The organism is Flavobacterium sp. F52, assembly GCF_000278705.1.
GTDB classification, from domain to species: Bacteria; Bacteroidota; Bacteroidia; order Flavobacteriales; family Flavobacteriaceae; genus Flavobacterium; species Flavobacterium anhuiense.
On the sequence record NZ_AKZQ01000025.1, the window covers coordinates 1 to 57,671 of the forward strand.

General features: G+C 33.4%; 55 protein-coding genes (1 of these 55 running past the window's edge). 14 read left to right on the forward strand and 41 right to left on the reverse strand.

Annotated elements, in window-relative coordinates:
- Positions 1-400: 400 nt before the first annotated feature.
- The gene (locus FF52_RS09540; protein WP_008464965.1) at positions 401-1,636 is read right to left on the reverse strand and encodes an ABC transporter permease; all 1,236 of its coding nucleotides are present in this window, start codon (positions 1,634-1,636) and stop codon (positions 401-403) included.
- Between the two features lie 89 nt (positions 1,637-1,725).
- Entirely contained in the window at positions 1,726-2,220 is a 495-nt protein-coding gene (locus FF52_RS09545; protein ID WP_008464966.1) for a YkgJ family cysteine cluster protein, read from the reverse strand.
- Between the two features lie 71 nt (positions 2,221-2,291).
- On the opposite strand from FF52_RS09545, the gene FF52_RS09550 reads away from it, so the two are divergent.
- A complete protein-coding gene (locus FF52_RS09550) occupies positions 2,292-2,999 on the forward strand; it encodes a class I SAM-dependent methyltransferase (protein ID WP_008464967.1) in 708 nt (235 codons plus the stop codon).
- 16 nt (positions 3,000-3,015) lie between these two features.
- Positions 3,016-3,561: a YfiT family bacillithiol transferase gene (locus FF52_RS09555; RefSeq protein ID WP_008464968.1), complete on the forward strand. Its 546-nt coding sequence runs from the start codon at positions 3,016-3,018 to the stop codon at positions 3,559-3,561.
- Positions 3,562-3,640: 79 nt separating this feature from the next.
- Here FF52_RS09555 and FF52_RS09560 read toward each other — a convergent pair whose 3' ends face one another.
- The 8 genes from FF52_RS09560 to FF52_RS09595 all read right to left on the reverse strand — a co-directional run bounded on the left by FF52_RS09560 (position 3,641) and on the right by FF52_RS09595 (position 10,110).
- Positions 3,641-4,273 (reverse strand): 7-carboxy-7-deazaguanine synthase QueE, encoded by a 633-nt coding sequence (locus tag FF52_RS09560; RefSeq protein WP_008464970.1) that lies wholly within the window; start codon positions 4,271-4,273, stop codon positions 3,641-3,643.
- A gap of 100 nt (positions 4,274-4,373) precedes the next feature.
- Positions 4,374-6,041, reverse strand: coding sequence for a tetratricopeptide repeat protein (locus FF52_RS09565; RefSeq protein WP_008464971.1), 1,668 nt, complete (start codon positions 6,039-6,041; stop codon positions 4,374-4,376).
- 16 nt (positions 6,042-6,057) lie between these two features.
- Entirely contained in the window at positions 6,058-6,981 is a 924-nt protein-coding gene (locus tag FF52_RS09570; protein ID WP_008464972.1) for a PstS family phosphate ABC transporter substrate-binding protein, read from the reverse strand.
- Positions 6,982-6,983: 2 nt separating this feature from the next.
- A complete protein-coding gene (locus FF52_RS24030; protein WP_008464973.1) occupies positions 6,984-7,211 on the reverse strand; it encodes a hypothetical protein in 228 nt (75 codons plus the stop codon).
- Positions 7,211-8,014: an energy transducer TonB gene (locus tag FF52_RS09580; RefSeq protein WP_008464974.1), complete on the reverse strand. Its 804-nt coding sequence runs from the start codon at positions 8,012-8,014 to the stop codon at positions 7,211-7,213. The genes FF52_RS24030 and FF52_RS09580 overlap by 1 nt, the downstream gene beginning before the upstream one ends.
- Positions 8,015-8,052: 38 nt before the next feature.
- Positions 8,053-8,610 (reverse strand): ExbD/TolR family protein, encoded by a 558-nt coding sequence (locus FF52_RS09585; protein ID WP_008464975.1) that lies wholly within the window; start codon positions 8,608-8,610, stop codon positions 8,053-8,055.
- Between the two features lie 19 nt (positions 8,611-8,629).
- Positions 8,630-9,241, reverse strand: coding sequence for an ExbD/TolR family protein (locus tag FF52_RS09590; protein WP_008464977.1), 612 nt, complete (start codon positions 9,239-9,241; stop codon positions 8,630-8,632).
- A 44-nt stretch (positions 9,242-9,285) separates the two neighbouring features.
- Positions 9,286-10,110: a MotA/TolQ/ExbB proton channel family protein gene (locus FF52_RS09595; protein WP_008464979.1), complete on the reverse strand. Its 825-nt coding sequence runs from the start codon at positions 10,108-10,110 to the stop codon at positions 9,286-9,288.
- Between the two features lie 379 nt (positions 10,111-10,489).
- On the opposite strand from FF52_RS09595, the gene FF52_RS09600 reads away from it, so the two are divergent.
- Entirely contained in the window at positions 10,490-12,007 is a 1,518-nt protein-coding gene (locus FF52_RS09600) for a helicase HerA-like domain-containing protein (protein ID WP_008464981.1), read from the forward strand.
- A 91-nt stretch (positions 12,008-12,098) separates the two neighbouring features.
- Here FF52_RS09600 and FF52_RS09605 read toward each other — a convergent pair whose 3' ends face one another.
- Positions 12,099-13,442 (reverse strand): FAD-dependent oxidoreductase, encoded by a 1,344-nt coding sequence (locus tag FF52_RS09605; RefSeq protein WP_008464983.1) that lies wholly within the window; start codon positions 13,440-13,442, stop codon positions 12,099-12,101.
- A gap of 214 nt (positions 13,443-13,656) precedes the next feature.
- Between FF52_RS09605 and FF52_RS09610 the strand changes: the two genes are divergently transcribed.
- From FF52_RS09610 to FF52_RS09630, 5 genes are all read left to right on the forward strand, one after another.
- On the forward strand, positions 13,657-14,250 hold the full coding sequence (locus FF52_RS09610) for a GNAT family N-acetyltransferase (RefSeq protein WP_008464984.1): 594 nt from the start codon (positions 13,657-13,659) through the stop codon (positions 14,248-14,250).
- A gap of 63 nt (positions 14,251-14,313) precedes the next feature.
- The gene (locus tag FF52_RS09615) at positions 14,314-15,108 is read left to right on the forward strand and encodes a helix-turn-helix domain-containing protein (protein WP_035691306.1); all 795 of its coding nucleotides are present in this window, start codon (positions 14,314-14,316) and stop codon (positions 15,106-15,108) included.
- A gap of 74 nt (positions 15,109-15,182) precedes the next feature.
- Positions 15,183-15,731 carry a nuclear transport factor 2 family protein gene (locus FF52_RS09620; protein WP_008464988.1) on the forward strand — a complete coding sequence of 183 codons (549 nt, stop codon included), beginning with the start codon at positions 15,183-15,185 and terminating at the stop codon, positions 15,729-15,731.
- A 350-nt stretch (positions 15,732-16,081) separates the two neighbouring features.
- Positions 16,082-17,530, forward strand: coding sequence for a serine hydrolase domain-containing protein (locus FF52_RS09625; RefSeq protein ID WP_008464990.1), 1,449 nt, complete (start codon positions 16,082-16,084; stop codon positions 17,528-17,530).
- Between the two features lie 160 nt (positions 17,531-17,690).
- Entirely contained in the window at positions 17,691-18,134 is a 444-nt protein-coding gene (locus FF52_RS09630; RefSeq protein WP_008464992.1) for a hypothetical protein, read from the forward strand.
- Between the two features lie 99 nt (positions 18,135-18,233).
- Here the strand turns inward: FF52_RS09630 and FF52_RS09635 are convergent, their stop codons facing one another.
- The gene (locus FF52_RS09635) at positions 18,234-20,624 is read right to left on the reverse strand and encodes a penicillin acylase family protein (protein WP_008464994.1); all 2,391 of its coding nucleotides are present in this window, start codon (positions 20,622-20,624) and stop codon (positions 18,234-18,236) included.
- Between the two features lie 108 nt (positions 20,625-20,732).
- Between FF52_RS09635 and FF52_RS09640 the strand changes: the two genes are divergently transcribed.
- Positions 20,733-22,289 carry a hypothetical protein gene (locus FF52_RS09640; protein WP_008464996.1) on the forward strand — a complete coding sequence of 519 codons (1,557 nt, stop codon included), beginning with the start codon at positions 20,733-20,735 and terminating at the stop codon, positions 22,287-22,289.
- A 189-nt stretch (positions 22,290-22,478) separates the two neighbouring features.
- A complete protein-coding gene (locus tag FF52_RS09645; protein WP_035691309.1) occupies positions 22,479-24,278 on the forward strand; it encodes a hypothetical protein in 1,800 nt (599 codons plus the stop codon).
- Between the two features lie 54 nt (positions 24,279-24,332).
- On the opposite strand, the gene FF52_RS09650 is transcribed toward FF52_RS09645, so the two are convergent.
- The 23 genes from FF52_RS09650 to FF52_RS09765 form a co-directional block, all read right to left on the reverse strand.
- Positions 24,333-24,770 (reverse strand): YMGG-like glycine zipper-containing protein, encoded by a 438-nt coding sequence (locus tag FF52_RS09650; RefSeq protein WP_008465000.1) that lies wholly within the window; start codon positions 24,768-24,770, stop codon positions 24,333-24,335.
- A 211-nt stretch (positions 24,771-24,981) separates the two neighbouring features.
- Positions 24,982-26,256: a kynureninase gene (kynU, locus tag FF52_RS09655; RefSeq protein ID WP_008465002.1), complete on the reverse strand. Its 1,275-nt coding sequence runs from the start codon at positions 26,254-26,256 to the stop codon at positions 24,982-24,984.
- A 326-nt stretch (positions 26,257-26,582) separates the two neighbouring features.
- Positions 26,583-27,632: a tRNA preQ1(34) S-adenosylmethionine ribosyltransferase-isomerase QueA gene (queA, locus tag FF52_RS09665; protein WP_008465005.1), complete on the reverse strand. Its 1,050-nt coding sequence runs from the start codon at positions 27,630-27,632 to the stop codon at positions 26,583-26,585.
- 420 nt (positions 27,633-28,052) lie between these two features.
- On the reverse strand, positions 28,053-29,282 hold the full coding sequence (gene aroA / locus FF52_RS09670) for a 3-phosphoshikimate 1-carboxyvinyltransferase (protein ID WP_008465006.1): 1,230 nt from the start codon (positions 29,280-29,282) through the stop codon (positions 28,053-28,055).
- 134 nt (positions 29,283-29,416) lie between these two features.
- Complete coding sequence (locus tag FF52_RS09675) at positions 29,417-29,743, reverse strand: nucleotide pyrophosphohydrolase (RefSeq protein WP_008465007.1); 327 nt, start codon at positions 29,741-29,743, stop codon at positions 29,417-29,419.
- Between the two features lie 3 nt (positions 29,744-29,746).
- On the reverse strand, positions 29,747-31,735 hold the full coding sequence (locus FF52_RS09680; RefSeq protein ID WP_008465009.1) for a DUF3857 domain-containing protein: 1,989 nt from the start codon (positions 31,733-31,735) through the stop codon (positions 29,747-29,749).
- Positions 31,736-31,738: 3 nt separating this feature from the next.
- Positions 31,739-33,763 (reverse strand): transglutaminase domain-containing protein, encoded by a 2,025-nt coding sequence (locus FF52_RS09685; RefSeq protein WP_008465011.1) that lies wholly within the window; start codon positions 33,761-33,763, stop codon positions 31,739-31,741.
- Between the two features lie 33 nt (positions 33,764-33,796).
- Positions 33,797-35,704, reverse strand: coding sequence for a DUF3857 domain-containing protein (locus FF52_RS09690; RefSeq protein ID WP_008465013.1), 1,908 nt, complete (start codon positions 35,702-35,704; stop codon positions 33,797-33,799).
- A 64-nt stretch (positions 35,705-35,768) separates the two neighbouring features.
- Positions 35,769-36,221: a D-aminoacyl-tRNA deacylase gene (gene dtd, locus FF52_RS09695; protein ID WP_008465015.1), complete on the reverse strand. Its 453-nt coding sequence runs from the start codon at positions 36,219-36,221 to the stop codon at positions 35,769-35,771.
- Between the two features lie 155 nt (positions 36,222-36,376).
- Complete coding sequence (gene rsgA, locus FF52_RS09700) at positions 36,377-37,354, reverse strand: ribosome small subunit-dependent GTPase A (protein WP_008465018.1); 978 nt, start codon at positions 37,352-37,354, stop codon at positions 36,377-36,379.
- 266 nt (positions 37,355-37,620) lie between these two features.
- A complete protein-coding gene (locus FF52_RS09705; protein WP_008465020.1) occupies positions 37,621-38,703 on the reverse strand; it encodes a bifunctional 3-deoxy-7-phosphoheptulonate synthase/chorismate mutase type II in 1,083 nt (360 codons plus the stop codon).
- A 12-nt stretch (positions 38,704-38,715) separates the two neighbouring features.
- Positions 38,716-39,573, reverse strand: a complete 858-nt coding sequence (locus tag FF52_RS09710; protein ID WP_008465022.1) for a prephenate dehydrogenase — start codon at positions 39,571-39,573, stop codon at positions 38,716-38,718.
- A 109-nt stretch (positions 39,574-39,682) separates the two neighbouring features.
- Positions 39,683-40,828 carry a pyridoxal phosphate-dependent aminotransferase gene (locus tag FF52_RS09715; RefSeq protein WP_008465025.1) on the reverse strand — a complete coding sequence of 382 codons (1,146 nt, stop codon included), beginning with the start codon at positions 40,826-40,828 and terminating at the stop codon, positions 39,683-39,685.
- 88 nt (positions 40,829-40,916) lie between these two features.
- Positions 40,917-41,744 carry a prephenate dehydratase gene (locus FF52_RS09720; RefSeq protein WP_008465027.1) on the reverse strand — a complete coding sequence of 276 codons (828 nt, stop codon included), beginning with the start codon at positions 41,742-41,744 and terminating at the stop codon, positions 40,917-40,919.
- Between the two features lie 475 nt (positions 41,745-42,219).
- Positions 42,220-43,383: a DUF1501 domain-containing protein gene (locus tag FF52_RS09725; protein ID WP_008465029.1), complete on the reverse strand. Its 1,164-nt coding sequence runs from the start codon at positions 43,381-43,383 to the stop codon at positions 42,220-42,222.
- 12 nt (positions 43,384-43,395) lie between these two features.
- Positions 43,396-44,793: a DUF1800 domain-containing protein gene (locus FF52_RS09730; RefSeq protein WP_008465031.1), complete on the reverse strand. Its 1,398-nt coding sequence runs from the start codon at positions 44,791-44,793 to the stop codon at positions 43,396-43,398.
- 281 nt (positions 44,794-45,074) lie between these two features.
- On the reverse strand, positions 45,075-45,344 hold the full coding sequence (locus FF52_RS09735; protein ID WP_008465034.1) for a hypothetical protein: 270 nt from the start codon (positions 45,342-45,344) through the stop codon (positions 45,075-45,077).
- Positions 45,345-45,355: 11 nt separating this feature from the next.
- Positions 45,356-45,661, reverse strand: a complete 306-nt coding sequence (locus FF52_RS09740; protein WP_008465037.1) for a helix-turn-helix domain-containing protein — start codon at positions 45,659-45,661, stop codon at positions 45,356-45,358.
- A complete protein-coding gene (locus tag FF52_RS09745) occupies positions 45,645-45,989 on the reverse strand; it encodes a type II toxin-antitoxin system RelE/ParE family toxin (protein ID WP_008465039.1) in 345 nt (114 codons plus the stop codon). Before FF52_RS09745 ends, FF52_RS09740 begins: the two co-directional genes overlap by 17 nt.
- 65 nt (positions 45,990-46,054) lie before the next feature.
- Positions 46,055-46,315 carry a hypothetical protein gene (locus FF52_RS09750; RefSeq protein ID WP_008465042.1) on the reverse strand — a complete coding sequence of 87 codons (261 nt, stop codon included), beginning with the start codon at positions 46,313-46,315 and terminating at the stop codon, positions 46,055-46,057.
- A gap of 129 nt (positions 46,316-46,444) precedes the next feature.
- Positions 46,445-48,838, reverse strand: a complete 2,394-nt coding sequence (locus FF52_RS09755) for a ribonucleoside-diphosphate reductase subunit alpha (protein ID WP_008465044.1) — start codon at positions 48,836-48,838, stop codon at positions 46,445-46,447.
- A gap of 263 nt (positions 48,839-49,101) precedes the next feature.
- Complete coding sequence (locus FF52_RS09760; RefSeq protein ID WP_008465046.1) at positions 49,102-50,079, reverse strand: ribonucleotide-diphosphate reductase subunit beta; 978 nt, start codon at positions 50,077-50,079, stop codon at positions 49,102-49,104.
- Between the two features lie 338 nt (positions 50,080-50,417).
- Complete coding sequence (locus tag FF52_RS09765; protein WP_008465048.1) at positions 50,418-50,987, reverse strand: DUF3109 family protein; 570 nt, start codon at positions 50,985-50,987, stop codon at positions 50,418-50,420.
- Positions 50,988-51,343: 356 nt separating this feature from the next.
- Between FF52_RS09765 and FF52_RS09770 the strand changes: the two genes are divergently transcribed.
- The 3 genes from FF52_RS09770 (at position 51,344) to FF52_RS09780 (ending at position 52,840) form a co-directional block, all read left to right on the forward strand.
- Positions 51,344-51,922: a MarC family protein gene (locus FF52_RS09770; RefSeq protein ID WP_008465051.1), complete on the forward strand. Its 579-nt coding sequence runs from the start codon at positions 51,344-51,346 to the stop codon at positions 51,920-51,922.
- 107 nt (positions 51,923-52,029) lie between these two features.
- Positions 52,030-52,233, forward strand: a complete 204-nt coding sequence (locus tag FF52_RS09775) for a hypothetical protein (RefSeq protein WP_008465053.1) — start codon at positions 52,030-52,032, stop codon at positions 52,231-52,233.
- A gap of 1 nt (position 52,234) precedes the next feature.
- Positions 52,235-52,840, forward strand: a complete 606-nt coding sequence (locus tag FF52_RS09780) for an FAD-dependent oxidoreductase (RefSeq protein ID WP_035691388.1) — start codon at positions 52,235-52,237, stop codon at positions 52,838-52,840.
- A gap of 177 nt (positions 52,841-53,017) precedes the next feature.
- Here the strand turns inward: FF52_RS09780 and FF52_RS09785 are convergent, their stop codons facing one another.
- The 5 genes from FF52_RS09785 to FF52_RS09805 form a co-directional block, all read right to left on the reverse strand.
- Positions 53,018-53,335, reverse strand: a complete 318-nt coding sequence (locus tag FF52_RS09785; protein ID WP_008465057.1) for a hypothetical protein — start codon at positions 53,333-53,335, stop codon at positions 53,018-53,020.
- Positions 53,336-53,426: 91 nt separating this feature from the next.
- Positions 53,427-53,792, reverse strand: a complete 366-nt coding sequence (locus FF52_RS09790) for a nuclear transport factor 2 family protein (protein ID WP_008465059.1) — start codon at positions 53,790-53,792, stop codon at positions 53,427-53,429.
- Positions 53,793-53,808: 16 nt separating this feature from the next.
- Positions 53,809-55,386: a S41 family peptidase gene (locus FF52_RS09795; RefSeq protein WP_008465061.1), complete on the reverse strand. Its 1,578-nt coding sequence runs from the start codon at positions 55,384-55,386 to the stop codon at positions 53,809-53,811.
- Positions 55,386-55,817: a deoxycytidylate deaminase gene (locus FF52_RS09800; protein ID WP_008465062.1), complete on the reverse strand. Its 432-nt coding sequence runs from the start codon at positions 55,815-55,817 to the stop codon at positions 55,386-55,388. The genes FF52_RS09795 and FF52_RS09800 overlap by 1 nt, the downstream gene beginning before the upstream one ends.
- Before the next feature lie 5 nt (positions 55,818-55,822).
- Positions 55,823-56,416, reverse strand: coding sequence for a HupE/UreJ family protein (locus FF52_RS09805; RefSeq protein ID WP_008465063.1), 594 nt, complete (start codon positions 56,414-56,416; stop codon positions 55,823-55,825).
- A 168-nt stretch (positions 56,417-56,584) separates the two neighbouring features.
- On the opposite strand from FF52_RS09805, the gene FF52_RS09810 reads away from it, so the two are divergent.
- Positions 56,585-57,016 carry a TerB family tellurite resistance protein gene (locus FF52_RS09810; protein WP_008465064.1) on the forward strand — a complete coding sequence of 144 codons (432 nt, stop codon included), beginning with the start codon at positions 56,585-56,587 and terminating at the stop codon, positions 57,014-57,016.
- Between the two features lie 162 nt (positions 57,017-57,178).
- Here the strand turns inward: FF52_RS09810 and fbp are convergent, their stop codons facing one another.
- A protein-coding gene (gene fbp / locus FF52_RS09815) for a class 1 fructose-bisphosphatase (protein WP_008465065.1) crosses the window boundary here: on the reverse strand, positions 57,179-57,671 show its end. It continues 512 nt past the right edge of the window; 493 of the gene's 1,005 nt are visible here — the last part of the coding sequence; its start codon lies off the right edge, out of view — the gene reads right to left on this strand; its stop codon occupies positions 57,179-57,181.

The window sequence follows — 57,671 nt, forward strand, 5'->3', positions numbered from 1 at the left end:
TTATCGGGTTTTCCGATATCCGATTTTAATGGATTTTCAGCTTTCCCACCTCTTTTCTGAGAAGATTTCAGGCTCCAAAGCTTCTTCTTCCATCTTTTTTATTCCCCTAAAGGCACTAAGACGCCAACTCTGATCCTCCTTTTTCCTCTGGAAACCGATTCCCTAGCCCCGATAGGAGCGGAAATCCTTTTTATGGCGGGGTCCGCCATAAAAAGATTGTAGCGGATAGCGGGAAACTGCTCCTAAAAAAAACAAAATCCCAAACTTTCAAATTCCAAATTCCAAAACTGGATACTCTTCACTCCGCTCAGTCTGATAAAAAACACTTATATAATATTATAGATAAAAAGACAAATCCGACAGGTTTGCCTGTCGGATTACATATGCTTAGCTTTATTATCTAATCGAAGCGAATGGCTTTTACTGGAGATATTTTCGTAATTATATATGAAGGAATTAATAATACCAAAAAACAAACAGTAATAGTAAGTAAGTTTAATAGGAGTATATAAATCCAATTTAGATAGACTGGAGCTTGATTGACATAATAATTTTCAGGATTGAGCTGGATTACTCCAAATTGCTGTTGGATTAAAAGAATTGAAATACCTATTAGGTTTCCCCAGAACAACCCTCGTAGAATTAAGTAAAAGGCATTATACAAAAATATTTTACGGACTGACCAGTTATTTGCCCCCATCGACTTTAGAATTCCTATCATCTGCGTTCTTTCTAAAATAAGCACCAAAAGCGCCACTACCATATTAATTGTCGCCACCAAAATCATAACCCCTAAAATGATGACGATATTAAAATCAAACAATTGAAGCCAATCAAAAATATAACTGTATTTTTCTACAATGGTTTTTGTATCGAGATTAGAGGAAGTTGATTCGTAAACTTTATTTCCTACAGCTTTAATTTCATTAAAATCTTTAACAAAAATCTCAAATGCCCCAATTTGATCTTCATTCCATTTATTGATTCTCTGAATATGTCGAATGTCACCAATTATATAAGTAGCATCAAAATCTTGAAAACCTGAATTAAATATAGCCGCAATTTTAAATCGGCGACTATTTGGAAGCTTTCCTTGTTCTTCTTTTATAAAAAAGGTATTGAATTGGTCTCCGATTTTCAAATTTAAGCGATCTGCCAGAAATTTTGAAATAATAACATCTTCATTCAATGCTTTAGTAAAATCTGGCAATTTACCTTCTACAATATATTCCTTAATGTTGTTCCAATCGTAATCAGCACCAACTCCTTTGAAAATGATTCCTTCGAATGCATTTTCTGTTCTAATAATTCCTGCTTTACTTGCGACTGCCTGAATATGGCTAACTTCTGGAACTGATTTAAAATTGGGATAGAAATCTTGTTTCTTCGAAATTGGAACTGTTGTAACTTCTGAATTATTATTATCATAATTAGAAATTATAATCTGACCATTGAATGCCGAAACTTTCTCACGAATCTTTTTCTGCAAACCTATTCCTGTCGCTACCGAAACTATCATCATAATAATCCCGATCGCTATGGCAGAAATAGCAATTTTTATAATGGGCGCCGAAATACTGCTTTTGTAATCTTTTGCAGTAATAAGTCTTTTGGCTATAAAATACTCTAAATTCAAGTTATAAGTTATTTAAATTATTCCTTTCTCAAAAGTACGCCTTAAAAAAGGAAATTTGAGATGTTCTTGTAACAATTGCCAGTTTTGATTTATAAAGGCAATTTCTTTTTCATTTCTTCTACTATATTATATGCCGCTGGACAAATTTCAACGTTTTTCAAAGTTAAGTTTGAAATCTGATAAAATTTGTTTCGATCTGTATGAGGAAACTCACGACAGGCTTTTGGACGAACATCGTAGATCATACAATAGTTTTCATTATCCAAAAAAGTACAGGGAACACTTTTCAAAACATAATCCTTGTCTTCATCAATTCGCAAATACTGATCAATAAATTGTTGTGGCTTTTGTCTAAAATGTTTTGAAATCCTCTCGATATCTGCCAAAGTAAATAATGGCCCCGTTGTTTTACAGCAATTAGCACATTTTAAGCAATCCGTTTTCTTAAATTCAGCATCGTGCAAATCCTGCATAATGTAATCTAAATTTTTTGGCGGTTTCTTTTTAAGCTTATCGAAATACTTTTTATCCTCGTTATGCTTATCTTTGGCTAACTTACTTAAGTTATTTAAAATCTGTTTCAAGTTTAATATTTAAAGTTGATTTGCAAAATTAAACAACTTTGACTTGAAACCTTAAACTTTGAACTAAAACAATGAAAGATCTTTTTGGGAAAGCAATATTTGATTTTTACACCAAAAATTCACCTGAAGACATTATCACCGAAACTTCGATTTCTGAAGAAGACGAAATGAGTGTTGAATATCTTTTCCGCACTTATAATGAGATGCCTAAAATTGAGCAAAAGGCTTTGCAATTGGCTAAAGGAAAAATATTAGATGTAGGATGTGGCGCGGGAAGTCACGCTTTATCATTGCAAAATGAACGCAGTTTAGATGTAACTGCCATTGACATTTCAGAAAAAGCGGTTGAAACCTGTCGTCTTAGAGGTATAAAAAATGCTAAGGTTGAAAATATTCTAGATTTTGAAGGAGAAAAATTTGACACAATCCTGCTTTTAATGAACGGAACAGGGATTTTTGGCCAGCTAAAAAACTGCAACAAATATTTATCTAAATTAAAATCCCTTTTAAATCCTGGTGGACAAATTTTAATTGACAGTTCTGACATCATTTATATGTTTGATGAAGATGAAGACGGTGGGAAATGGATTCCGTCTGAAAATGATTATTATGGCGAACTCGTTTTTAACATTAGCTATAAAGGAGAAAAAGAAGAACCTTTTGACTGGTTATATTTGGATTATAATACGCTTCAAAATGCAGCAATCGCAAATGGTTTAAACTGTGAGCTTATTCTTGAAGGCGAACATTACGACTATTTAGCCAAACTTTCCATTTAAAACAAACCATAAAACCATGAATGAACTAGATTTAGAAAAATTAAAATATCCGATTGGAAAATTTACAGCTCCAGAGCAATATTCTGCAGAATATATTTCTGAAAAAATCAAAGAAATTAAAAATCTCCCTGAAAAACTCACAAAAGAAACAATTCATTTAACTGACGAACAACTGGATACTCCTTATAGACCTGGTGGATGGACAGTAAGACAAGTTATTCATCATTGTGCCGAAAGCCATATGAATTGTTACGTTCGCCTAAAATGGGCTTTGACAGAAAACAATCCCGTAATTAAGCCTTATGACGAAGTGCTTTGGTCTGAATTAAGCGACAATCTGACAATGCCAATCCAACCAACCCTAGATTTACTGAAAGGACTTCATTTCAGATTGGGCTATATAATGCGTAGTTTATCAACATCTGATTTAGAAAAAACTTTTATACATCCTTCTGATAATTCAGAAATTAAAATCAAAAGAATGATCGGAATGTATGCTTGGCACGGAAACCATCATTTAGCACACATTACCGCTTTGAAAAATTATAAAAATTGGAAATAATAAAATGTGTTTACTTTTTACACAGCTTGTATACTTCCATAAAACAGAAAATCTCTTCACTTGAAGAGATTTTCTGTTTTTATGGAATATTAAGATATTTATGCGTTTGCAATGAAACTCTCCATTTTGGATTATTCATAACATAATCAACAATAAGTGGAGTCATCTCTTCCTTTTTGCTCCATTCTGGCTGAAGGAATAAAATTGCATTATCGTTTACTAATTCTGCTTGTTCTTCGGCAAAAATAAAATCGTGCTTATTGTAAATAATCACTTTTAACTCGTGAGCATTGTCATACACTGTTTTTGTTGGAAGCTTATTCTTTTTTGGTGAAAGACAAATCCAATCCCAAGTTCCAGATAACGGAAAAGCACCGGAAGTTTCAATATGCACTTTTAAATTTTTCTCTTTTAAACGTTCTGTCAAAAGCGTCATATCCCAAGACAAAGGTTCTCCGCCAGTTACAACAACTGTATCAGCGTATTTTGCTGCATTTTCAACAATTAAATCTACTTTCGTTGGAGGATGAATCTCGGCATTCCAGCTTTCTTTCACATCGCACCAATGACATCCCACATCACATCCACCAATTCTAATAAAGTAAGCCGCTCTTCCTGTATGCGAACCCTCTCCCTGAATGGTATAAAATTCTTCCATCAAAGGAAGCATTGCTCCTTTATTTACTTCTAATTGTATTTCTTTCGGTAACATTATATTATTTTAAGAGTGCAAAGATAGTCAATAATATACGGAACAAAAAAACCGATAGTTTATTGAACTACCGGTTTTCTATTATTTATAAAAATCTATATTATTTTAAAGATTTTATAGACTGTGTCGCATATGAATTTGCTGGATCTAAAACTAAAGTTTTATTGAAATATTCAACAGCTTTAGCTTTATCTGTATTAGCATAAGCAGCACCAATACTGTTGTAAGCTTCAATAATTTTCTTTGCTACAGCTGGTTTCGCCACTTCTTCAGGACCTTTTGCTGTAATTTTAGTAACGTACTCTTCGTAGTTTTTAATGATCAAATCATCTTTGTCTAACAAAGAGTTGATTCTTGCTTTATACAAGTAAGCTTCATCGTAATTAGGAGCTGTAGTTAAAATTTTGTCAAAAGCTGCATCTGCTTTTCCTAAAGCTACAGCATCACGGCTTTCTTTTGGTTTACTAGCGTTACCGTAGTATAAAGAAATTCCATAATAAACACTGTCATCTAAGTAATTTTTAGACTCTGGGTTACTTGCTCCAAGCTCAAAGATAGCAGCTGCTTGTGCATATTGTTTTTTACCGAATAATTCTTTTCCAAAGTCTGCAAATTCTTCAACTACTAAAGGCTCCAATTCAACAGCTTTTTTGATATCAGCTAAACCTGCATCAAAAGCAGCTTGATTTATTGTACCATCAGCAGCTGTTCCTTTTTTAATTTTAGCCAATCCTAAGTAATAGTAATCTCTACCAATAACTTTGTTTCCTGGCGCTTTGATATAATCTTCTATAGATTTAATTGCTACATCAACATTACCATTTTCGTAAGCCGCATAACCTAAATATCTGTAAATTCTAGGATTTACTTTATCTTGAGCAATCATTTTGTTTGCAACAGTTTCTAGCTGTTTGTAATCTTTTACCAAGATTAAGAAATCTGCATGACGCATTTTAGAATCAAGCGAGTAATCTGTCAAACTTAAATACTTCTCGTAGTTTGTAATTGCATTTTGCAAATTAACTTTAGCAGTAGAAGGTTTATTTCTAGCCCATTTGTAATATGTCTCAGCTAATTCTCTGTAAACTGGCCCATAATTAGCATCTAATGCGATAACTTCATTGAATGATTTAATTGCTTCATCATAAGATTTAGCCCCTTTTAATAAGACACCTAACTGCATTTTTGCTCTCAATAAAGTATTGTCAGCAGTAAATGCATCACGGTATGCTTTGTAAGCATCATTTTGATTGTTTGCTCCATAGTATGCGTCTCCAATTGCTAATAATGCTTGTGCATTCTGAGGATCAACTAATAAAGCGCGTTTTAAAACTTCAATAGCATTTTTATAATCTGGATTTTCAGAGTTCATATATGCTCTAGCGATATAAATAAATTCATTTATATCTTTTTTTCTCATGTCTTTAGTAGCTAAAGCAAAATTTGCTTGAGCCGCCGCAGTGTTTTTTGCATCAAGATCTAATTGACCTAAACCAATATAGTTTAAGTTTTTCTTATCTGAAGCCTGCAATCCATTATTGTAATAGATTTTTGCAGAGTCAACAACAGATTGGTTTAAATAAACATTCCCTAGAACAAAATTAGCTTCACCATCAGATGGTTTTGCTTTAATAATTGATTTAAGTATGTTTTTTGCTTTATCAAATTGTTCAGCATCAATTGCCTTCTTTGCTTGGTTGATGTCTTGCGCTTTTGCCGCAGTGGCCGAGGCAACTAATGCAAGACTAAAAATTTTAAATTTATTCATCTTTATCGTAATTAATTTATTCTTTATCTTTTATAATTTCACTTCTAATTTTCAGCTTACGCCCTGGAGTTTTATATGGCAGTAAACCTGATTTCAAGACTATACGCTGTCCAATATCTCCAGCTATGAATGAAGCAAACCCCATTCCAAGCCCTGAATAACCTTGACAATTGATAATAAACAAATCACGTGCCAAAGGATATTTATCTAATGCCAAGTCCGTTTGTGTAGGGCTATAGTAATTATTACTATTTAATCCTTTTACACTTAAAACATTTATTCTTTTAATTGTTTCTGTCATGTCTGGTGTTGGCTGGTATAGCCAATTTACTCCAATAACACCAATCATTCCATCATTTTCAGAAACAAATTTTATTACTTCGTTATTTGTTTTAAAAGAGAAAACGCCAGCTTTTGGAACTTCATTCACCTTGGCTAAATCTTTCATGTAGCGAACAGTACTTGAATTAGGATTATCAAAAACGAGTCCTTTAATTTTACCATCCGGTTTCCCCTGAATAAAATCGATTACACTTTTCAACGCAATAAGAGTATCATTATTGCTTTTGTTTGAAATAAAAGCAACTGCATCACGTGCAAAAGGCGTCACTCTCGGATTAATCTTGCTTTTTTCAAAACGAGTCTTCTCTTCCGGAGTCAGATCTCGAGTTGTGATGACAACTTTAGCTTTTTGATTTAATAAATCATTAATTACTTCAGCTTCTGATTTGGGCTTTACTGTAATTTTTGCATCATAGTAAGTCCCTTCAAAAACAGCAACCTGATCGTCTACGATTTGTTTTACAGTTTCATCAACTGTAATATCAAGTGATCCTTTTAAAATGGTTTCTTTTTCAGCTTCATTTTTGCTTTTTTGGTTGCACATCGCAAACAAAAAGACAAAAACCATCAAACCTAAAGCCTTACTATATTTCAACATAATTATTCTTTTGAATTAATTAATCTTAAAAATCTTATTCCAGAATATACAATCAGCAAACCTCCAAATGCATATCTGTATTTAGGTTCCATATTCAATGGGAGTTTTTCCCAAAACATAATCATTAAACCGAGTACAAGATATATTAAAAAAAACAGTATTCCTAAAACAAGAAGAAATCGCTCTTTGAGCGATTTCTTCTGAATATTATTAAGCATATCTTTTAACATTATTCTGCAGATTGAATAGTAATAGGAAGAGAGTATAATACCCTAACTTTTTTACCATTTTGCTCGCCGGGAGTCCATTTTGGACATTTCTTAAGAACACGAATTGCTTCTGCTCCTGTTCCGTAACCGATATCTCTTAAAACTTTAATATCTGTTAACGACCCGTCTTTTTCAACTACAAACGTAACGTAAACTTTACCTTTTAAACCTTCTTCTTCTGGAGTTTTGTAGTTGTTTCCTACGAATTTGTAGAATTTATCAATACCCCCTGGGAAATCTGGTTTTACTTCGATACCTGCTGTGTTGTATACAGTGTTATCTTCTTGAACCACCTCTGCTACTGGTCCTTTACCAACTGGCTCATCAACAGTTAAAACTGCATCTGGATCTCCTTTGATAGTCTCAGCACCAACTTTTTTGTCTTTTAAGTCAACAATTTTTGGTGGATCTTCAGTTACTTCCTCAGCTTTTGCAACCACAGGTTTTACGAATTTAACCTGATCCACTTTTGGTGGCGGCGGCGGTGGCGGTGGTGTATTTGGTTTAATTTCCTCTTTTTTCTTTGGAGGTAATTTTACCGTTGCAATCTTAATATCGTTATTTACCTCTTCTTCTTGAGAATCTGGTAAGAAACTTGCAATAAGAGGAGCAGCAACTGCAAAGCTAAAGATAAGTGAACCGATCACAAGCGCTTTCACAGTTGTTTTCCCGTTCGATTTTCTCAGCTCGTATGCTCCATATATCTTATTACGCCCTTCGAATACGATATCAAGCCACTGATTTTTTATAATATCTAATTTCATTTTTCTTGATTTTTAAGTTGACAAAACTAAGATCACTCTTATTTTTTATCTATCAATTTCGTTTCCTCTGGTGTAAACTCTGGAACAATCGCATAAGTTTCAACTCCAGTGATAGCCATCTCATCCAAAATGTCAACCAAATTACGGTAATTTGATTTCTTAGTTGGTTTAATAATCACGATGATTCCGTTTTTAGGTTTTCCTAAAGCTGTAGAATAAGCTAAAACATTTTTTTTCTGTTTTAGCAATTCTTTACGGATACCATCTTTACCATATGCAATGTCTTTTGGCCCAACTTTCGGTGTCGCTAATAATCCCATATAGTAAACCATTTTATTATCGCCACCTAACATTACTGTCATAGTACGATTTTCGTCTACTTTGGTATCCTTCGTTTCGGTATCTTTATCATCTTTGTTTGGCAACGACAAATCCATCGATTGAGGTTTTGACAACGAAGTAGTTAACATAAAGAATGTAATCAATAAGAATGCCAAATCCACCATCGCTGTTAAATCGACTTTCGAATTCTGCTTTTTGCTTCTTACTTTACCACCTTTACCACCACCGCCGTCGCCGGTATTTAATTCAGCCATTTTAGTGTATATTTTTTAATTAAAAGTCTTTCCCTCTCGTACCTGTAACTAAGTTAAAGGAATTGATTTTCTGATCTTGTAAGATATCCATAATCTTTTTGATTTTTGGATACTCTTCCTTCGCATCTCCCTTAATAGCAATCTGCAATTCTTTGTCATCTAAATCAATTGTAGCTCTTCTAGAAATTAGAAGCCATTCTTTTAATTGATTATCTAATGAGTCCAAAGGAATTCCAGGTTGATTTGCTTTGGTTCTGTCCGCCGCTTTCATATCAATGATCTGCTTTAAACCTGTAACTGGCACACCGAAGTCGTCCATCAATGCAAATTTGGTTTTATCTTCTTCAGAGAAATTAATACCATATTTTGCACCAATTCCTTCAAGAGTTCTTTTACGAATCTCTCTTCCTTTGATGTCAAAAAATACTTTTCCTTTTCCTACTGTAATAATTGCCAAATCAGAATCTGGTAATTTAGTTTGTACAGTAGATGCAGGCGTATCTACAGGAAGTGCCTCTGGCACTTTAGCAGTAGCGGTCAAAATAAAGAACGTTAGCAAAAGGAACGCTACATCACACATCGCAGTCATATCTGTCGATGTAGACTTTTTTTTCATTTTTATTTTAGCCATTATCTTTTATTTTATTTTTTTGATAAATAAATATCAAAAATTAATTATTGTCTTAAACTTCCTCTGAATTTTCTGTAAGTATTAACGATTGTAGTACCAGCCTCATCGATAGAGTAAGTTAAATCGTCAATTTTAGCAGTAAAGAAGTTGTAAGAAACAATTGCTAAGATAGAAGTAGAGATACCTGTAGCAGTGTTGATAAGTGCCTCAGAGATACCTGTTGCAAGAGCAGCTTGGTCAGGAGTACCAGCAGAAGCTAACGCACCAAACGCTTTAATCATACCAGATACAGTTCCTAATAATCCTCCTAATGTACCTAAAGATACTAAAGTAGAGATAATAGTCATGTTTTTCTCTAACATTGGCATTTCTAATGAAGTTGCCTCTTCAATTTCTTTGTGGATTACTTCTGAAGCTTCTTCGCTGTTGAATCCTTCTTTTTTAACATCTTGGTATTTTACTAAAGCTGATTTAATTGCGTTTGCAACTGAACCTTGTTGTTTGTCGCAAGAAGCGATAGCAGCTTCGATGTTTCCTTCTTTAATACTTCCTTGAACACTTTTCATGAATTTGTCAAGGTTAGTTTTTCCAGCAGCTTTACCGATAACAATAAATCTTTCAATAGAAAAAACAACAACCATTAAAAACATACCTAATAATACTGGTACGATGAAACCTCCTTTATATACTTGTCCTAATGTATTGATTGGATGTCCTGTTTCTGGATTACCTCCTTCGAAGTTCGCAGAATCCCCCATGATTACTTTCCAAATAAACACCCCTACTAAGATACACGCTACAATAATGATTCCTGTGATCATTCCTCCGCCATTTGAAGTGCTTTCTTTTTTAACTTTAACGTTTGCCATTTTTTTTAATTTTAATAGTTTTAAATAATTTTTATTTTTTAGTTATATTTAACTTGTAGAGGAGCAAATTTATACGTTTAGTTTAAATAAAAAAACTTTTTTTAATTTAATTGACCGAAATTTAACTTCAAATTAAAAAATATCTCATTAAATTGGCCGCATCATTTTTTAGATAAAACAAAAAAAAGGACGATAATTAGAAAAATTACAACGTTTTAGTAAATATTCAAAGATTCCTTTGATATCTTCTTAAAAAGCTGAGAATTTTTTTTTTATTAATTTTTCAATCAAAAAAAGCTTTTTCTTACTAAAAAAAACCACATAAAAAGCGCCCAAAAACAAAGCAATATTCATAACAATCTAAATTACAAATAAAAACATGAATAAAAAAGAGAATTTTATTGCAGACATTAATACTGGGTGCTCATCTAAGGGAGACAGCATCATACTTGGAGGCGCAATTCTTGATGGTGAGCCAATTGCAGAAGCGCATGTCAAAATTCCACTAAAAACTTTAAATCGTCACGGGTTAATTGCTGGCGCAACTGGAACAGGAAAAACGAAAACAATTCAGGTTTTTTCTGAACAGCTTTCTAATGCAGGAATTCCTGTACTGATGATGGATATTAAAGGAGACTTTAGTGGTATTGCAAAAGAAGGTAAAGAAGAAGGTTTTATTACAGAACGTCATGCTAAAATTAATATACCTTATAATGTAGCAGCATTTCCTGTTGAACTGATGTCCTTATCCAAACAGAATGGAGTACGCCTTCGCGCCACTGTTTCTGAGTTTGGACCTGTTTTATTTTCTCGAATTTTAGATTTAAATGATACTCAAGCCGGGGTTGTTGCGGTTATTTTCAAATACTGTGATGATAACAAGATGCCTTTATTGGATTTAAAAGACATTAAAAAAGTAATTAATTATATTACTGAAGAAGGCAAAGACGAAATCGCTGCCAGTTATGGAAAAATTTCGACTGCCACAACTGGAACTATTCTTAGAAAGATTATAGAATTGGAACAGCAAGGCGGTGATTTGTTTTTTGGTGAATTGTCTTTTGAGACTGATGATTTGATGCGAATTGATGAAAACGGAAAAGGTTATGTAAATATCATCCGCTTGACGGATATTCAGGATAAACCAAAATTATTCTCGACTTTTATGTTAAGTCTTTTGGCCGAAATTTATCAGAAGATGCCAGAAAAAGGAGATGCAGATCAGCCTGAATTGGTAATCTTTATTGACGAAGCACATTTAATTTTTAATGAAGCCAGCAAAGCACTTTTAGAGCAGATTGAAACAATCGTAAAATTGATTCGTTCAAAAGGTGTCGGACTTTATTTTGTTACCCAAAATCCAATGGATGTTCCAAGCGGTGTTTTGGCTCAGTTAGGATTAAAGATTCAGCATGCGCTAAGAGCTTTTACAGCAAATGATCGTCAGGCGATTAAAAAAACAGCGGACAACTACCCTACTTCTCCTTATTATAAAACAGACGAATTATTAACGAGTTTAGGAATTGGAGAAGCTTTGGTAACAGCATTAAACGAAAAAGGTATTCCAACTCCTCTTGTGGCGACCATGATGCGTGCACCAATGAGCCGAATGGATGTTTTATCTCAATCTGAAATTGATGAAATAAACGGCAAATCGAAATTAGTTAAGAAATACGCTGAAGAAATTGATCGTGAGAGTGCTTTTGAAATTTTAAACAAAAAACTGACGGAAGCAGCAGAAGCCGCAGCTCAGCAAGAAGAACAAGCTCCTGCCAAATCAACAAAAGCAGGGCCAAGCACTACAGAAGTTGTTACAAAATCTGTTTTGAAAGTAGTAACAAGCGCTACTTTTATAAGAGGTGTTTTTGGGGTTCTGACTAAAATATTTAAGAAATAAAAAAAACTAAACCATATAAGTTCTATAAGTTCATTTAATTTATTTGCAACGCATTTATACTGACTTAAATAACTTATATGGTTTAAAAATTTTATCTATTTTCTAATAACTCCAGAATCTTATTTTCTACTTCTGCTCCATCCCAAATGTTTTCGATATTTTCCATTTTAAGAACTTCTTCCATAATTCCGTTTTGATAATCTCCGATTGCTAAAGCTTCGGCATATGGTCGATCACTGAAAGTAACACGGCTATAAAGAGGAATCCACTTGTCTGGATGTTTATCTGAGAAGACTTTTTCTATTTTCTTTTGCAGCAAGAATTTTTCATCTGCTGTTTTGGTACTCATCTCTAAGAAATTTCGATACGAAAGTTCTGCAATGGCATCTGCATTGGGTTTTCTTGAGATTTGATATTCTGTAAATATTTTTTTCCAATCGTCTTGGTACTTTTCAATCATTTCGCTCAAAACGGTGATATCTTCAAATCCAGCATTCATACCTTGTCCGTAAAAAGGAACAATAGCATGACAAGCATCTCCAATCAAAGCAATTTTGTTTTCGTACGTCCAAGGGAAACATTTCATGGTAACCAAAGTACTAGTTGGATTTTTAAAGAAATCATTTGCCAGTTCTGGAATTACTTCAATAGAATCTGGGAAATTTTTCTCGAAGAAATCTTCAACCATTTTACGGTCGGTTAGCGATTCAAAAGAATTTTCTCCTTCAAAAGGCATAAACAGAGTACAGGTAAAACTTCCATCAAGATTAGGGAGCGCAATTAACATGTATTCGCCTCTTGGCCAAATATGAAATGAGTTTTTATCTAATTTATGCGTTCCGTCTGGATTTGCTGGAATATTTAATTCTTTATAACCCATATTTAAAAATTCCTGAGAATAATTAAACATGCTCTGACGCTGCATTCTGTGACGAATTCTAGAAAAAGCCCCATCGGCACCAAAAACCATATCAAACTTTCTTTCTTCCCACTCTCCCCTTTCGCTTTCGCCAATATGAAGTGTTGCATCGTTTAAAGTAACATCCCAAACTTTTTGTTCAAAATGAAATTCGGCTCCTGCTTCTTCAGCAAGATCAATCATTTTTCTGTTTAATGTTCCTCTTGAAATAGAATATATGGATTCTCCTTCTTGTCCGTAATTCTGAAAATTGAGTTTGTCTACCAAATGAATCGCGCGTTTATCCATCGGAATTGCAATTTCTCTAACTGCATCGCCTACACCAACTGCATCCAAAGCTTTCCAGCCACGGTTGGACATTGCTAAATTAATAGAACGGCCAGAAAAATTTATATTTCTAATATCGGGGCTGCGGTCATAGACATGAACAGTGTGACCAGCTCTTTTAAGATAAATTGCCAGAAGCGACCCTACAAGTCCAGAACCAACAACTGCAATTTTTAATGATGTTTGCATCGAGGAAAATCTAATATTGGGTCGTAAAAATAACTAATAATTGTACATGAGCCTTAAAATAAACGAACAAATGTTGTAAATATTCATTTCCGAAGATTTACCTCGTTTTTTAGTAATTTAAAAATATAACAAAATGTTATTTTATTAAATTTATTTACAAAAATTAAACAATTAGTTTTGTGCTAAATTATTCCATAAGTTAAACTCAAAATTCATGAACAGCGAAATTCTAAAGTCAGACATTATATTAGAAAATGAAATAGTGCTTTTAGTCCCATTTGAAAGCAAAAGAAACATAGAACTCAAGGAAATTATTTTTGATGATGAAATCTGGAAGTATATGGGAATGTATGTTCGTAACGATGAAGATTTTGAAAACTATATAAAAAGTACATTAAAACAAAAAGCAGACGGAATTTGTTATCCATTTCTTATTATTGACAAAGCCACAAACCGAGTTGCTGGAAGCACGCGTTATGGTTATTTGAATCACGCAAGCCAAAAATGTGAAATTGGGTGGACGTGGTACGGCAAAGATTTTCAGGGAACTGGTTTAAACAAAGCGTGTAAATATGAATTATTGAATTTTGGTTTTGAAAATATTCAATTTCGAAGAATACAATTCAGTGCCGATCTTGAAAATTTAAGATCTCAAAAAGCTATTGAAAAATTAGGCGCCGTAAAAGAAGGCGTTTTTAGAAACAATTATGTCGATTCTGAAGGGAAAAGTAAAGATGATGTTTATTTCAGTATTATTTTGGAAGAATGGCAGAATAGTAAACGAGATAATTTTGGAGAGTTTGTTTAAAACAATAACTCAGAAAAACTGTATTTTAGTCTGCGATTTTAAACTATTACATCACAGACTAAAATGCAGTTATACTCCGAACATTATGTAAATTCTAAAACGGAACGATTCGTCAATAAAATTTGGTGTTTGGACAACAGCATTGGCGAAAGCCTGATCGAAAACAAACTTGTTCTGCCAAACGGCTGTTTCAATCTCGCTTTTGTAACTGGAAATTCCATCGAAGTTCATACGAGTAAAGCCAAATATGAGATGAACGAAGGTGTTTACTTTTGTTCGCAAATGACTAATAAAGTTCTGGTCAATATTTATCCGAAAACAAAAGTTACCATCATTCAGTTTCATACATGGACACTTTCGATGTTTCCTAAATATGATTTGAGCAATTTTACCGATTCCATCATCAAAATTAATCCCGAAGAGCTACCCTTTAAAATTCAGATTGGCTCCGATATAGAAATTATATTAAATACAATAAATACTTATTTTGAAGCTTTATCTGATTTGCATTCAGAGAAAAATACCATTGAGAAAATCTGTGAGATTATAAGGCTTCATCAAGATGAAATCTCGGTTTCAGAAATCGGAAAACTATTAAATTCATCACAGCGATTGCTTCAGATTAAGTTTAAAACGGCAACTGGATTAACAATTAAAAAATATATTCAAATTTTAAAGTTTCGAAAATCTGTTGATCAAATGGTTAATTCTGATTTAGAAAAATTAAAACTGACCGATATTGCGCTTTACAATAAATATTTTGATCAATCCCATTTTATAAGAAAGTTTAAAGATGTAACGAAAATTACTCCGAAAACATTCGATCCAAATTCATATTTTCTTTCTCATAAAAGATAAGTTTTCGCATTTGTACAATTTTGCGAGTTTTGATTGAATTACTTTTGTTGAATCAATCAAATAATCAATCACAAATGAAAATTAATCAATCTAATATTAAGCTAAAATTTCTTTTAATTGGAATTTTCTTTATCCAAACCCAACTTGGGTTTTCTCAAGAATCTAAAAATTCCATTTTGTATAAAACCATTATGGCAAAAGACAGTCTTCTCTTTGACATCGGTTTTAATACTTGCGATATAAAACAATTTGAAAACTTATTTAGTGATGAACTTGAATTTTATCATGACAAAGACGGGTTTTCAAATAAAGCAGATTTTTTAAAAAGTTTTAAAAACGGATTATGCGGTTCGCAAGAAACGTATCGATCAAGAAGAGAATTGGTTGCAGGAAGCACTGAGATTTATCCTTTATACAAAAAAGGTGCTTTGTACGCCGCAATACAAATTGGCATTCATCAGTTTTATGAAACTACTGCCACAAAAGGAGAACCTTTATTAAAGAAAAACGAAAAACTTGTAGGCAAAGCCAAATTTACCCATTTGTGGATTTTAGAAAATAATGAGTGGAAATTAAAACGAGCTTTAAGCTATGATCATTCTGCTGTAAACTCGAAGCAATAGACTTAATTTAATCATTATGCTAAAATTATTTATCCTTGTATTATTGTATATAAGCAAAATTCTAACGGCTTAATTTACCTAAAAATATTTGTTAGTTATGAGCATAGACCCGCGTAAAAGTTGCTTTGGTCTGTGCTCTGATTTTTTATATTCTGAAAAAAATAAAAAAAACTGCTTTTTGTTGAAACCAAATCGCAAATCAATCGTCTAAAATTCTAGGACATTTATTTATTCAGTAAAAAAACATATTTTTGATTTAATATACTGAATATCTTTTTGTTGCAAAGTTTCAATCATCAATCAAAAAGCGAATCAATTTCACCAATCTTAAAAAACATAATCAATCCATTATGAAAAAATCAATCAAACTTATTGCACTTTTTGTTGCCTTCCAGCTTACGGCATTCAGCACATTTGCTCAAGATAAAGCGCAGCAAATCGAACAGCTTTTAAACAAATACAATGAATACGGACAATTTAACGGTTCTGCTTTAGTAGCCGAAAACGGAAAGGTAATTTTTAAAAAAGGATTTGGCTCTGCCAACATGGAATGGAATATCCCGAATCAGCCTGATACTAAATTCAGATTGGGTTCAATCAGTAAACAATTTACTGCTCTTTTGATTGTAAAACTGGCAGAAGAAGGAAAAATCAAACTAGATGTTCCTATTACTAGTTATCTTCCGGATTATCCAAAGGAAAATGGCGATAAAATTACGATTCATCATTTATTGACTCATACCTCTGGAATTCCAAATTATACCAATGCACCAAATTTTCTAAAAGAAAAAGCAAGAAATCCTTATACTCCAGAAGCTTTTGTAAAAACATTTTCTAATCTTCCGCTAGATTTTGCTCCGGGGGAAAAGTTTAATTACAGCAATTCGGGTTATTTCTTATTAGGATACATTATCGAAAAAATTACAGGCAAAACATACGAGCAGAATTTACAGGAAACGATTTTCACGCCTCTAAAAATGGTTAATACCGGTTACGACCATAGCGAAGTTATTATAAAAAACAGAGCTGCCGGTTATGAAAAAGAAGGAAAGAAAATTGTCAATGCCTCTTATCTTGACATGAGTATTCCGTACGCCGCTGGATCTTTATATTCTACTGTAGAAGACTTGTATTTATGGGATCAGGCACTTTATACCAATAAACTGCTTTCTGAAAAATCAATGGAATCTTTATTTAAACCTTACATTAAAGCTTGGAATGGTTTTTACGGATACGGGTGGTCAACTTATGATGTTCCAAACGGAAACGATAAATTGACTGTTGTGGAGCACGGAGGTGGTATCAATGGATTTAATACCATTATTTCTCGAATTCCTAAAGACAAAAATCTTGTTGTTTTATTGAATAACACTGGCGGAACTGTTTTAGGCGAAATGAATACTGCAATTCGTGCTATTTTATACAATCAGCCATTTAATCAGCCCAAAAAATCATTGGCTCTTGATTTATTAGATATTTACAATGAAAAAGGTGCTACAGCAGGAACAGAAGCTTACAAAAAGCTAAAAAGCGATCCAACCTATGCCATTAAAGAAGGTGACATGAATAGAGTTGGATATCAATTATTGCAGACTGGAAAAAAGAAAGAAGCGATTGAAGTTTTCAAAATCAATGTAGAAGCTTTCCCTAAATCTGGAAATGTTTATGATAGTTTAGGTGAAGCGTATTTAGCTGATGGAGACAAAAAATTAGCGATGGTCAACTATAAAAAATCTGTTGAATTGGATCCTACAAATGAAGGCGGGAAAAAAGTTTTGGAAGAGCTTTCTAAAAAATAAAGGCAAATAATTGTAGATTAAATTCTTATAAATGGCTCCGAAAAAGTAGATATAAAATCTATTTTTTCGGAGCTTTTTTGTTACAACTTGGGACATCCAAATTCGGTGAATTATTTTTTTTAAATGCTATTTTAGCTCACCCAAAATAACTTAATCACCTATGAAAAATCTAAAAAATCACAGTTTCTTAGCTGTATTGGTATGTCTTTTTATTTCTTCTAAATCTTTATCACAAAACAGTCAGCCGCTGATGCCAAGTCAGCAAAATAAGATTATAATTGATAAAATTGTTGAGGCAACTCGCTACAAAAATTATGTGATTGATTTTTGTTTATCTAAAATAAATGAAGCTTCAGCAAAAGAAGGTTGGAACGAACAAAAAGCGATGGAAATTACGCAAAGTATCAATTACAAAAATTTCAGAGATGCCATCTACAATAGTTTTGTTGTTTTTGACGAAGTTGAATTGGAAACTTTATTAAAAGCTTACGAAAAAGACACCGCTTATCAGTCCCAAAATGTAATGACCAATAATAAAGTGCTTATTAATAATCTAAACATTTTTGCTGATGATATTGTGAAGGGGAAATATGTTTCTAAATAAGATACTAAGGTTCTAAGTTTTTTTGTGCGCTTATCTTTGTCAAAGTTTGAAACTTTGACAAAGATTGTAACCTGAAACTTGAAACTTTGAAAGCAAAAACTATTTCTTCGGTTTCAAAACCAATTTCGTTGAAGTCTTTATGATTTTGTTTTTGTTTAGTTTCATTTTTCTGAACTTTCCTTCATTGTACATTTCGGCCTGATCGTCGTAATGTTTGCTGAAAGGATTTCCAGATTGTCCAGTTGGTAAGATACTCCAACTGTTTTCGACATCGGCAAAATCGACGATTCTTCGTGTTGATGGCCCACCCTTCGTGTAATATTTCCCTTCATCATTAAATCCGAAGAATAAATTATTGATTACTTCATTTGAACCTGGAGAATTAAACGGCCCAACATTAAACAATCCGCGAAGCGCTTTGACTTTTCCTAATGGATGTTCGTGTTCTACAGTATGCACTTTTCCCCAATTCCATTCTGCAATATTTTCTCCTAACTGATTTTGCAAAGCAATAACAGCATCGTGAAATGATTTTGAAACAACGTCTGTTCTAGTTTCTTTCACATTTTTGGTTTTGATATTATCCCACCAAACCGAATTTTCGTTTTTTATTTGGTTCGCAATGACTTGTTTCCCGAGAGAAATTCCTAAAAATAAATTGAAATTGTCTTTGCCCATTTCATCCTCAAATGTATTTTTCAAATACAGATAAATCCATTTGTTGTAAATCGTCGGTGCAACATCTTCAATATTTGTTGTTCCTTTCCAAGATTTTAAAACTTTCAAAACTTCATTTTCATTATTAGAAAGCGGTTTATTACCTAAACTTGCCATCAAATTTTTAACTACCTCAACAGCAACATCAGAAGTATTATCATAAATCATTTTGCTGATAGCTTCCTTATCCCAATCAGATTTTGCATCTAAAATTCCTGAGATTCTTTTGGCGCGATCTTCTGGCAGATAATATCCTGGATATAAATAGCCATTATCTATAGCTTCCGGCTGATTATTCGCAGAATACACATATCCCCAAACTGGGTTTTCAGCTGATGGATTTTCTTCAAAATCTAAAAATTTGGTAATATCATCTTTACCGCTTGAACCGTCTAAAATTAAATGTGTATTAACACCTTCATTATGTCGGTACAATTTCCCGCTCGCCCACCAAGCCACATTTCCTTTAGCATCGCCATACATTACATTCAATCCAGGCGCAGCAATTAAACTCACAGATTTTTTAAAATCAGTAGTGTTTTTAGCGTGAGAAAGACCGTAAGCCGCGTCTAAAATCTGAATCGGTTCTCTTGTGTATGTCCAAGACATTGCAATCGGATTTTTCTTTTCCAAACGATCGATAAAATCATTCATAACTGGACCATGACGTGTAATTTTAACTGCCAAAACAACATCTGAAGAATCTTTAACTTTTATCGTTTTTTTTCTAATTTCATATTTACCGAAACCTATCGGAGTCTGATATTGAGAAGCATCATCAGCTTTATTTTTTTCTTGATAAAAATCGATATCATCATTTTCAAACATCGTTAAACCGTAAGCGTAATCTCTGTTATGAGCCAAAAGCGGAAATGGAGTTCCTGCCAAATAACAGCCATATAATTCATGTTTTGGTGTTACAATATGCGCTTCATACCAAGTTGCAGGCTGCGAAAACCCAATATGCGGATCATTAGCAAAAATAACTTTTCCTGTTTTCGATTTGTGCGGACCAACAACCCAGCTGTTACTTCCAACAAATGGCGGAATCGGAGATTGATCCAACATGGCGGTTATAGATTTTGAAATCTCGGTATATTCCTCACTTTTCCCTTTTGAAATTTTAATTCTGGTAGTATTAAATTCTCCTTCAATACCTAAATCTTTCAAATAAGCAACGCCGTATTTATTTTTAATATCTGTCAATAATGGATCTGTTTTCTGAGCCATAGCAAAACTAAAAGACATATAACCAAAAATATTATAAACGTCTTTTATGGTAAACTTCTGTTTTTTTACACCAACCAAAGTAAATTCTATCGGAGTTACTCCTTCTTCGAGATATTGATTAATTCCGTCCAGATAAGCTTGAGTGAGTTTATAGCTTTCGCTGTTTTTATCCAATTTTGCAATGGCTTTCGCCGAAGCTTCTTCAATTCCGATTCCAGCAAAAAATTTATCATTCTTTAGCGCAACTCCACCAAAAATTTCAGAAAGACGTCCTGGCGCAATTCGTCGTAATAATTCCATTTGCCACAATCTTTCTTGCGCATGCACATAACCAAGTGCCGTCATGGCATCTTTTTCAGAATCTGCATAAATATGAGGCACTCCAAAATCATCAAAATAGACCGTAGTTTCTTTATTAAGATTTTTTAATTCTAATGAGCCCTCGTATTTAGGCTTTAAATGAAAAATATAAGCGCACAAACCAATCGCAAGAATTACTATAAGAACCAATAAGGCCAACAGGATTTTTTTAATTATTCTCATATTCTGAAAAAGGATGAAATTTGTAATAATGTAATTTTTCTAAAAAATCTTATAAGAGACAGCCGTCTTTAAAACTCTAAATTTATGTATTTAAAATTAATACTATAAATGTCAATCTATAAAAAAATAGCGATTGTAGTAATTTCTCTGCTAGTTATTGCAATTCTTGCCAACATCGGGTTGAATTACTGGATAAAAAAACAGCTTCCAATCATTATTCACGAAAAAAATAAAACCGCATATAATATCAATTATGAAAAAATAGAAGTATCCCTTTTTTCTAGAAATATCAATGCACAGACTTTGCTGGTGAGTCCGAAAAACGAGCCTAAAGACAGTAAAAATGGGCTTTTTTCAAAAATCGAATCCGTCACCATAAAACACTTCAACATTTGGGATTTGGCTTTTCGTGACATCATTCAGGCAGAAAGCATCATTATCAATAAACCACGAATCATTTTATACAAAAAAGGCGAAAAATTAATCAATAACAGTAAAAGCATTGAAAAAGAAATTATTGATCCGTTTCGAAAAATTATTGCGGTTTCGAATATTTACCTCAACGACGGATCTGTTGATGTTGTTTCTCTAGATTCTGAAAAACCTATTTTCAGCGTTAAAAAAATCCTTTTAAAACTAGAAGGCATTTTAATTACTGATGCTACTTTGAAAGAAAAAATTCCACTCCGATATAAAAAATATGCTTTGGTTTGTGACAGTTTGTTTTATAGGCCAAATGGTTTCTATTATATCAATATTGGAAAAATAAGTACCGAAAAGAATTTTTTAAAAATCAATAATTTCTCTAATCTTCCTCAATTTGAACGATATGAATTTATAAAAAGACTCGACAAAGAAAAAGACATTTACAATTTAAAATTTGATTCAGCTCAGGTTGAAAAAATGGATTGGGGATTTAAAAATAATCGCTTTTATTTCAAAGCCAATTCGCTTGTGATCAATCATTTTGACGCCAATATTTATCGCGGAAAAATGCTAAAAGACGATCCAAGCAAAAAATATCTGTACAATCACTTACTGCGAAATCTAAAATTTCCGCTGCAAATTGACACACTTCAGGTTTTGAAATCAAAATTAGTTTACGAAGAAGAACTTGATGTTGCCAAAGGCCCTGGAGTTTTAACTTTTGATAAGTTCAATCTTCAGGCAACTAATTTGCGAAGTGGTTTTGGCTTAAAAAAAACAGATGATGTAAAAATAAAAGTCAAATGTATTTTTATGAAAAATTCTCCTCTTGATGTCGATTGGCGTTTTAATGTTCTGGACAAAAGTGACGGATTTCATATTCAAGGCGTAATTTCAAATTTTGATGTTCGAGGAATGACGAGATTTACCAAACCGTATATCAATACGACTTTTACCGGCACTTTCAATAAATACCGATTTAATTTCTACGGAAACGATAATGGATCAAAAGGAAATGCTTCTCTAGATTACGATGATCTCAAAGTAAAATTATACAAGAAAAAAAATCCTGAAAAAGAAGCCAAACTTAAAACAGCTGTTGCCAATTTATTAGTCAAAAACGATTCGAAAGACAAAGCCAAAACTGCAGAAGTTGAAGTAGAACGGCTTCAAGACAGATCATTCTACAATCTTTTGTGGAGAAGCATTGCGGAATCTTTGAAGAAGATTTTGATTTAGTTTTTTGCCCCGAATTCACGAATTAGCTCAATTTTTTGTGACTATTTAATTCTAATTACACAAATCAAAAGAATAAAATTCGTGAATTTGTGGCGGAAAAACCTTTTCCATAATGCCGAACCTGACATTTATCAGGTTTTAGGAAAATTTATTTTTTTTCATTTGCTTCTATTTTTAATCCGAATACAAATGACAAAAAATAATCTGCATACTTTTCATATTCCGGTAATGGGACTTGCCTATACCATTGACAGTCCTATACGAGTAGCACAGTACGGAATTTCATCTGTTATTGCTCTCGCTGACGATGATCTGATTGAGAAGATGCGTAATTTTTATAGCACTAAATTCAATATTCCTTACGAAGAAATTACTCAAAAATTTCATGACTACCGTGCTGAAAGAATTACCTCTTACTTAAATTTAGTTGATAAAATTGTAAAAGAGAAATTCGAAAATTTCAAAATAGAATTGGCGGAAAGCAAAACAGCTTTAGAAAATTTCATGTCAATGCTACCGAATACTTCTGATATTAAAAAGGGATTTCAGAATTTACTGGATGACGGAATCGCTTTTAAAGAGAATATTCAAAATTATATTGAAACACATCTTTTTCCTGGAGAAATTGACGTCAATATTATGACGAAATTAGACAAAGATAATTTCATCAAAAACGAACAGCTTCCAATTGAGTTTAATGATGCACATGCGGCTTTAAGGGGTTTTGCAAATAGCAATTTACAATCTTCTGTGGTACTTTCAGCAGGAATGAATCCGAGATTATTTGGGTATTTCGAAAACTTCCAAGATTTTTTCCCAAATGAAAATAATGAACTTAAAAAGAAAATCATTTTAAAAGTAAGCGATTTTAGATCGGCCATGATTCAGGGAAATTTCTTGGCTAAAAAAGGGCTTTGGGTTTCAGAATATCGCATCGAATCAGGATTAAACTGCGGAGGACACGCTTTTGCAACAGACGGACTCTTGTTAGGCACTATTTTAAGCGAATTCAAGCAGAAAAAAGATCAATTGACACAATCTGCCCACGAATTAATGATTAAAGCTTTACAGGCCAAAAATCAGCATTTTCCTGAAAATCCTTTAGAATTGAAAATTACAGTTCAAGGTGGTGTTGGAACTGCTGCAGAACATGAGTTTTTATTAGACGAATATAATGTTGATTCTGTTGGTTGGGGTTCTCCATTTTTATTAGTGCCCGAAGCTACTTCTGTCGATAAAGAAACTCGTAATTTATTAATGAATGCCAAAGAAGATGATTTTTATTTAAGTAATATTTCGCCTTTGGGAGTTCCTTTTAATACTTTGAAGGGAACTACAAATGAATTTTTAAAGCAAAAACGAATTCACGAGAATAAGGCAGGAAGTTCTTGCCCGAAGAAATTTTTAGCTTTAAGCAAAGAATACGATCCTCACGGAATTTGCACGGCTTCAAAAAAATATCAGGACATTAAACTAGAAGAACTAGAAGCAAAAAAAGATTCTCTATCTGCTGATGAATTTGAAAAAAATAAAATCAAAATCACCGAAAAATCGTGTCTTTGTGTTGGTTTGGCTAATGCTTCTTATCTGGAAAATGATATTAAAATAAAAGGTCAAGCTCAAGGAGTAGTAATTTGCCCAGGGCCAAACTTGGCTTATTTTGATCAGGAGGTTTCTTTAAAACAAATGATCCAGCATATCTATCAAGGGAAGTCGATTATTAGAACAAACGATCGTCCGAACTTGTTTATAAAAGAGCTTAAAATGTATATTAGTTACTTTAGAAATGAAATTCAATCTGTTTCTGGCGAACTTACAACGGCTCAGCATAAAAAATGGAATACTTTTAAATCTAATCTGTTAGATGGAATTGAATATTATAAAAATTTATTTGAATCGACAATAGCCTTTAAAGGAGACTTAAATCAACTCGATTCTTGTAAATCAGAATTAGTTGGTATAAAAATTCCCGTTTCAGAGTTGGTTTAAAAATGAAAACCCCAAATTATCACTAATTTGGGGTTTGTTTTTATTTATAGGAAACTATTCGTTCCTCTTATTTTTGCTATCAATAACAGCTCCAGTTCCTGTACCAACTGCAGCTCCGGCTAAACCACCAATAATGGCACCTTCTCCTTTTTTCTTACTGACAATTGCTCCAGTTGCGGCTCCAACTCCGGCACCAATTACAGCGCCTTTAGCAGTTGCACTCCAGCCTTTCTTTTTGGTTGTTGTCGTTGTGGTAGTGGCCGCCGTTCCATCTTTTTGCTGCACTACTACAACCTTTTCTTTCTGAGCTTCAATCTTTTCCTCATTTAATTTTGCCATTTCAGCCTTCATCGAATCGATAACACGCTGTTTGTTAATCTCAACTTTCATTGAATCAATACTGGCTTGTTTGGCTTTATTTATATCTTCTTTATTTTGTTGTTGACAAGAAGTTAAAAATATCACGGTCAATAAAATATATAAGCCTTTCATGATCTTGTAATTTTAAAATTATACACTACAAATTACGAAATATCTGTTATAACGGTTGTTACAGAATTTTTTTGAAAGTTTATAACATTTGAAGATTGATGTCTGTTTCGTGCTGAGTTTATTCCCCAAGCTGAATGAAATTAATCTCGCAAAGGCGCTAAGACGCAAAGTTTTTTTTGACAAACAGTACGGTTACTATTTTAGATAAACCTTATTTTCCTAAGATTCCTTTTTTAAGAATCTGTCCAAAATCATACATATCTTCATAAGAACAATATAATGGAACTGGCGCCAGACGAATTACATTTGGTTCACGCCAATCTGTAATGACACCATTTTTCATTAAATAGTCGAATAAAGCTCTTCCTTCTCCGTGAAGAAAAACAGATAATTGCGAAGCTCTTTCTTCTGGATTTGTTGGTGTAATGATTTCGAAAGTACTCTCTACTTCTTTATCAATTTCGTGAAGAATAAATTCTAAATATGAAGTAATGTGATCACGTTTTGCAATTAATGCATCCATTCCAACCTCAGCAAACATTTCTACTGAAGCCAAATATGGCGCTAAAGAAAGAACTGGAAGATTACTAATTTGCCATCCGTCAGCTCCGTGAACGGGATCAAAATTTGGCTCCATTTTAAAACGGCGCTCTTTGTTGTGTCCCCACCATCCTGCAAATCTGGGTAAATTTGAATTGTGATGTTTTTCGTGAACGAAACATCCAGAAGCATTTCCTGGACCTGAATTCATATATTTATAACTGCACCAAGCAGCAAAATCTACATTCCAATCGTGAAGTTCTAGTTTGATATTTCCGGCAGCATGTGCCAAATCCCAACCTACTTTGGCTCCAACTTTTTGCCCAGCTGCAGTGATGGTTTGAATATCGAAAACTTGTCCGGTATAATAATTTACTCCGCCAATTAAAACCAAAGCCAACTCATCACCAACTTCTTCTATTTTTGCCAAAACATCTTCCAAACGAATATTGTGTTCTCCTTCTCTTCGTTTAATTTCTACAATTGCATCTTCAGCTTTGTATCCGTGAAAGTTTACTTGGCTTTGAAACATATATTGATCTGATGGAAAAGCCTTTTCTTCACAGATGATTTTATAACGTTTCCCTTTCGGCTGATAAAAAGAAACCATCAGCAAATGAAGATTTACTGTCAAAGTATTCATTACCGTAACTTCTGACGGAAGCGCTCCAACAATCTTACTCAATGGTTCTGCAAATCTTTCCTGATAATCCCACCAAGGTTTTTCAGCATAAAAATGACCTTCGACAGCTAATTCTGCCCAATCATTCATTACTTCATCAATGTATGCTTTGGTTCGTTTTGGCTGTAATCCTAAAGAATTCCCCGTAAAATAAATTACTCGTTTATCATTTACTTTAGGAAAAATAAATTGTTCTTGATAATGGTTTAATGCATCTTTCGAATCTAGCTCTCGTGCAAATTCGCGTGTATTTTGAAAAGTCATTGAGTTTTTGTTTTGCCTGCTAAAATAACAAATTTTGTTTGGTTTGTTTCAGGTTGATATGCTTTGTGTGTTTTTTTAACGCAAAGTTCGCAAAATCTTTTTTTATTAAGGCTAACATTTACAAACGCTAAGTTCGCAAAGCTTTGCGTTCTTTTGTTTCTGGTAAACACATACTGAGCAAAAAATCCTTGCTCCCGATAGCGATCGGGATTGCGTTTAAATTTCGCACCGAACGTCAAACTTGAAACTTGAAACTTGAAACAAATAAAAAAACCCGACAGCTTCTAAAAAACTGTCGGGTTCTTATATTGAAAAATTAATTCCTATTAAAGAATTAACATCGCATCTCCATAAGAATAGAATTTGTATCCTTCTTTGATTGCTTCTTCGTATGCTTTTTTCATTAAATCGTGTCCACAGAAAGCAGAAATCATCATTAATAATGTTGATTTTGGCGTGTGGAAATTGGTAATCATACAGTTTGCAATACTGAAATCGTGAGGAGGAAAAATAAATTTATTTGTCCATCCTTCGTAAGGATTCAATGTATTTGCAGAAGAAACAGAACTTTCAATTGCACGCATAGAAGTTGTTCCTACAGCACAAATACGTTTTTTCTTTGCTTTTCCTTCGTTTACAATATCACAAGCTTTTTGTGTAATGATTAATTCCTCAGAATCCATTTTGTGTTTAGATAAATCTTCAACCTCAACTGGATTAAAAGTTCCTAAACCTACGTGTAAAGTTACCTCAGCAAAATTTACTCCTTTGATTTCTAATTTTTTCAAAAGGTGTTTAGAGAAGTGCAAACCAGCAGTTGGTGCCGCTACAGCTCCTTCTTCTTTTGCGTAGATCGTTTGATATCTTTCAGCGTCTTCTGGCGTAACGTCTCTGTTGATGTATTTAGGAATTGGAGTTTCTCCAAGTTCAGTCAATTTGTTTCTGAATTCTTCATAAGAACCATCGTATAAGAAACGTAAAGTTCTACCACGAGAAGTTGTATTGTCAATTACCTCAGCAACTAACGAATCGTCGTCACCAAAATAAAGTTTGTTACCAATACGGATTTTTCTAGCAGGATCTACTAAAACGTCCCATAAACGTTGCTCTGAATTTAATTCTCTTAATAAGAAAACCTCAATTCTAGCTCCAGTTTTTTCTTTGTTTCCATACAAACGCGCAGGGAAAACTTTTGTATTGTTAAGAATTAAAACGTCTCCGTCATCAAAATAGTTGATCACGTCTTTAAACATTTTATGTTCGATAGTGTTTTTTTTACGGTCAATTACCATTAAGCGAGATTCATCTCTGTTTTCTGCTGGAAATTCAGCCAAAAGTTCTTTCGGTAAATTGAAATTGAAGTGTGATAATTTCATATTTGAATTGTTGATTTTAGAGTGTAGTTTTTAGATTTGTTTATCTAAAATTTTAAATCGGTTGCAAATATACGATTGTGAGATAGGCGTTGTCAAGTGTTTTGGCTTTTATTTTCAAAAGTCCTTGATTTTGTGAGGTTTCGAGAACCATTAAAAATGTGTTTTTTTCTATAAGAAACATTTTCAACATATTATTGTCATTTCGACGAAGGAGAAATCTTCGCCAGAAACTCGACAAAGATTAGATTTTGATTGCGGAGCTACTTGCGAAGATTTCTCCTTCGTCGAAATGACAAACTTTGCGATTATATTCAAACTTGGACATAAAAAAACCTCTGGCTGAACCAGAGGCTATGTTTTAAATACTTTGTGTAAGCTTTTATTTAAATGAATTTATATTACTTACATAGTTCATTTGTTTTACAATTCTGAAATTTGAAAGTTTAAAGCCTTTAAATCGTCCCAAAAATCTGGATACGATTTTGAAACAACTCCTGCATCTTCTATAATAATTGGAACCTTTATTGCCAACGGCGCAAAAGCCATTGCCATTCGGTGATCATTATAGGTTCCGATTTTTACATCGTGATTTATAGTATCAGATTTTACTAGAGTCAAGCTATCATTAGTTACAGAAATATTAGCTCCTAATTTTGTAAGTTCTGTTTTAAGCGCTTCTAATCGGTCTGTTTCTTTAATTTTTAAAGTATGAAGACCTGTTAAATGACATCCAATTCCTAAACCTAAACAAGTTACTACAATTGTTTGCGCAATATCTGGCGTGTTGTTCAATTCAAAATTTACATCTTGATAATTGAATCCTGACACTTTTTCCAAAGTCATTTTATTGTTTTGGAAAGTAGTTTTTACTCCCATTTTTTCATACAGCGAAACTAATTCAGAATCTCCCTGAAGGCTGTTTTCTTTATAACTGCTCAAAGTGATTTTTGCTGCATCGGCCAAAGCTACAAGACTAAAGAAATAAGAAGCAGAACTCCAATCCGATTCTACAACCATTTCTTTTGATTCAACAGCTTCTTTTGGATAAACTTTAATTACATTGCCTTCAAAACTGGCTTTAATATCTAAATCATTCAACAGAGCCAAAGTCATTTTGATATAGGGAATTGAAGTAATTTCTCCTTCTAAAGTAAGTTCTAAACCATTTTCTAATTTTGAAGCTACAAGCAAAAGTGCCGAAATATATTGGCTGCTTACATTTGCTGCCAAAGTAACTTTTGAAGCCGTAACTTTTTTTCCTTTGATTCGAATTGGCGGATAACCTTCTTCTTTTTCATAAGAGATTTCAACCCCCAATTGTCTTAAAGTATCAACCAAAATTTTGATTGGGCGTTCCTGCATTCTGCTAGAACCTGTCATAACCACTTCTCTACCTTCGTTTACAGCAAAATAAGCAGTCAGGAAACGCATTGCAGTTCCGGCGTGGTGAATATCTACGATTTCATCATTTCCTACTAATGCTTTCTGCATTACTTCGCTATCGTCTGAGTTTGAAGTATTGGCTAAAGTAATATTTGGGAATAAAGCTTTTAGAAGCAATAAACGGTTCGTTTCACTTTTTGAACCGGTGATATTTAGTTGCGAATCATCAATGGTGAATGGTGAATTCGTGCTTAATTTTAAATTCATTTTTTTAATTGTAAGTTGTGAATTATGAATTATGAATGATTAGAAACATAATTCAGCCCCGCAATTTACCACTCCCCATTCATAATTCAAAATTGAAAACTCATAATTCAAAACTTATGAGTGATATTTCACAATTATTTCAATTTATCATTGTTTTTGTGACGATCTTTATCTCTAACCGATTTTAAATCCATTTTTTTGTCGAAAGCCGCTTGCAAATCGATTCCTGTTTGATTGGCTAAACATAGCACAACAAAAACAACATCTGCCAATTCTTCTCCTAAATCTTTGTTCTTATCGCTTTCTTTTTCAGATTGTTCTCCGTAACGGCGTGCAATAATTCGGGCAACTTCACCTACTTCTTCTGTCAGTTGTGCCATATTGGTCAATTCGTTAAAGTAACGAACTCCGTGTTCTTTAATCCAGGTATCAACAGCTAATTGTGCATTTTTCAAATCCATCTTCTATATCTTTTTAAGAATTATTTTTTCATTTTGGCTTACGATCATCTTCTGAAAAAACTCTTTTATCATTCCGTAATCCTCAGCTGCAAAAATACTATTGTTGATTTCTTTTTGGCTCACAATTTGAATTTTGTTTCCAGCAACCGAAAAATTTAAGATATAAGACATCTGTTTATCCTCTGAAGTTATCTTTACCGGTTTTGGAATAGATTCTACAGCATAGTTTTCTGGAATTTGAATACTAAAATTAAATCTTTCCATATTTTTATATCCAAAATAGATAGGCATTTGCCTTTTTTCTTGGTTAAAAGGATTTTTATTTCTGGTAAAAAACAATAATGGATCGATAAAAATCTTACCGTCAATAATATCTAAACGGTTATTTGATGTAAATGAAAAAGTTTCTACAACAGACTGATCCAAATTTGATTTCTGATTTTCTATTGAATAATTTGAAATCTCTACATCTCCCAAATTATTTTCAAATTTCTCCAGATAAACGTCCTCTGCTTTACCATTATTTTCTTCTCTAAAACTATATGCATCATAATCTGTCCTTTGAACTCTTATTTGACCATTCATTTTTCCATCTGGATCAATTTTAGCCATCAAGCCATAAATTTCTTTCGACTGTGCTACTGGATCTAATTCAATTTCTTCAGAACTCCCATCTTTTTTAATTAGTCGCCCTTTCCAATTTAAAACATTTAATGGTAAAATGTTAGGCGCTGTGAGTTTGTGAGTAGCATCCAAAAGAATTCTTTTACCATCAATTTCTGCTGCTGCTATTACATAATTAAATCCAGTTCTTGTTGGATAAACCGGAAGTCCGTTTTGAATTGTACTTACCAAAACAGGATTTGCTTCTATACCTGCTGCGCGAAGCATGTTTATCAAAATAAAATTTATTTCTGCAACATTTCCAGTTTGTTCTTTATAAGCTTTTTCAACTCCTTTTTCTGTATAATAGCTATTAATTTCGTTCCAGTTCATTCGATTTTTGACATAGGTAAAAATCAGATTCAATCTTTCTTTTTTATCTTCTACGTTAGTCAATAATTTATTCAAATCATCTGTAAACAAAGTGCCTTGATTAAGCTGTTTTCCAAAACTTTCGTCTTTAAAAATAGTTTTTGCAACACCTTCCCAAGTTAAACTGTAGTCTTTAACAGGCTGATCAGGCAGACGAACTCTTTCTAATTCTTGCTGAATACTTCCTCGATAATTTTCTAAATTATTAACATAAGGTTCCTCTTTTAGCGCTGGAACATCTTTTCCTTTAAAAAAGGTTTCAATTTGTTTATAACTAAATGAGCTTGTCTGGCTGTAAGCATTATCAAAGCTCTGACTGGCACTTGTAAATTTAGATTCTGTTTCGAGCGGAATTCCTCCAACTAAGAGCGGTTTATAAATGTAAAACTCTGGAATCTGTGTTTTATAATAAAAATAATCAACAGGAATATCAAACTGAATATCAAAATCTGGAAATTTAATAAGATTTTCAGATCTTAAAACATATTTGTACTCAATGATAGAACCGACTTTTACATTTGGCAAGGTAATCGTCTTTTCCTTCCAATACTTATTAATCTTGGTTTTAAATTCTCCCTGGTTGTTTAGTTTTGTTTTTACAATGTTTCCATTCTCTAAATTATACGTCACGGCTTCTGAAAATTCTAAACGATCTTCGTTTAACTTTTCGTACCCAGTATAAAAGCGTACTTTCTGGTCGGCCCAGTTTAAACCTTCTTTCTTATATATTTTGATTTTTACTTCACAGACATGATTGGCGTAAAATCCAATATCTTTGTTATATCCAAAATAAGTTCTTCCTTTTTTAAACAAGATAGCAGCGGGTGCGCTGCTATCTTTAGGATGCACTTTCTCATTTAATTCTGCGATTGTTACTTTGCCCAATTCATAATTTTGAGCTTGAATGGTTATTGTACTCCAAAAAAAGGCGATACAAATCAGGAAAAATTTAGGCATAATTTAAATACGTTTTAAAACGATTTTTTCTGTTTCTTTAGCAATCATGGTCTTGTAATATTCTTTCAGCATATCATACTTTTCAGCGGAAACAATAGCTTCATTGATCTGATGTAGAATAGACAATTGTAAAGTATCTCCATTGGATGCAATATTAAATTTAAAAGCACCAAGATTATCTTCCATTGTTACAGCTGCAGGAGCCGGCAATGTTTCCACTGCAAAACCTTCTGGAATTTTAATCGTGATATTATACTTATCAGCAAACGGATAACTAAAATCAACCGGATATTCTCTCACTTCCTGTTTAAAAGGATTTTTATCATTGGTAAAAAATAGCATCGGATTTAAGTATATTTTATCGCCAATCAGCTCGCATAAATTATTTCCTGTAAAAGAATAAGTTTCTATAATGGGAAGAAGCACATCTTTTTCATTTGTCTTGGAGTACTCACTAATTTCTATTTTATTATTTTGGTTTTCTAGTTTTTCTAAATATTCTTCTTCTTTGAAACTTTCAATGTTGCTTCGTGTAATCATTGCATTATAATCCATGCATTGTCTCCTTGTTTTACCAGTAATTTTTCCATTACTGTCAATACTATAATTCATGAAAACATTGTCTGCCGAAGTTTTTTCTGGCATTAAATTAATCTCTTCAGATGTTCCATCTTTTCGTATTAATCTTCCTGACCAGTTTAGAACTCTTAACGGCAAAATATTTGGAGTCGAGAATTTTTCTGAGGCGTCTAACAAAATATGTCCGTTTGGAGTTTCTACTGCAGCAATCACATAATTAAATGCCGTTCTGTTGGGAAACAACGCTATTCCGTTTGAACGCGTACTTACCAAAACTGGATTTGCTGTTAATCCTGAATAACGTAACATTGCTGTCAGCATTAAATTTATGTCGGCAATATTTCCCGTTTTTTCTTTGTAGGCTTTCTTAACACCATTATCACAGCTATAACCTGTATAACTGTTCCATTTCACGTTTGATTTTACATGATTAAAAATCGCCCAAATTTTCTCTTCTGGTGTTTTTGTTTCCGCAAGGAGTTTTTTCAGGTCGTCTTCAAAATATCCTGTTTTATTTAATTCTGGACCAAAATCTTCATAATCATAAATTGTTTTCACAACTGAATTCCAATCTGTAGAAAGTTGCTTTATAGGTTTGTTTGGAAATCTCGTCATTGACAATTCATGTGAAACCGATGACATATAGTTTTCTATATTATTTACATACGATTCATCTTTCATCGCTGCAAAATTTTCTGCAGTATAAGTCGTTTGAGTTTCTACATATTCAATTTTATCCTGATAAAACTCTGTTTGAGTTGCTCCGCCTCCAAAACCTCCTGTGTTATATCTTTCTTTTGAAGTAATAAGGAATGATTTATTAGCTTTTTCTGAAATCACCTTGGGAAAAACATACCCTTTTTGTGCTGGAGTAAAAACAAAATATTCAGGAACATATGTTTTAAATTCTGAATAATTTACAGGAATACTAGTTTGAAAATCCCAATCTCGAATAAGTACATCTGGGCTTCTAACGCTGTATTTGAATTCTATAACAGAACCTTCTTTAACATTCGGCATCGTGATTTTCTTCTGGCTTCGAAATTTACTTACTGCCTCATCAAATACTCCATCACTTTTCAGTTTTGTAGCTTCAATTTTACCTCCTACCAAATTATACGTCACAGCATCGCTTACAGATACTTTCTCTTTAAAATCAGTACCGTAGTAATACCAAATTGCCTCATTGGCCCAATTATATCCTTCTTTTTTATAGATTTTAATACGGGTTTCAACATCCAAATAAGTTACAAATCCTGTGTTTTGATCGTAGTCGATTCTTGCTTTTCCTCTTTTGTATAAAATGGCAGCCGCGGCAGATGAATCTTTAGGATGTACTTTCTGCTGCAGTTCAGTAACAGACACTTTTCCAAGTTTAAATTCCTGAGAAATTATTTTTGGGCTAAGCAATAAAATCACAGTTAGACTAAATAGTTTAATAATTTTCATTGGTAATTTTTGGTTTATTTTGGTTTATGATTGTTAGTTTTTGGTTAGGACTATTTTGGCATTGTCGTTTCTTGAAACTTGTTCCATAAACAAACGGTATTCATCATATTCTTTGTTAGAATATTTTCCTTTGTTAAGGAACATCGATCTTTTATATGTTAATTTGTTATTGTCCTTTTTGATGATTTCAGTTTTGTATTCGCCAAATTTTCCTTTTAGCTCATAATTCTGGGGAAGAAATTCAATACTGTAGCCATCAGGAAGATTGATCTCGATTTCGTCTGTATCGAAATAGCCACGCTGAATTTGAAATGGACTTTTGCGGTTTCGCACTCGTTTTATATTTCCTGTATATTGATTAAAAGCATCAACCACAAAAATCATCTTATTACCCGTCAACGTTCCGTAATTTACTGCGCTTAACTGAACATCTTCAGTAAAACAAATATTCTCTTTATCGTTTGTAAAAGTAATTTTGCCCAATTTTAAGTTGTTGATATTATCCCAATACTCTTTGTAATGTTCTTCTTTTTCGTTTGGTTGCATGGTTTCTACTCGAGATTTAGATGCATATTGACTTCCTTGTGATGCAATTTTTAATGTTCCTGAGAAATTTCCAGCTCCATCAATTGTGTAAGTTCCTTTTCCATCTTGGATATTTCCTCGATCGTCGTAGATTTTAGTGCGAACAATTTCTCCTCCTTCTGGTTTTACAACCAAAACATCACGATCGTCTGTAAAAGTTCCTTGATAACCAAATGGATCATCCTGACTTGTACATTCTAGCCAGATGTAACTATCTTTATTCGGAATTGCCAAAATCATATGGTTTCCTTGCATCGAAACAAAATCAGACTGAATATCTGCTTTATAACGATCGCCATATAAAATGGTATTGTAGGACGGAACATCTACAACCTGCAAAAGTGCTTTTGTATAATTTGATAATGCTTTGCAATCCCCATATCCTAAACGATCGACATCGTTGGCCAGCATAGGTTTCCAGCCGCCAATTCCAACTGCAATGTTTACATATCGGGATTTTTTCTGCACGTAATCGTAAATGATTTTAGCTTTCTTTACAGTATCTTTTTCATCACCAACAAGAGCTTTGATTTTTGCTTTGGTTTCTTCGGGCAAAACAGTAGTTCCCGTTAAGATTTTATCGCCATACCATTTACCGAATGCTTCCCAAGTAGTAGCATTTCCGTCAACTCCTTCTAAATGAAAATTTTCTAATCCCATCATAACTTTAGGAAAAAGATCTGACGGAGAAGGGCTAAGATCTTCTTGTTTTTGAGCAGGAATATTTGTTGCTATATAACTTAAATTGGTATCGGTATCGGCTGTTTTTTTTATTTTGAAATTATCAAACCGGAACTCTTTCTTTTTAAAGCCCAATCCCTTTGGAAAAGTAATATTCAAAATACATTTTTCTATGCTTACATAATAATTACCAATAAAATACCATTGTGGAATAAATGCTGTATTTGACGTTTCTGTTTCGCACGTAAAAACAATTGTAAAAGGATATGAAATTGGAGTATAATCTAAGTAAAGCACTCGATTATCTGAAAAAAGCGTGCTTCCGCTTACGGCGCTTTGATCCCTAAAATCTTTTCTTTTGATTTTTTTGATTTCATTTCCTAAAGCGTCATAGACTATAGCTTCAATATTCTTCACTGAAGTTGTCTTATCATAATGACTAAAAGCATCAATATCTTTTAAACCTTTTTCGTTTAAAACAGAAACAATTCTTTGAGTTTTAATATTCATACTTCTTTGCGAAGCAATGACAATATCCATCTGGTCTAAGCGAAGAACAGCATTAGCATTTTGTGTTAAACTATCAGGAATAGAAAATATAGGATAAATGCTCTTTTGAGCAGAAATATTGGCGGTAAATAAAATAAAAAATAATGCGCAAAACAGGTTTTTCATTAGTAGGTATTTTCGTCAAATATATATTATTTTCAGAAATCCTTAACAAATGTTTAATAATATTTTATTCCCTGTTTTTGCTATCCATTACGATTGTAACTGGCCCGTCATTTAAAAGGCTGACTTTCATATCGGCACCAAAAATTCCAGTTTGCACTTTCTTACCCAATTCTTTTTCCACTGCCTGAACAAAGTTCTCGTACATTGGAATTGCAAAATCTGGTTTGGCTGCTTTTATATATGAAGGACGATTTCCTTTTTTGGTCGATGCATGAAGCGTAAACTGACTAACAACAATAATATCTCCGTCAATATCTTGAACCGAGCAGTTCATAACGTCATTTTCGTCTCCAAAAATTCTCATTTTTATAATTTTTCCAGCAAGCCAATCTATATCTTCCTGAGTATCGGCATCTTCAATTCCGACTAAAACCAATAAACCTTTTTGAATATCTGCTGTTTTTTTATTTTCAACTGTTACAGATGCCTCAGAAACTCTTTGAAGTACAATTTTCATTTATATTATTTTTTTTAGCCACTCCCGATAGCTATCGGGATATGAGGATTAAAAAGATTTTAAATTCTAATGTTAGATGCACTGCAGTACATTTCGACAGTTAGAATCGGTCTTACCTTCTGTTTGGAATTTGGATTTTTAAAATTGGAATTTATTTACTTTCTTGTTTCATCACTCGCAGCGCGATCTTCTCCATAAGTATCGGTACGATAATGCTCATCGTCACCTTCTAGAATTTTAAGGTAGCTATTGTAACGTGACCAAGCAATTTCATCTTTTTCTAAAGCTGCTTTTATGGCGCAATGCGGTTCTTCCTTGTGTAAACAGTTGTTAAACTTACATTGATCTTTCAATCTGAAAAATTCTGGAAAATAATCGGTGATTTCAGTTGGCTCCATATCAACGATTCCGAAACCTTTAATTCCTGGAGTATCAATAATTCGGGCATCAAAAGACAAATCGTACATTTCAGCAAAAGTCGTGGTGTGCTGTCCTTGCTTGCTTTGTTCTGAAATTACGGAAGTTTTTAAGTGAAGACTTGGTTCTAATGCATTAACCAAAGTTGATTTTCCAACACCAGAATGTCCGGAGAACATACTTACTTTACCAATCATCATTTCTTTTAGCTTGTCAATTCCTTTATTTTCAGTTGATGAAATTCGGAGACACTTATATCCTATTTCCTGATAAATATGCTGCAGATAAAGCTGATCGTCTAAAGTTTGTTCTGTTAAAGTGTCAATTTTATTGAAAACAAGAATAGCCTCAATTCCATACGCCTCGGCAGTAACTAAAAAACGGTCAATAAAACTTGTCGTCGTTGGCGGATTATCAATCGTAATCAGTAAAAAAACCTGATCAATATTAGAAGCAATAATATGAATCTGCTTTGACAAGTTAACCGATTTACGAACGATATAGTTTTTTCTTTCATGAATGTTATGAATCGTTCCCGTAATAGCATCCGAAGTTTCATCCAACTCATAATCGACTATATCGCCTACAGCAATAGGATTGGTACTTTTAATTCCTTTTATTCTAAATTTCCCTTTCATACGGCATTCTATAAAATCTCCTTTTTCAGATTTTACGGTATACCAGCTTCCTGTAGATTTATATACGGTTCCTGTCATTCTTTTATTTTAGATTTCTGATTTTAGATTTTAGATTAAAACCTAAATCTTTTGCAAAGATAAATGAATAATTTAAACCATATAAGTAATATATTTGAATATAACTGGGCGAATATTTTCCTAAACAAAAATCCCCACTACTTCTTTCAAAGCTATGGGGATTTAAAAAAACAATCTATTTTTAATATTGTGCTATAAGAAAAACTTAAGATAAATCTCAACCAAACCTAAATTATCTTATATCACTTATATGGTTTAAGACAAAATTATGCGTTGAAAATTTTCTCTTGATGACCAATACTTTCTTGGTGAATTGCTTTGAATAATTTCAAAACAAACTCTTCAGTAAGACCTTTTTTCTCACCTTCCAAAATCATTTTTCCTAAGATTTCGTTCCAACGGTTGTTTTGAAGGATCGCAACGTTTGCATCTTTTTTCACTTGACCAATTTCATCAGCTACTTTCATACGTTTTCCTAACAATTCTAATAAGTTAGCATCCAAAACGTCGATGTTAGCTCTTAATTTTTTCATTTTTTGGCTGTACTCATCTGTAGTATCATCCGTTTTTCTGATAGTTAAATCTTTGATGATTTGTTTCAAAGCATCTGGAGTAACTTGTTGAGCAGCATCAGACCAAGCGTTGTCTGGATCGATATGCGTTTCGATAATCATACCGTCGTAGTTCAAGTCTAAAGCCTCTTGAGTTACTTCGAAAATCATTTTACGATCTCCAGTAATGTGAGATGGATCGATGATTAATGGTAAATCAGGGAATTTATTTTGCAATTCGATAGCAATCTGCCACTCTGGAATGTTTCTGTATTTTGTTTTTTCGTAAGTAGAGAAGCCTCTGTGGATAACACCTAATTTCTCGATTCCAGCCATGTGTAAACGCTCAACACCACCTAACCATAAAGCTAAATCTGGGTTTACAGGGTTTTTAACCAAAACAATTTTATCAGTTCCTTTTAAAGTATCAGCAATTTCTTGAACTGCAAAAGGGTTTGCCGTTGTACGTGCACCAACCCATAAAACGTCGATATCGTGTTCTAAAGCTAGTTTACAGTGAGCTGCAGTTGCAACTTCAGTTCCCATTAATAAACCAGTTTCTGCTTTAGCTTTTTGCAACCATTTTAATCCAATTTCACCAACACCCTCAAATCCTCCTGGACGAGTTCTTGGCTTCCAGATTCCAGCTCTGAATACGCTAACTTTTGAATCCTTTAATTCGTGAGCGATTTTCAAAACTTGATCTTCAGTTTCTGCACTACAAGGTCCAGCTATCACAAGTGGGTGATTTAAATTGAAATCCTCTAACCACTTTCTCATTTCTTTTTTATTTTCCATCGTTTTTATAGTTTACTTTTTTATAGTTATTCCGTTTAATATTTCTCTAATTTTATTTACACCTTCCATTTCTTCAAAAATGGCGTTGTAATTATCGTCTGCCAGCAAATCTCTAAACTGAGTTAAATTTGCGATATAACCTTCTAAGGTTTCCAGAACGTATTCTTTGTTTTGTTTAAAAATTGGTGTCCACATTGCAGGTGAACTTTTTGCCAAACGAACAGTGCTTTCAAATCCACTTCCCGCCATATCAAAAATATCCTGTTCGTCTTTTTCTTTATTCATTACTGTTTTTCCGAGCATAAACGAACTGATGTGCGATAAATGCGAAACGTAAGCAATGTGTTTGTCGTGCGAAACGGGATCCATGTATCGGATTCTCATTCCTATTGAAGTGAAAAGATTTAATGCTTTTTCTTGTAATTTAAAAGCCGTCTTTTCTACCTCACATATAATATTTGTTTTTCCTTGAAACAAACCTCTTATTGCTGCCGATGGCCCGGAAAACTCTGTTCCTGCAATTGGGTGCGTAGCAATAAAATTTCTTCTTTTCGGGTGATTGGCTACTGCTTCGCAAATTGGTTTTTTAGTAGATCCTACTTCAAAAACAATCGTTTTATCTCCTACAGCATCCAAAACTTTAGGCAAAACCGTCAGCGCTACATCTACAGGAACCGAAACAATTACAAAATCGGCTTTTTGCAGATCCTCAAAACTTCCCGCTTCATCAATAACTCCAAGATCAATTGCTTCCTGCAAATGTTTTTCGTTATTATCGATTCCTAAAATAGTAGCATCAGGATAACGTCCCTTGATGTCTAACACCATCGAACCGCCTATTAACCCTATTCCTATTACGTATACTTTCATATCTTTTTAAAAATTTCAAGTCTTAAAATTCCAATTAAATGACTTCGACTTCGCTCAGCCTGACAATCTGGATAAAAGTCTTGATTCTTGCTTCTAAAATCTTAATACTCTAAAATCGATCAATCGCTTCTTGTACTTTTTCTTCTTTTACACACAATGAGAATCTGATATATCCTTCGCCGTTGCTTCCAAAAATGGTTCCCGGCGTGATGAAAATATGTTTCTCATATAATATTTCGTCAATGAACTTCTCTGCTGATTCGATTCCTTCTGGAAGTTTAGCCCAAACAAAAAGTCCAACTCCTTCTTTATATACTTTGCAGTTTAATTTTTCTGCTAGTTTTTCAGTCAATTCTCTACGGCGTCTGTAAATTTTGTTTTGGTCTTCAAACCAAGATTTATCACATTTTAAAGCTGCGATAGCTCCTTTTTGGATTCCGTAATACATTCCGCTGTCCATGTTGCTTTTAACTTTTAGAACCGCATCGATAATTTCAGGATTTCCTAAAACCATTCCGACTCTCCAGCCCGCCATATTGAATGTTTTACTTAGCGAATTCAATTCTAAAGCCACCTCTTTCGCTCCTTCAACCTGCAATAAACTCATCGGATTATCATTCAAAACAAAACTATACGGATTGTCATTTATCAATAATATATTGTGTTTTTTAGCAAAAACTACCAATTTTTCAAATAACGCCAAACTTCCCGTAGCTCCTGTAGGCATATGCGGATATCCCAGCCACATAATTTTTACTTTCGAAAGATCCAATTTTTCAAGAGCTTCAAAATCTGGTTCCCAGCCATTTTCTTCTTTCAAGTCATAATACACTGGAACTGCCTCAACCAAATTGGTTACCGAAGTATAAGTTGGATAACCTGGATTCGGAATCAAAACGTGATCGCCTTCATTTAAAAATGCCAACGAAATATGCATAATTCCTTCTTTTGAACCCATAAGAGGTAAAATCTCATTATTCGGATTCACTTCAACACCAAACTGATCACGATAAAAATCCGCCATCGCCTGTCTCATTTCTGGCAATCCTTGATAGCTTTGATAGCCATGTCCGTTTTCGTCTTGAATTGCTGCAGCGACTGCTTCAATTACTGCTTTTGACGGACTCAAATCTGGACTTCCAATTCCCATGTTGATGATCGGTTTTCCTTCAGACATCAACTGACGAACTTCTCTTAGTTTTGATGAGAAGTAGTATTCTTCAACTGTGTCTAATCGTTTTGCTGTTGTAATCATGATTTCTATTTATTCTCTTTTAGAGTTTCTTTATTTTTTAATCCCGAAGGATTGGAATTTGGAATTTCTTTAATTGGAATTTCCTTATTTAAGGTCTGGTATTCTTATATTCTCCCAACACTTTGAAATATTCTGCCATGATGTTTAATAACGTTTTGGCTTTTGCAAAATCTTCATATTTCTCGAATGTTACATCTACGAAGAATGAATATTTCCAAGGCGTTTCGATTTTTGGAAGCGACTGGATTTTGGTTAAATTCAGTTTGCAGTCGCTCATGACATTTAAAACCGCCGCTAAGCTTCCCCTTTTGTGATCTAATTCAAATTTTACCGATGCTCTGTTGATTTCGCTTTCTGGCAAAAATGAATTTTGCTTTTTAATGATTACGAAACGCGTCATATTATTTTTGATCGTTTGAATCGATGATGCAATAATATCCAGATCGTACATTTCAGCTGCCGTTTCACTCGCGATTGCCGCAATTCCTGTTAACTGTTTTTCCTGAATTCTTCTCGCTGTTTCCGCTGTATCTTTATCCTCAACCAATTTGATATTTGGATATTGTTTCAAGAAATCCATGCATTGCAAAAGTGCCATTGGATGTGAATGAACTTCTTTTATATCCTCAATTTTTTGACCTTTTAAAGCCATTAAATTCTGTTGAATGTTTAAATAATGCTCTCCAATTATGTGTAAATTATTCTTGTCAATCAATGCATAATTTGGAATAATTGGCCCTGCAATTGAATTTTCGATCGCCATAACAGCCTGATCCGATTTTCCGGCAATAAGGCTGTCGATCAATTCTTCAAAAGACAAACATTCATCAATATCCACATTTTCAGAGAAATACTCCTTCACAACCTGATGATGAAATGATCCTTTTATACCTTGTATTGCAATTTTCGTTGTCATATAGTCAAAAAAAAATCCTGATTTTCATCAGGATTGTATATTAGTTTTATTTGTCTTAAAATTCGATCTCAAATAACCATAGCACAATCCTGACTTCTACTAAAGAAGAAATAAAAATTGTTGCTAAAATAAAAACGGTTACTTGCCATTTTGTTTGTGTTATTTTGTAAATTCTCTGCGAATGTATAAATTATTTTTAGTGCACCAAAAAAAAGATTGCATTTTATGAAACAAAAAAGGATTTCTTAACAAATTTGGCAGGTTTTGTATGATAATATAAAAATATCGGCTTAAAATGAGAATATTAAAAAGAGATTCTGAGGTTCTAAGTTGCTGAGATGCTAAGTTTTTTTCGCCACAAATTCACGAATTCGCGCAAATCTCTGTGCAATTGAATCTAATTTCACAGATTTTAAATAAAATCCGTGAATTGCTTCGTCTATTCGCTATCGCTCGGGTCGTGGCTATTTACCAATCAAAACAATCCGGAAACTGGTTTATTCATAATCCCAATTTTAGCATAATCAAAATTCATTTTTTCTTTTAATAAAGAGGCATAAACACTTCTGAAATCAATTTCATATTTTAAATCGCCGTTATCTAAGTCTGCTAAATTTGGATTTCTTCCTAAAATAGTTCCTTTGTTGTTTCCTCCTATGATAAACATTGGCGCCGCAGTTCCGTGATCTGTTCCGTTGCCGTTGTCTTTTACGCGTCTTCCAAATTCGGAAAAAACTACGATTGTGACATTCTGCAATAATTGAGCTTGTTTTAAATCGGAATAAAAACTGTATAACGAATCGTTTAAATCGGTTAACTTTCTTTCGTGAATTGCAAGCTGATTGTCGTGCGTATCAAATCCGTTGAGAGAGGTATAATATACTTTTGAATTTAGATTTCCTTTTATCAGTCTTGCAATCCATTCCAAATTTTTCGATAATTCTGTTTTTGGATACCTGATTTCGGTTTTAGATTTGGCCAAAGCTTTCTGGATTTCATCAGAGCCTTCGGTAACGGAATTGGCAATTTTTCGAACAAAATCTAAATGTGGATTTTTAGACAAAGTCACATCTTCTTCTTTTGATTTCACTTTAAATCGATCTGGATCTTTTACGGTTATAAAATTAGGTTCAACACCTTTTAAAGCCAAATTATCAATCGAATCTAAATTTATTCCCGCCGTTGCCTGATGTCCGTTGCATTGCAAATCTAGAAATCTACCGAGCCAGCCTTCATTTATATATTTATTCGAATCGGTTGCAGTCTGCCAGATTTCCTGACTTCTAAAATGAGAACGAATAGGTTCTGGATAACCGACATTCTGAATTACGGTTAAATCTCCGTTTTGCTGCATTTGAGCAAAATCTTTTAACGAAGGATGAAATGCCATTCCTTTATTTTTACCAATAACCAAATCTTTATTTAAAGCAATTTTTGTTCGTAAATCATAATACAACGGATCATCATATGGAATAAAGGTATTTAAACCGTCATTTCCGCCATTCAGCTGTACAAAAACGACACATTGTTCTCCCACAATCAAATTGTTCTGAGAACCAAAAGCGTGTAAAAAATCGGGAAGCACAAGCAATCCGCCTGTAAAAGTTCCTGTCAATGTTAGAAAATTTCTTCTGTTCATGATTACTGCTTTTTAGATTAATTGATATTCTGGAAGTTTTGCGATGTAATTAAAAAGTCTGACCACAGCAAAATCGGCGTGTGGGTCTTTAGGATCAAAATCGTATTTCAGAAGATTTTCCATATCTTTTTGAGCCGAATCGCTGACATTAAATAATAATCGGCCTGACAATTCTGAAATAATCGTTTTATTATTTCCATCAGAATCAAAAGCGACTTTTACGGCAACTTTTTCATATTCCGATTTTTCTTTTTCAACTCCGTTCATCATCGTTTTCAAAACCTTTCGATTCAGACTTTTTCCACTGCATAATAAATCGGCTGTATTGTTTCTTTGAAGATAAATCTGCGAAGTCAGCCAAGAATTGCCACCATCCCATCCTTTTACATTCACCTGATTATACAAATCCATTCCTTGCTGCTTTAAAAATGCCATAATTGCAGCATCATTAACATTCTCCATTTGCAATTCGTCACAAAGCTGTAAAATATAAACCAGCGGATTTTTGATTTTATTTCCCGAATTCTCTTTTTTAAATTCTTCTGTAAAAATCTTAGTCAGTAAAGGTTCGATTTCAAATTTTTGCTTTCGAAGATAATCTCCGTAATACACCACTAAATCTTCAGGCGGATTATCACAAATAAACCATTTCAAAATTTTTCGGGTAATGAGGTACGGAATGTTTTTCTGTTCGAAAATAATATCCACTAAATCATCTGCTTTCCAATTTCCTTTTTTTCCGAAATAGGTTTTATCGCTGTTGTCTTCGATATTCTTTCTGTAAGCCGCACCTTCATCGCCAATATTTAGTCCGGCCAAAGCTTTTGCACCATTTTTAATATCGTCTTCGGTATAATTTCCAATTCCGATTGTGAATAGTTCTAGTAATTCACGGCTTAGATTTTCGTTTACTTTTCCTTTTTTATTATCGCCATTATCGAGGTATCGCACCATTGCGTTTGATTTCAGAATTTGTTTGGTTAATTCTTTGAAATTGCCAAAGGCATTTTCGCGCAAAATCATATTGTGCTGATAAATCCAGTAATTGATTTTTACTTTTTGAGAAGTCGAAACAAAATGATTGTGCCAAAAACAAACCATGTTTTCACGCAATGGAAATTCATCATTTCGCATTTTAGCAATCCACCATTTTTTAAATTCGGCATTGGCTTGATTTTCTTTTTTCTGAATTTCCTTTTTAGTTTCGGGATCTGAAGTTTTGATGATTTCCCGAACCTGTTTGAGCTCTAAATTAGTTTTGGGCTGATCTTGCAGAAAGTCTGGAAGTGCTATATCGAATTTTGAATTATAAGATTGCTTTAGAAATTTTTCTAAGCCGAGTTTTTCAATTTTTGAAGCTTGTTTTCCTGAAAAACCTAATCGTAAGGACCAAAGACTGCTTTTTTTCATCGTTCAGAAATTATTACAATAAGACTCGACTTTCTTTTAAAGGTTTAATTCTTTTAAAGATGCTAAGTCACTAAGATTCTGAGGTGCTAAGTTTTGAAAAAGTTTTTGGTATTAATTTAGAACGGGGATTTTTTGGGGATATTGTTTTAACAATATTCAATAATCATAATCAAATATAGCCCGTGGTTTCAACCACGGGAAGCAGATTGGGGAAATATATTGTGTTCCGGTGGTTGAAAGCATGGGCAATATTCAACAAAAAATAGCTAAACCTTCCGTTATTAATATAAAAATTCATCTATGAATTCTTTATCTTCATTAACGTAAAGAAAATAATTAGCAATCTTTTTTTCATCTTTACATAGTTCTAATCTGATTTCAACATACGGAGTAGGAATAAAATCGTGATCTAACAAAATTGAAATAGATTTTGAAACAATCCTATCGAATTGAATCGTTTCATATTCATCTGCACTTATATTGTAAAAATATTCTGCAGCAAGATTATAAAACTCTTTTTCATTATCAAATATTCCTTCTGATAAATCCATTTATTTTAGATTTAGAATTTAATTGACAGCTCTAAATGCCCACCCAAACCAAGTTCTACAATTTTTTGAAGTGTCGAAAATTTAACTTCTTTTACATTATTCTCAATCTTAGAAATATATGATTTTGTTGTCCCTGCTTTTACCGCAAGTTCTTCCTGAGTCATTCCTTTTTGAAGTCTCGCTTCTTGAAGCAAAACTCCAATTTTAAAATTTTCATAACCCGCTTCTAGCTCGTCACGTTTTGGTGTTCCAATTTTTCCATAATGTTGTTCTACAAAATCTTCTAAGCTAACCAAATTTTTATTTTTCGTTTTCATATTCTTTCTTAATTTTCAATGCTTTTTTAATTTCTTTCTTTGGTGTTTTTTGAGTTTTCTTTTGGAACCCATTAGCCAGAACAACTAATCTTCCTTCATCAAAAAAACAAAAGACCCTAAATATATTACTTCCTAGCTGGATTCGAATTTCAAAAAGTCCATCTGTATTTTCAATATGTTTTAAGTATGCTGATGGAACATTTTCAACATACTCAATTACTCTTATCGTCCAGATTATTTTTGCCTTAACTTTTTCTTCTTGTTTATCAAAAAACTTTTTAAAATAGTCTTTAAAGAAAAAAACAGACCTAATCTTTTCATTATTCATAAATTACAAATATATTAAAGTTGTACCAAAGTACAACTTGTTAATCCAAAAAAACATTTAAACAATTAAGCCTCCTCTCCATTTGCTATATTTCGCAACACATCTGTAATAGTTACTGAACTTCTCCCTTCATAGCCTAGTGCAATTGCTATCGCTTCTAAAGCACTTGGATGTTTATCTGATGAACTAACTACTAATCCATTTTCTAAAATTTGATTTCTTTGTATTTGAATCGCTAATAATAAAGTTTCAAAATCTGATAGTTTTGAATATTCCTCTTTTAATTTTATTGCAATTCGATTATAATCTTCAATTTCGATTTTCATTTTTTTTGTATTATTTTTACTATTAAAAAAGCAAATGTAAAATAAAAAAAGCAGTTATCGTTAAATAACTGCTTTCTATAACTAAGAAAATCTTTCTTCTTTATTCTATTCTCTTTCTTCTAAGAAAAATTAAGACCCACACATCTCACAATCCTCAGGATCTGCAGCTTGTGCTTTTAAAAGCATTGCTTTGTAATCCTCAACACTGATTGATTCAGTTTTCTGGACTAATGACGGAGCTGTTTCTTGTTTTTTATCGTTGTTTAATGTGAATTTAATCGCATCTACAGCCGCTTTTGTTCTTAGGTAATACATTCCTGTTTTTAAACCAGACTGCCAAGCGTAGAAGTGCATTGACGTTAATTTAGAATAGTTTGCATCTTGCATGAACAGGTTCAAAGATTGAGACTGGTCAATAAAATATCCTCTTTGACGAGACATATCGATAATGTCCTTCATCGACATTTCCCAAACTGTTTTGTAAAGATCTTTTAAGTCTTGAGGAATGATATTGATATTTTGAACAGATCCATTATGACGCATAATTTCTTGTTTCAAATCTTCATTCCATAAACCTAATTTCACTAAGTCTTCTAGTAAATGTTTGTTTACTACGATGAACTCTCCAGACAATACACGACGAGTATAGATATTTGAAGTATATGGTTCAAAAGCTTCGTTGTTTCCTAAGATTTGAGAAGTAGAAGCGGTTGGCATTGGTGCCACTAATAAAGAGTTACGAACTCCGTGTTCCATAACTTCTTTTCTTAATGAAGCCCAGTCCCAACGACCAGATAATTCTTCATCTTTTAATCCCCACATGTTGTATTGGAATTCTCCTTTAGACATTGGCGATCCTTCGAAAGTTGAATAAGGCCCTTCTTCTTTTGCCATTTCCATAGAAGCAGTTACAGCAGCGAAGTATAAAGTTTCGAAAATTTCTTGGTTTAATTTTTTAGCTTCATCACTTGTAAACGGCATACGCAACATAATGAAAGCATCTGCTAAACCTTGAACTCCTAATCCAACTGGACGGTGGCGCATGTTTGAGTTTTCAGCTTCTTGTACTGGATAGTAGTTTCTGTCGATTACTTTGTTCAAGTTGCGAGTAACACGTTTTGTAACATTGTAAAGTGATTCATGGTTGAATTCTCCGTTTTCAACGAACATCGGCAATGAGATTGAAGCTAAGTTACAAACTGCAATTTCATCTTTAGATGTAAACTCCATAATCTCTGTACACAAGTTAGAAGAACGGATCGTTCCTAAATTCTTGTGGTTCGATTTACGGTTTGCTGCATCTTTGTACAACATATATGGTGTTCCAGTCTCGATTTGAGATTCTAGGATTTTCTCCCATAATTCACGAGCACGGATTGTTTTTCTTCCTTTTCCTTGCGCTTCATATCCTGTATACAAAGCTTCAAATTCGTCTCCGTAAACATCATATAAACCTGGACATTCATTTGGACACATTAAAGTCCATGGCCCATCTTCTTGAACACGTTTCATGAACAAATCTGAAGTCCACATTGCGAAGAATAAATCTCTTGCACGCATCTCTTCTTTTCCGTGGTTTTTCTTTAAATCCAAGAAATCGAAAATATCAGCATGCCAAGTTTCGATATAAATCGCAAAACTTCCTTTACGTTTTCCACCTCCTTGATCTACATAACGTGCTGTGTCGTTGAAAACTCTCAACATCGGAACAATTCCGTTTGAAGTTCCATTTGTACCGCGAATGTAAGATCCAGTCGCACGAACGTTGTGAATAGAAAGTCCAATTCCTCCCGCTGACTGCGAAATTTTAGCTGTTTGTTTTAATGTATCATAAATACCATCAATACTGTCTTCCTGCATTGCCAAAAGGAAACAAGATGACATTTGAGGTTTTGGAGTTCCCGCATTGAACAACGTTGGCGTTGCATGCGTAAAGAACTTTTTAGACATTAAATCATAAGTTTCAATAACTGATTTCAAATCGTCTAAGTGAATACCAACAGAAACACGCATTAACATGTGCTGCGGACGCTCAACGATTTTTCCGTTTATTTTAAGAAGATAAGAACGCTCTAAAGTTTTGAAACCAAAATAGTCGTAATTAAAATCTCTTGTATAAATGATATGAGAATCTAAAAAAGCAGCGTTTTCTTGGATCACTTTGTAAACATCATCAGCAATTAATGGTGCATCTTGACCATTTCTTGGGTTTACGTAGTGATACATATCTTTCATCGTTTCTGAGAAAGATTTTTTGGTATTTGAATGCAGGTTAGAAATTGCTACACGAGCTGCTAATTGAGCATAATCGGGATGCGCAATTGTCATAGAAGCCGCCGTTTCTGCTGCAAGATTATCCAATTCAGAAGTCGAAACTCCATCATACAATCCCTCGATAACTCTCATGGCTACCTTAACTGGATCTACAAGCTCGTTTAAGCCGTAACACAATTTTTTGATTCTTTCTGTAATCTTATCAAACATTACGGGCTCTCTGTGGCCATCTCTTTTTACTACATACATAAGCTTACCTTTTATGGTTATTGAAAAAATTAAAGTAACTAGAAAACGAATTCCAGTACTTAAACATTGCGTGTTTTTAAATTAATTTTAGAGAATTACCAAATTCTCAATAGTTACTCGTTTCAAATCCGAAAAACGAATTTAAATGCGTCAAAAATTGCTATTGAACCTGCGACTTGGGGAAAGAGGTTCAACCTTTAAAAATAATCTGTAATCTTTTTTTAGTGTCTCTAGAAGATAGACGCTAAAATATTTTTTGTTGTCTAAAAATCTGCATCGAATGAAATTTTTTGAGCATCGCTGTCATTGTTCATCACACCTGATTTTTGATACTCCGCAACACGTTTTTCAAAGAAATTAGTTTTTCCTTGAAGAGAAATCATGTCCATGAAATCGAATGGATTCGCTGATCCGTAGACACGCTCACAACCTAACTCAATTAGAAGCCTATCAGCAACGAACTCTAAGTACTGTGTCATTAAAGTAGCGTTCATGCCAATTAAACTTACTGGAAGAGATTCAGTAATAAATTGTCTTTCGATATCTAAAGCATCGACAATAATTTCTTTGATTCTTTCTTTTGGCACTTTGTTTACCAAATGGTGATTGTGCAAGTGAACAGCAAAATCACAGTGTACGCCTTCGTCACGAGAAATCAATTCATTTGAGAAAGTTAAACCTGGCATTAAACCACGTTTTTTCAACCAATAAATTGAACAGAAGGCTCCTGAGAAAAAGATTCCTTCAACTGCAGCAAAAGCAATAAGCCTTTCAGCAAACGAATCAGACTCGATCCATTTTAAAGCCCATTCTCCTTTTTTAGCAATAGCCGGGAAAACTTCTAAAGCATTAAACAATTCCGTTTTCTCTGCTTCATCTTTAACGTAAGTATCAATTAATAAAGAATACGTTTCGCTGTGAATGTTTTCCATCATAATCTGGAAACCATAGAAAAACTTCGCTTCAGCATATTGAACTTCGTTTACAAAGTTCTCAGCCAAGTTTTCATTTACGATTCCGTCAGAAGCTGCAAAGAATGCTAAAATATGTTTAATGAAATATCTTTCATCGTCATTCAGTTTGTTATTCCAATCTGTCAAATCTTGGTGCAAATCGATTTCTTCAGCAGTCCAGAAACTAGCTTCCATTTTTTTATACCATTCCCAAATATCATGATGTTTGATAGGAAAAATAACGAAACGATTTTTATTTTCTTGTAAGATTGGTTCTACTTGAGACATGACAATTTTTGTTTAATTTTTATACCGAATTTTTTGCTAATTCAATAGACTACAAAGATTGTCAATTAACGCCAAAAATGAAAGTCAAACTTATTCACAATTTGCTGTAGTTTTTAACAACGTTAATTTTTTGAAACATTTTTCATACAATAATTAATTTACTGTAAATGAAACATTTAAAACCAATAATTATACCTGAAAGCCCCGTAAAATATAGACTTTTAAATATAAAAAGCAAGAAATTTTAAATAGTTTTAAAAAGTTTTTTTTGAATTAAAACTTTGTTTTTTTGAGTCAAAAAATGAAGAGCAAAAAAGGTATAAATCACACTTTAATTTTTAAGAATTTTTAAACTCTTCGGCTACCTTTTCTAGTTCCAAATACCAGTCTTCTCCAAAACGGCGAATCAATGCCTCTTTTACAAATTTGTAAACTGGAACTTCCAATTCTTTTCCTAACGAACAAGCATCATCGCAAATATCCCATTTATCATAGTTTACAGCTGCAAATTCTGTGAAGTCTTTTACTCGAATTGGGTATAAATGACAAGAAACTGGTTTTTTCCAATCCACTACTCCTTGATTGTAAGCTTGCTCGATTCCGCAAAGTGCCGTTTTTCCGTCAAAAATCACATAAGCGCAATCTTTATTATCAATCAGTGGCGTTTCTAGATCACCATCAGTCCCTTTTACCCAAGTCCCTTGCGCTTCGATTGCTTCGATTCCTTCTTTTCGTAAAAAAGGTTTCACTTTTGGAAAAATTTCTTCTAAGATTTTAGTTTCAGCCTCATTCAAAGGCGCGCCCGCATCTCCATCCACACAACAAGCTCCTTTACAAGCAGACAAGTTGCACACAAATTCTTTTTCCAGAATATCCTCTGAAATAATAGTTTTACCTAACTGAAACATGATATTTATTACTCTAATTTATAAAGTGCAAAGATAGTCAAAGAAAGGAGATAAAATAGGATGAAAATTTAACCGCAAAGTTCGCAAGGATTTGCGCAAAGTTTCGCAAAGTTTATACGCACACATTTCCAATACCCATTTTAATTTGCGAACCTTGCGAATTTAATTTTGCGTGCTTTACGGTTAAACCTATTATAAGTTTTACTAAATGCAAAAGAAAACAATAATTGTTACAAATATCACTTTTTTAACCATTAAAACATGTTTTTATAACAAAAGTGCATTGTATTGAAAAAACACCTAACTTTATTAACTACTTTTGCAGCAATTTTTTAAACCCTAAAAATCAAAGCGATATGTTAGAAATCGATTTTAAAGAAATCATTACCGTTAGTATGGTGCTTTTTGCCGTAATTGATATTGTTGGCTCGATTCCGATTATTGTGAATTTAAGAGCAAAAGTTGGACACATTGAGTCTGAAAAAGCTTCTATCGTTGCGGGCGCTATCATGATTGTTTTTCTTTTCGTTGGAGAAGGTTTACTGAATTTAATTGGTATCGATGTTCACTCGTTTGCCGTTGCTGGTTCATTTGTTTTGTTTTTTTTGGCTTTAGAAATGATTTTAGGAATCAGAATCTATCGTGATGAAGAACCAGGATCTGCTTCTATTGTACCGCTGGCTTTCCCTCTAATCGCTGGAGCAGGAACAATGACAACCTTGTTATCACTTCGATCTCAGTTTCATACTATTAATATTATCATAGCGATTGTCTTAAATATTATCTTGGTTTACATAGTTTTAAAGTCTTCTAAAAAAATCGAGAATCTACTAGGAGAAAACGGACTTGGAGTGGTTCGCAAGACATTTGGAGTAATACTTTTAGCAATTGCTGTTAAATTATTCGCTGCTAATGTTAAAGGTTTGTTTGTCTAAATTTTATTTTTATAAATTTACCCCGTAAAATTTCTAAAATACAACTTTAAGGCAATTTCCCCATAAAGTTCTACTTTATTATTTTAGACAAAAACAAAGACAACCTTATGAAAATTTTCACTTCAATCTTAGTGCTTTTGGCATTAGCTTTAATCGTTTTTAATATTACGCTATTAGACTTTAAAAACCCTTTTCAAGGAGATAGTATGGTAGCTTTTATTGGAATCGCCGCTTCATTTTGCGCTGTTTTGATTCTTTTGATTTTTAGAATTTCAAAAAGAATTGAAGAAAAAATGAATGACAACAGATAATATGTTTGATGTTTTAATTATTGGCGGAGGAGTATCTGGCATGTCTTGTGCTCTAGTCTTAGGATCCGCAAAAAACAAAACTTTTGTTACTGACAAAAAAATCGGAATTTTTACTCATCAGAAAAATTCTTCTTTACAAGAGGCAATATTTTATAACGCTTACGGAATTACACCAGGAAAATTAGGTTCTGAGCTTTTAACTGAAAGCACACAGCATTTAGCAACAACTTACCCGCACATTACTCAGATTTCAAATGAAAAAGTAATGAAAATTGAAGGCAGTTATCCAGAATTTACCGTAGTAACCAACAAGAATTCATACCAAACAAAAAATATCGTGGTCGGAATTGGTTCTGCCAATACTTTCGACATTGAAGGTTTAATGCAATTTGTTGAACCTCATAAAAAAGCACTTCCAGAAAAACAGCGTATTCAGCTTAAAAACGAAGATCACAAAGTAGCAGACGGCATTTATGTTATCGGTACTTTAGCGGGTTGGAGAAGTCAATTGGCAATTGCAGCCGGAAGTGGCGCTGCTGTAGCGACAGACATTCTTACTTTATGGAATAACGGCGTACAGACTCACGCTCATGATAGCACTCGATAATTTTTTGCTTTTACCATTAAGAGATTAAGATAAATTAAGTTCTATTTTAATGCAAACTTAATTACCAAGTTTCATTAAGAAAAAACTCCAAACAGAAAAAACCATTAAGAGATTAAGAAAACAGCTATACAGCTTAATAAACTTAATCTCTTAATGGTTTAAAATTTCATGGCTAACTTATTTAACCGAAACGATTTCTGTTACTTTAATATGGTTTTCATCTTCAGATTTCCATTTTTCTCCTTTTACAGACACTACATCTCCAATTTTTAATTGTTTGTAATTCTGAGGCCCGCCAACGTTTACAATACTGATTGTTGCAAAGTAAACTTCTTTTGCGTCTGTTGTAATTTTGGCCGTGTAACCATCTTTACCTGCTTCTATACCGTCTACTTTTCCTGAAACTACAGCATTAGCATCATTTTTCATAGTTGTGCAAGAGATTACAAAAGTCATTAAAAGCACTAGAAAACTTACTCTTTTTAAATTTTTCATATATTATTAGTTTAACCGCGAAGTTCGCGAGGATTTACGAAAGGTTCGCAAAGTTTTATTTTAAGTTACTATTATTTTATTGCATCAAACTTTACGCCAACTGAACACAGCTCCCTGCAATAACTTTTAGATTCTTACCCGATTTTTTCCAAACCCTTAAATATTTGAAAACTCCGCTGATTGCATTTCCGTCATAAGCGCCTTTTAAGGCAACTGTAACCGTAACCACTGCAGAATCATCAATTACGTTGACAATTTGATCTGATGCTTCCAAAGAATTAATTTTTAGCTTTCCTGAACGATATGATTCCAAATCAAACTCTTTCGTTATGGTTTGTCCGTCGGGCATATTAAACAATAAATCATCATGAAGAATTGTTTCCAAAGCCATAACATCCGATTTTTTAATTGCAGTCAGGAGTTCTATTTCTGCATCAACAACGGTTTCTATTTTCATGATATAAAGATTGAGGTTATTTCTTTGGAGCTAGAATTGTCTTTATCATGGCATCATCTTTCAAGATTACATCATAATAATACAATTCTCCAAACAGCTGTCGTGCGAATTCAGCTGTAATATGACGGTTTACGAGCGATTTCGTTTTATCCAATTTCAAATCCAATCCCGTCATTAAAATATAGTTTTTAAATCTTTTGAAATAAAAATCTGAGTTCTTCATTTTTGCCAAAAAATCATTAAAATTATCTCCAGCAAAAGCATTTCTGTTTTTATCTAATTCTTCAAAGACAAAATGCCCTACAATTCCAGTCTGTAGCAAATATGCAACATTTTCATTTCCATGCTCTGCTTCCATTGGAACAAAAACATCTGGAACAATTCCGCCACCGCCGTACACTATTTTTCCTTTCGGAGTTTTGAATTTTAAAGAATCGGCCACTTTTATACTGTCTTTTGCATACAATTCTCCAGTAGCAATTCTTGCTTCAGATTCTTTAAAATATTCTTCGTTCCCTTTCTTATACGGTTTTTGAATCGATCTTCCCGTTGGCGTATAATAACGCGCCACAGTCAATCTTACTGCAGATCCGTCGTTAAAGTCCATTTCTCTCTGAACCAAACCTTTACCGAAAGAACGACGTCCAACAATAGTTCCGCGATCATTATCTTGAATGGCTCCTGCTAAGATTTCACTAGCCGAGGCACTATTTTCATTAATTAAAACATAAACTTTCCCTGTTTCAAAACTTCCTGCTTTTGTTGCATACGTTTTCTCAGTAGAACCGTTTTTGCTTTTCGTGAAAACGATTAATTGTCTGTCTTTTAAAAACTCATCGGCAATAGCAATAGCTTCTTCCATATAACCGCCTCCATTATCGCGGAGGTCAATTACAAGCGACTGAATTCCTTTTTGTTTTAATCTCGTTAAACCTGTTTTGAATTCGTTGAAAGTAGTTTCTGCGAAACGGTTAATTTTGATATAGCCAATATTATTACCAATTAACATAGAAGCATCAACGCTTTTAATTGGAATAACATCTCGTTTAACTTTAAACTTGAGTTTCTTCTGTTCTGATTTTCTAAAAACAGTCAATTCGATTTCTGAACCTTGAAGTCCTTTTAATTTAGAAAACAAACTATCTGAAGGCAATTTTCTACCATACAATTTGGTTTTTCCTGCAAACAAAATACGGTCTCCAGATTTTATCCCCGCTTTTGCCGAAGGTCCGTTTTCTACTGGTTTTATAATCGCAACCGAATCTTTATACATATAAAAATTAATTCCGATTCCTACAAAATCACCTTTCATGCTTTCGGCAACCTCAGCTTGTTCGCTTGGCGGAATATAAACTGAATGCGGATCCAATTTAGAAAGAATATTATCGACCGTAAGATTTACAATCGAATCGGTATTGACGCTATCAACATATTCGGTATTGATAAAATCAATAAGTTTATTTAGCTTGGTTTTAGAGTAATTTTTAGCCAAAAGCTGGTCACTTGCAGGAGCGTTCATCACGCTTCCGGCAATTGTTCCAAGAGCAAAAGTCGCTCCTATTACGATTGGCAAATATTTCGAATTAAATTTCATTATTCTTCCAAAACAGGAATATGTTCTACTTCTACCCCTGCCTTTATTAAAAATTGGATTCCAGAATCATCTCGATATCCATCTTTATATACTACTCTTTTTATTCCTGACTGATGTATCAATTTACTGCATTCTTTGCAAGGCGAAAGCGTAATATACAATGTTGCTCCTTCGCAAGATTGCGTTGATCTTGCTACTTTCAGGATTGCATTTGCTTCGGCATGCAGAACATCCCAACGTGTCAATCCGTTTTCATCTTCGCAGCAATTTTCAAATCCTGACGGTGTCCCATTGTAACCATCAGAGATGATCATTCTATCTTTTACAATAATAGCGCCAACTTGTTTACGTTTACAGTAAGAAAGCAAGCTCCACTCTTTTGCAATTCGCAGATATGCTTTATCGTATTTATTCAGTTTTTTTACTTCCATTTAATTTATCTGTTCCAAATTGGGCTTTCAATAATCATCGGAATTACAACTCCGATAATAAAAGCCGACATTACAAGTGCCCAGTCGCGTTTTGAAAAACGGAAAACGGTCTGCACTATATATGAAATTACCAGAACAACAAAAACTACTATTAGCTGAGCAGCTTCTATTCCTAAGGCAAACTCTCCTAAAGGCAACAATTTTGAGGTGGCAGAACCTCCTAAAATTGTTTTGAAATAATTAGAAAAACCTAGTCCGTGAATAATTCCAAAGAATAAAGTTATGAAAAATACTAGATTTACGCCATCATTTTTTGAGGTCTTTCCGGCCGTAAACAAATGATAAAGAGCTGTTATTAAAATTGTAATCGGAATCAGGAATTCTACAACATTAACTTTTATGGCAATTATGCCGTAAACAGAAAGAATTAAAGCCAAGGTATGGCCAATTGTAAAAAGAGAAACCAATAAGAAAATTCTTTTCCAGTCTTTAAAAAGATACGGAACGGTTAAGGCGATTAAAAAAAGAACGTGATCGTAAGCATTAATGTCTAAAACGTGTTTTAATCCTATTTGAAAATAAATCCAAAATTGTGACATAGGTATAATGTAATTAAATAATTAGGGGTTGTAAACTTACGATTAATTTTCAAAATTAAAGATTCGGGCTACTAAATCCTGCAATAAAAATAAGTTAAATTTTAGCAGAAATTTAAAATCAATAATTTAAAAATAGGATTATATTTGTTATAATAAAACTTTATCATTATGTCATTTTCAGAATTATTTGATAGCGAATTCAAGCAAAGAAACAAAGGACACTTTTCTGCTATTGTTCGTGTAGCTTTAGCTGATGGGGTGGTTTATCCAGAAGAAAAAGCCTTTTTAGATAAACTTGCTTCTCGCTTAGAAATTACAGAATCGGAATATGAAGAAATTCTTAGCGATCCTTTAAAATATCCGATCAATCCACCTTATTCATATGTTCAACGTTTGGAGCGTTTATATGACCTAACTCGCATGGTGCATGTCGACCATCAGCTTGAAGACAAACAAGAAGTACTTCTAAAAAAGATAAGTGTTGCCCTTGGATTTACACCAAGCAACGTAGATTATATTATTGCAAAAGCATTGTCATTGGTTGACAAAAAAGTAGATGCAGATACTTTTATCTACGAAATGCAGCATATGCATAAATAGTATTCAGTGTTCAGTTTTTAGTATTCAGTTATTTTTACTGAAACTTGACTGCTAACGAAAATTAAAAAACAAAACCCGACAGGTTTTAAAAACCTGTCGGGTTTAATATTTAAAATCCAGACTAAAAACTGCGACTGTGACTGAACACTAAAAACTAATCACTCACTCAGCCGCCATAAATTCCTCGGCTTTTTCTACCATCTTATAGCTTCCGCAAAAGAAAGGTACTCTTTGGTGCAATTCGGTTGGCTGGATTTCCATAATTCTTCCAAAACCATCTGTTGCTTTTCCTCCTGCTTGTTCTGCTAAAAAAGCCATCGGGTTACATTCGTACAATAAACGTAATTTCCCTTTTGTTGCTTTTGAACTTGTAGGGTAAATATAAATTCCGCCTTTAATCATATTTCGATGAAAATCGGCTACCAAACTTCCGATATATCTTGAAGTGTATGGTCTGTCTCCTTCTTCTCGCTGGCAGTATTTAATGTAGTTTTTTACTCCTTGCGGAAAATGAACATAGTTTCCTTCGTTTACCGAATAAATATTTCCGTTTTCTGGAAATTTCATGTTTGGATGCGAAAGATAAAATGTACCTATCGCTGGATTTAACGTAAAACCATTTACGCCATGTCCTGTCGTATACACAAGCATGGTT

Coding starts and splice junctions, on each gene's coding strand:
- FF52_RS09550 (WP_008464967.1), top strand. CDS start 2,292: ATGAAAGATCTTTTTGGGAAAGCAATATTTGATTTTTACACCAAAAAT.
- FF52_RS09555 (WP_008464968.1), top strand. CDS start 3,016: ATGAATGAACTAGATTTAGAAAAATTAAAATATCCGATTGGAAAATTT.
- FF52_RS09560 (WP_008464970.1), bottom strand. CDS start 4,273: ATGTTACCGAAAGAAATACAATTAGAAGTAAATAAAGGAGCAATGCTT.
- FF52_RS09565 (WP_008464971.1), bottom strand. CDS start 6,041: ATGAATAAATTTAAAATTTTTAGTCTTGCATTAGTTGCCTCGGCCACT.
- FF52_RS09570 (WP_008464972.1), bottom strand. CDS start 6,981: ATGTTGAAATATAGTAAGGCTTTAGGTTTGATGGTTTTTGTCTTTTTG.
- FF52_RS24030 (WP_008464973.1), bottom strand. CDS start 7,211: ATGTTAAAAGATATGCTTAATAATATTCAGAAGAAATCGCTCAAAGAG.
- FF52_RS09580 (WP_008464974.1), bottom strand. CDS start 8,014: ATGAAATTAGATATTATAAAAAATCAGTGGCTTGATATCGTATTCGAA.
- FF52_RS09585 (WP_008464975.1), bottom strand. CDS start 8,610: ATGGCTGAATTAAATACCGGCGACGGCGGTGGTGGTAAAGGTGGTAAA.
- FF52_RS09590 (WP_008464977.1), bottom strand. CDS start 9,241: ATGGCTAAAATAAAAATGAAAAAAAAGTCTACATCGACAGATATGACT.
- FF52_RS09595 (WP_008464979.1), bottom strand. CDS start 10,110: ATGGCAAACGTTAAAGTTAAAAAAGAAAGCACTTCAAATGGCGGAGGA.
- FF52_RS09600 (WP_008464981.1), top strand. CDS start 10,490: ATGAATAAAAAAGAGAATTTTATTGCAGACATTAATACTGGGTGCTCA.
- FF52_RS09605 (WP_008464983.1), bottom strand. CDS start 13,442: ATGCAAACATCATTAAAAATTGCAGTTGTTGGTTCTGGACTTGTAGGG.
- FF52_RS09610 (WP_008464984.1), top strand. CDS start 13,657: ATGAACAGCGAAATTCTAAAGTCAGACATTATATTAGAAAATGAAATA.
- FF52_RS09615 (WP_035691306.1), top strand. CDS start 14,314: ATGCAGTTATACTCCGAACATTATGTAAATTCTAAAACGGAACGATTC.
- FF52_RS09620 (WP_008464988.1), top strand. CDS start 15,183: ATGAAAATTAATCAATCTAATATTAAGCTAAAATTTCTTTTAATTGGA.
- FF52_RS09625 (WP_008464990.1), top strand. CDS start 16,082: ATGAAAAAATCAATCAAACTTATTGCACTTTTTGTTGCCTTCCAGCTT.
- FF52_RS09630 (WP_008464992.1), top strand. CDS start 17,691: ATGAAAAATCTAAAAAATCACAGTTTCTTAGCTGTATTGGTATGTCTT.
- FF52_RS09635 (WP_008464994.1), bottom strand. CDS start 20,624: ATGAGAATAATTAAAAAAATCCTGTTGGCCTTATTGGTTCTTATAGTA.
- FF52_RS09640 (WP_008464996.1), top strand. CDS start 20,733: ATGTCAATCTATAAAAAAATAGCGATTGTAGTAATTTCTCTGCTAGTT.
- FF52_RS09645 (WP_035691309.1), top strand. CDS start 22,479: ATGACAAAAAATAATCTGCATACTTTTCATATTCCGGTAATGGGACTT.
- FF52_RS09650 (WP_008465000.1), bottom strand. CDS start 24,770: ATGAAAGGCTTATATATTTTATTGACCGTGATATTTTTAACTTCTTGT.
- kynU (WP_008465002.1), bottom strand. CDS start 26,256: ATGACTTTTCAAAATACACGCGAATTTGCACGAGAGCTAGATTCGAAA.
- queA (WP_008465005.1), bottom strand. CDS start 27,632: ATGAAATTATCACACTTCAATTTCAATTTACCGAAAGAACTTTTGGCT.
- aroA (WP_008465006.1), bottom strand. CDS start 29,282: ATGAATTTAAAATTAAGCACGAATTCACCATTCACCATTGATGATTCG.
- FF52_RS09675 (WP_008465007.1), bottom strand. CDS start 29,743: ATGGATTTGAAAAATGCACAATTAGCTGTTGATACCTGGATTAAAGAA.
- FF52_RS09680 (WP_008465009.1), bottom strand. CDS start 31,735: ATGCCTAAATTTTTCCTGATTTGTATCGCCTTTTTTTGGAGTACAATA.
- FF52_RS09685 (WP_008465011.1), bottom strand. CDS start 33,763: ATGAAAATTATTAAACTATTTAGTCTAACTGTGATTTTATTGCTTAGC.
- FF52_RS09690 (WP_008465013.1), bottom strand. CDS start 35,704: ATGAAAAACCTGTTTTGCGCATTATTTTTTATTTTATTTACCGCCAAT.
- dtd (WP_008465015.1), bottom strand. CDS start 36,221: ATGAAAATTGTACTTCAAAGAGTTTCTGAGGCATCTGTAACAGTTGAA.
- rsgA (WP_008465018.1), bottom strand. CDS start 37,354: ATGACAGGAACCGTATATAAATCTACAGGAAGCTGGTATACCGTAAAA.
- FF52_RS09705 (WP_008465020.1), bottom strand. CDS start 38,703: ATGGAAAATAAAAAAGAAATGAGAAAGTGGTTAGAGGATTTCAATTTA.
- FF52_RS09710 (WP_008465022.1), bottom strand. CDS start 39,573: ATGAAAGTATACGTAATAGGAATAGGGTTAATAGGCGGTTCGATGGTG.
- FF52_RS09715 (WP_008465025.1), bottom strand. CDS start 40,828: ATGATTACAACAGCAAAACGATTAGACACAGTTGAAGAATACTACTTC.
- FF52_RS09720 (WP_008465027.1), bottom strand. CDS start 41,744: ATGACAACGAAAATTGCAATACAAGGTATAAAAGGATCATTTCATCAT.
- FF52_RS09725 (WP_008465029.1), bottom strand. CDS start 43,383: ATGAACAGAAGAAATTTTCTAACATTGACAGGAACTTTTACAGGCGGA.
- FF52_RS09730 (WP_008465031.1), bottom strand. CDS start 44,793: ATGAAAAAAAGCAGTCTTTGGTCCTTACGATTAGGTTTTTCAGGAAAA.
- FF52_RS09735 (WP_008465034.1), bottom strand. CDS start 45,344: ATGGATTTATCAGAAGGAATATTTGATAATGAAAAAGAGTTTTATAAT.
- FF52_RS09740 (WP_008465037.1), bottom strand. CDS start 45,661: ATGAAAACGAAAAATAAAAATTTGGTTAGCTTAGAAGATTTTGTAGAA.
- FF52_RS09745 (WP_008465039.1), bottom strand. CDS start 45,989: ATGAATAATGAAAAGATTAGGTCTGTTTTTTTCTTTAAAGACTATTTT.
- FF52_RS09750 (WP_008465042.1), bottom strand. CDS start 46,315: ATGAAAATCGAAATTGAAGATTATAATCGAATTGCAATAAAATTAAAA.
- FF52_RS09755 (WP_008465044.1), bottom strand. CDS start 48,838: ATGTATGTAGTAAAAAGAGATGGCCACAGAGAGCCCGTAATGTTTGAT.
- FF52_RS09760 (WP_008465046.1), bottom strand. CDS start 50,079: ATGTCTCAAGTAGAACCAATCTTACAAGAAAATAAAAATCGTTTCGTT.
- FF52_RS09765 (WP_008465048.1), bottom strand. CDS start 50,987: ATGTTTCAGTTAGGTAAAACTATTATTTCAGAGGATATTCTGGAAAAA.
- FF52_RS09770 (WP_008465051.1), top strand. CDS start 51,344: ATGTTAGAAATCGATTTTAAAGAAATCATTACCGTTAGTATGGTGCTT.
- FF52_RS09775 (WP_008465053.1), top strand. CDS start 52,030: ATGAAAATTTTCACTTCAATCTTAGTGCTTTTGGCATTAGCTTTAATC.
- FF52_RS09780 (WP_035691388.1), top strand. CDS start 52,235: ATGTTTGATGTTTTAATTATTGGCGGAGGAGTATCTGGCATGTCTTGT.
- FF52_RS09785 (WP_008465057.1), bottom strand. CDS start 53,335: ATGAAAAATTTAAAAAGAGTAAGTTTTCTAGTGCTTTTAATGACTTTT.
- FF52_RS09790 (WP_008465059.1), bottom strand. CDS start 53,792: ATGAAAATAGAAACCGTTGTTGATGCAGAAATAGAACTCCTGACTGCA.
- FF52_RS09795 (WP_008465061.1), bottom strand. CDS start 55,386: ATGAAATTTAATTCGAAATATTTGCCAATCGTAATAGGAGCGACTTTT.
- FF52_RS09800 (WP_008465062.1), bottom strand. CDS start 55,817: ATGGAAGTAAAAAAACTGAATAAATACGATAAAGCATATCTGCGAATT.
- FF52_RS09805 (WP_008465063.1), bottom strand. CDS start 56,416: ATGTCACAATTTTGGATTTATTTTCAAATAGGATTAAAACACGTTTTA.
- FF52_RS09810 (WP_008465064.1), top strand. CDS start 56,585: ATGTCATTTTCAGAATTATTTGATAGCGAATTCAAGCAAAGAAACAAA.